Raw genomic sequence first — 57,671 nt, forward strand, 5'->3', positions numbered from 1 at the left:
AAAGATCCTTTGCTATGCTACCATTGACAGAATCACAGAAAAAATCGTCATCTCGACTGTAGCATAGCGAAATGGAGAGATCTTTTTAACCGAATTATTAAAACCTAGTTTAAAAGATTTCTCCACTTCGGTCGAAATGACGATACTTCAGGGCATTCAAATTTCTTGTTAAATCTGTCACTCATATTGATTTTTATACCATAAATTATTCTTCAGGAGGACTTTGCAATGAAAGATCCTTTGCTATGCTACCATTGACAGAGTCACAGAAAAAATCGTCATCTCGACTGTAGCATAGCGAAATGGAGAGATCTTTTTAACCGAATTATTAAAACCTAGTTTAAAAGATTTCTCCACTGCGGTCGAAATGACGATATTTCAGGCCATTCAAATTTCTTGTTAAATCTGTCACTCATATTGATTTTTATACTATAAATTATTCTTAAGGAGGACTTTGCAATGAAAGATCCTTTGCTATGCTACCATTGACAGAGTCACAGAAAAAATCGTCATCTCGACTGTAGCATAGCGAAATGGAGAGAGCTTTTTAACCGAATTATTAAAACCTAGTTTAAAAGATTTCTCCACTGCGGTCGAAAGGACGATACTTCAGGTCATTCAAATTTCTTGTTAAATCTGTCACTCATATTGATTTTTATACTATAAATTATTCTTAAGGAGGACTTTGCAACGAAAGATCCTTTGCTATGCTACCATTGACAGAATCACAGAAAAAATCGTCATCTCGACTGTAGTATAGCGAAATGGAGAGATCTTTTTAACCGAATTATTAAAACCTAGTTTAAAAGATTTCTCCACTGCGGTCGAAATGACGATACTTCAGGTCATTCAAATTTCTTGTTAAATCTGTCAATCATATCGATTTTTATACTATAAATTATTTTTCAGGAGGACTTTGCAACGAAAGATCTTCGTTATGTTGAAGATGACCTCGCGGTTATCACGCGTAAAAAGAAATGGGGATTCCACTATTGCAGAATCCCCATCATCTAAATTAACGCTCTCATATATACAAACGCTACAAAAAGGAATTATTGTATCAGCCGTAAAATTTTTTTCATTTTTGGATGTTTATCATTTAAACCTATTTTTACTTTATGGCTACTACAGATAAAAATCAACAGGATGCAGAAAAACTGGCCGCTGCCAAGGCCGCGGTAAAATTGGTTAAAGATGGCGATGTAGTTGGTCTGGGTACGGGGTCGACCACAACTTTTGCCATTATTGAATTGGGTAAACGTGTAAAAGAAGGACTTCAAATAAAAGCCGCCGCAAGTTCCATCCGCACAGAAAAACTTGCAAAATCGCTTGGTATTGAAATTCTGGATCTTGGACACTTGAGCCAGATTGATATCAGTATTGATGGGGCCGATGAATTTACAGCATCACTGGATCTGATTAAAGGCGGTGGCGGTGCGCTGTTTAGAGAAAAGATAATCGCTTCATTGAGTAAAAACGCCATTATTATTACCGATGCTTCGAAAAAGGTTAAAAAACTGGGTGCTTTTACTGTCCCTATTGAGGTCATTCCGTTGGCTTATCAGTATGTATTCGATCAAATTAACAATCTTGGTGGAAACGGTATATTACGAACAGTAGAAAACCAAACATTTATTACCGATAATGGAAACCTGATTATTGACGCCGATTTTGGCCTGATTGATAATCCCGCGAAATTAGCTTCTGACTTAAATCAGATCAACGGATTACTGGCTCATGGCTTATTTATTAACCTCACGTCAAAAGTAATGATGAGTGACGGAACGGATATTATCATTTTTGAATGATTGTAGTTCATTTGTTCAATAGTCATTAGTTCGCTTGTACTCCTCCTTGAACTATTTGTAAGCGGAATAATCAATCAATTTTCGGAATTAGGAGTAATGAGAATTGGTCTTAATTCCGTGTTCTCCCTGTTTCCGTGACAAAACGGATAACTTCACCGATAAATTTCAGTTATGTGAAATTCTTCAAAAATTTTACCGACAGTTTTATTTCACTCACCGATAAAATATCATAACTAAGGGAAAAGCCATTCTCCAGCAGTGGTATTCGTGATACATTTGAATCATAAAACAAAAGGTCATGGAAAATTTAATCAAAAAAAATCACGCAGATAAACAGGTTGGTTTAGGTATTTTAATCATTACCATCGGTTCGGTGTTCTTATTAAGAAACTCGGGAATAGATATTCCACATTGGATTTTGAGATGGCACACCATTATGCTGGGTATTGGTTTGTGGATGGGGTATCGTAAAGGCTTCCAGGGAAACGGGTGGTTGGCATTGACCATTATTGGAGGCTTATTTACCTTTAAAGCGATAAACATTTTTGATTTTGATCTGTTTAAGATTAGCATTCCAATGGTATTGATTGGTTTAGGCTTTTATATAATCTTAAAACCTAAAAAAGTTCAGAACTTTGATCAATATTTTGAGAAGAAACCAGTTGATTTTACTGATAAAGAAAGCTAAAATTCTTCACTCCATCATATATATTAAAAGGGCCGTTTTTCTAACAACGGCCCTTTTTTATGCTTGGTAGCAAAGGGCGAGGAGCTTCGGGCTTTGCGCTATGCGGTTCTGTTACATGCCCTTTACATTTTTACCAAAAAAGAAACGGGGATTCCACCCTCAGGCAGTATCCCCGTCATCTAAATTAACGCTCTCACATACATAAACGCTGTAAATGGAATATATTGTGTTCAGCTTTATTTTTTTTGCTTTTTTTTTAATAGACTGTAGAAGGAACAGGGGAAATGGGGGTGTGTTAACGTCAAATGTTAAAATTAGTTAAAACTAAAGCACTGGTTGAGGAAACCTATTTTCAGAACCAAATATTGTTAACTTTGGGTATTGTAAACAACCAAACACTATACTTAATCTTCATGGCTTTAGACCTGAAAGGGATAAAGCATGACATCTCATACCATTTAAACAAACTATACGGATGAAAAAAGGCCTTTTATTTGTAGTCGCTTTATTAATAACAACCTCCGCATTTTCTCAGAATGTAATCCAGCTTTTCAATGGCGCAAACGACTTTTTTAAACTATTGCAGGAAGAAAAATTTAAAGATGCACATGCTTTTTTTGACGATACCTTAAAAACGAAATTAACAGAAGAAAATTTAAAGAAACTTTGGGGTGATATTGGAACAAAATATGGAAAGGCAGAATCGTTGGATGCCATTCAAAGTAAAGCCCAGGGCGATTTTTTCGCTGTTACGGTTGAGGGTAAATTCGCTAACGGTGATCAGAACTTTATTTTAGGTTTTAATAAACAACAGAAAATTGTCGGAATCTTCCTGGCACCTTCCAGGAGAACATCCTCTTATTTAAAACCAACCTATGTAGATACCAGTTTATACCAGGAGAAGTCGGTTTATATCGGCCCGGCTGGAAAACAATTGGCGGCCATTATTACCACGCCAAAAAATATCAAAAATTTCCCTATTGTGGTTTTTGTGCACGGCTCCGGACCTGCAGATATGGATGAAACCGTTGGTGCGAATAAACCTTTCAAAGATCTGGCTGGCGGCTTAGCTTCTAAAGGAATTGCGTCCGTTCGCTATGTAAAAAGAACTTTAATTTATCCTAATGAGTTTAGTAAGGAATTTACTGTAAAAGAAGAGGTACTGGATGATGCAGCTGCCGCGATAACACTTGCAAAAACCGTTGGAGGGGCTAGTCCAAAGGCTGTTTACGTATTTGGTCATAGTTTAGGCGGAATGTTGGCCCCTAAAATTGCAAGCACGATACCTGATTTAGCAGGAATTGTTCTGGCAGCGGCACCAGCAAGAAAATTAACCGATATTATTGTTGATCAGAATAAGTATATGTTCGATCTGGCCAATGATACAACGGCCGCATTTAAAAAACAATTGGCAGATGCCGCTGCGGAAATTGATAAAAGCAGAATTTCGCAATTGGGAACTACCATAAAGCCTGATTCTATCATTTTAGGCCTGCCGGCGAAATACTGGGCAGATTTAAATAGTTACAACCAGGTTGCTGTAGCCAAAAGTCTTTCTAAGCCTAAAATTTACATCCTGCAGGGTGGTAATGATTTTCAGGTAGGTAAAGTAGATTTCGATTTATGGAATGACGCTTTGGGTAAAAAGAAAAATGTGGTTCTTAAATTCTACCCGGATTTGAATCACCTGTTGAGTTCTCAAACAGAAAAGGGAACGATGGCTCAGTACCAGGCAGCTGTAAGTGTATCTGAAACTTTAGTGAACGATCTTGCATCATGGATTAAGGCTAAATAACCTAAAATCACCTATCGATAAAGAACAAGCTCCGACCCAAATCAGGAGCTTTTTTTGTGCGCCCGATTTTCTTAATATTCTTTCTTTATTAAGAATTCACAAACAATTCAAAAAACAAGCGGTTTAAATTTAGAGCATCTCATCTAAAAATAGTTTGTTTATGGAAAAGCGGAAAATCACTTTAAAAGGAATATGGGGCATTTTAAAAGCATCGTTTACAGGATTTACCAATCATAAGGTAACGAAACTTAGTGGCTCATTGGCCTATTATACTGTATTTTCTATGGCGCCTTTGCTTGTGGTAATTATTTCTCTATGTGGCATATTTTTAGGTAGGGAAATAGCTGAAGGACAGGTTTATGCCCAGCTTGAAGGGTTCTTAGGTAGGGAATCGGCCATTTCTTTACAACAGTTAATTAAAAATGCTTATTTGGACGGAAAAAGTACCATTGCTTTAATTATCGGTATCGTTACCCTGTTAATTGGGGCAACAACCGTTTTTGGCGATATCCAGGATTCCATCAATACCATTTGGGGATTAAAACCTAAGCCTAAAAGAGGTTGGGTGAAGATGTTGCAGAATCGTTTTCTATCGTTTTCAGTCATTATAAGCCTGGGTTTCGTGTTATTGGTTTCGCTTGCCGTTACTTCTGTATTAGATGCTTTTAGCAGTCGCCTACAGGCCAGGTTTGCCGAGGTATCCGTTATTGTGTTTTATATTATTAACCAAATTGTAACGCTGGCTGTTATTTCTTTGATATTTGGTGTAATATTTAAGGTATTACCCGATGCGATTATTAAATGGCGTGATGTAATTGCAGGTGCAATAGTTACTGCGGTTTTATTTATGATCGGCAAGTTCGCCATCTCTATTTATATTGGGCAGAGCAATGTGGGCAGTACCTACGGTGCAACGGGCTCATTAGTGGTTGTGCTTTTGTGGACTTACTATTCTTCCATCATTTTGTATTTTGGCGCCGAGTTTACCAAGGCTTATGCCGTTGCTTTCGGTTCAGAGATTTATCCTTCACATTATGCGGTAACTACAAAAGAAATTGAAATAGAAACCGATGGTAAATCCATTCAGGATAATCATCCTGAAATTAAAGAAGAAGTGAAAAAGGCATAGTTATTCTCCCCAGGCAGTAATCATTAATTTTCTTTGTCCGCCATGATTTCGATGTTCGCAAAGGTAAATGCCCTGCCAGGTGCCAAGCGCTAACCTTCCATTTCGGATAGGGATACTTACAGAACTTCCTAAAAGTGCCGATTTTAAGTGTGCTGGCATATCGTCCGATCCTTCGTAGTCATGCGCATAATCCGGATCATTTTCCTTAACTGTCTTATTAAAGAACATCTCAAAATCTACACGTACGGTTGGATCGGCATTTTCATTAATGGTAAGGGAAGCCGAGGTATGTTGTATAAAAACCTGACAAATACCAATATTAATCTCATTAATTTGGGGTAGGGCATGCTCGATTTCAGGGGTAATGATATGAAATCCTCTTCTACGGGCGCTAAGTGTTAATGCTTCCTGGTATATTTTCATTTGAATTAATTCTCAATGACTTTGATAAAATCCTTTTCACTAGGTAAAACGGTTAGATACTTACTTGCGAAAATTTGTTCATTGTTTTCCGGAAGTGTATACCTTACTACAGATTCACTTTTATCCTGACAAAGAATAATACCGATGGTTTTGTTTTCATCTTCAAGTTTTACTTCTCTATCGAAATAGTTCACGTACATCTGCATCTGACCAATATCCTGATGCTTTAATTCTCCTATTTTTAAATCAATAAGTACAAAACACTTTAAAATACGGTTGTAGAAAACCAAATCTATTTTGAAATGTCTTTCTTCAAAAGTTATTCTTTTTTGACGTGCTACAAAGGTGAAACCATTGCCGAGTTCTAATAAGAAATGTTCCAGTTTATCAATTAATTTTTGCTCTAACTCACTTTCTGAATAAAAATTTTGTTCAGGTAAGCCTAAAAATTCTAGTACATAAGGGTCTTTTATTAAGTCCTTGCTTTTTTCAATAATCTGTCCTTTTTGACCAAGAGATAATACTTCTTCTTTATTTTTACTTAACGCCAGGCGCGTATATAATGCTGAATCGAATTGACGTTGTAGCTCCCTCAGACTCCAGTTATTTTTTATTGCTTCTATTTCATAAAAATTACGTTCGTTTACATCGGTTATTCTCATTAACTTAAGGTAGTGAGACCATGTAAGTTTGAATTGCGCAGGCATTGTCTGCTGAATTGAATCTGAAGTTTTAGGAGATGTTTCTAGAATTTCATTATTTTCGAATTCGTCAGACACTGTCTGACGAATTGAATAGGTAAGGTAAAAATACCTCATTTGTTTTAAATTTGTTTCAGAAAAACCTTTGCCAAACTCTGAAACTAGCCTTTCTGAAAGCTCACTCAAAATTTGTTTGCCATATTCAGCTTTTTCTTTGCCGTCCTGTTCCTCTTCAACAATCATCTTGCCGATTTCGAAGTAGGTCATAGCCATTGTATTATTTATGGTTTGTACTACATTTTGCCTCGCTTGGTCAAGCAATTTAATAACCTTTGTATATAAGTTTTGCTTTTCAACCTGCATTTTTATATTTATCTTATATATTGAAAGAATGTTTTTTCAATTTAATTAGTGTTGACGATTATTTCAAAAACTCCACATTCCAGATTTTTTCTGCTTTTCTGCCAATTAACCAAAATGATGCAGCCAGTACCGAAAAAAACAAAGCTTTGTGCCAGCTATCCCAAAAGTATTCGAAATATCGCGTGTAGAGATTGATAAAGAGAAAAGTAATGCCAAATTCTCGGGCAATATCATCATGATACTTTAAGCCAAAGAGTGTACTTGCTACACAAATGGCGGCAGAAATTAAAGCCCAGTAAAATAAGCTCAACTGCCTTACCTGATACCATTCTTCGAGGTTGGCAAAATTCCCAAATACTGATAATGCCCAAAGCGATACAAACAAATAAACCATACCTGCGATATAGGTAACCTGAAAGAAATTTTGCGTTTTCGGGAAAGCCTTCATCATAAAGGATGCCGCGGTTAATGAAGCGCCAAAAACCACAAAACGCAAAGGATAATTCATCCCGAGAAAATAATAATTCCAACGGCTTAAATAGCCGGTTTCAGTACCAAACCAGGCACCCAGGGAGATTAAGGCAAAAATCCAGATCAAACGCGAGTTGAAGACATAACCTAAAGCCCCATAAATAAAAACAGATATCAATATCAGGATAGAGAAGTTGCCTGAACCATTATCAACTGCCTTCCCAAAATAAGCGATGGCATTTGCTGTGAGTAGAATAGCAGAAAATATAATGGCTTCATTGCTGAATTTTAGGTGCGCGAGTTTCTTTTTCCGCTTGAAACCTAAAATGTAAAGCCATGCTGCCAATCCGCCTGAAACAATAGCAATCACAATATTTGGCGTATTATAAACCCGCTTTAAATAGTTAAGGATGGAATTGTCAATAAGGAGTGATCCCAATGCGATAAAACCACAAGCCAGGGCTACCCAAAAAGCATATTGTGCCAGGCGTAACCAATCGAAGTTTTTGGCTTCATAACTTTTACGAAGTTTATTTCCTGTTTCAGGATCGATTAAGCCATCGTTTTGCCATTGCTCAATCACGTCATCAAGAAATTCGCTCTTTTCTCTGTCAACTTTCATAGATTCGGTTATACACGAAGATAGTTTTTTTGCTCGGAAGTAGAAATTCCAATCGGCTGATAATAAATTCAATAGTTGACTAAACCTCTGACTTCGGACGTCCGACCTCCGACTTTTAAATAACCTCCCTAATCTTCTTATTGTTCCCTACAATCCAAATAACGTCACCCTTGTCAAATACAAAATCTGATGAGGGGTTTAAGATGCGGTCGGCGCCCCTTTCTATACCCACTATTAAAGCTTGCGCTTTTTCCCGGATCCCTGCATTCCTGATGCTCAAACCATAAACCGGCGATTCGGTATGCACAACAACCTTTTGCAGGGTCATTTCTTTATCCGGAAAATTATTTTCTTCGGTTGTTTCTGGCGCATTAACTTCTAAAAGTGCCTTAACAGCTGCAAGTTGGTCATCTGCGCCGATCAATAACAATTTATCGTGTGGATAAAGCCGTTCATCTCTGCCCGGTGTTGGGATATTATTTCTCCCGCGTTCTATCAAGGCAATATTTACCCCGTATTTTTCCCTGATCATTAATTCCGTTAATGTTTTACCAACTACCTCCGATTCAGGAGAAACCCTGAGCTCTGTTAAGTGGGTGTCCCAGGGTAAAATATCTGGTTTCTGATTTTCTCTCGCATTTAAGTTCAATATAAACCGTCTTTCCAGTTTATCGTAAAATGACTGAAGTTTTCTGGAAAATATAACCATTCCCAGTACAATTAAAGCCAAAGCAATCAAGGCCGCGATCCAGGTATTAAAAAACTGATACATCAAAAATCCAACGAAGAATATGCCGAGCGCAACCCTGAAAAATTCGATCGCGATCAATGGTCCGCGGGTATATTTTTTGTTCAACCAAAGGTGAGCGTATGCGGTACGTTGGATCCTTCGAATAGATAAAGCCCATAAAAATGGCGACATCAAGATAAAAGATACCACCACGCTGATGATAATAGAAGTTAAACTGTTTGCAATGTTGCTAGCAATAAACGGTTGTACATAACGGTAAGCCAAAAAGATTATCGCAATGATAATTACGGAATGGATTATAGTATTAAAGATGTACGAGCGCAATAAAACCTTCCAATCGCTCAAAGTGGTAATCCCTTCGGTACTTGAGCTATACCTCTCGATACCATCAAGCCATTTTTTTGGTAAAATACGGTTCAAATACTGGTAAAAAGGTTCGGATAGCTTAATTAGATAGGGGGTTGTGAATGTGGTAACTGCCGCTGCTGCTACGGCGATCGGGTAAAGAAAATCGCTTGTTACTTTTAGGGTTAATCCTAATGAGGCAATGATAAACGAAAACTCACCAATTTGTGCCAAACTCATACCCGATTGTACTGAAGTTTTTAATGGCTGTCCGGACAATAATGCACCTAAAATGGTAAAAATGATTTTACCGAAAATGATAACCACAGTAGCGACAAAAATAGGAACAGCGTATTTAACCAGCATAGCAGGATCAATCAGCATACCAACTGAAACAAAGAAGACTGCTGCAAATAAGTCTTTTACCGATTTTGTTAGATGCTCTATTCTTTCAGCCTGGGTGGTCTCAGCTAAAATAGAGCCCATAATAAATGCACCAAGGGCAGGAGAGAAGCCAACTTTATCAGCCAGTAAAACCATTACCAAACACAAAGCCAACGATACCACCAGCATGGTTTCGTCATTCATTAATTTTTTGGTTGCTTTAAGAAATGATGGAATTAAGAATATTCCGCCTAAGAACCAAAGTACTAAGAAGAAAGCCAGTTTTAGAATAGAATACAGCATTTCTGTACCGGCCGATTGCTGACTAACTGCAAGGGTAGAGAACAATACCAGGAGGAGGATCGCTACTAAATCTTCAACGATTAAAATCCCGAAAACCAGACCGGCAAACTTTTTATGCTTTAAACCAAGTTCTTCGAAAGCCTTAATGGTAATCATGGTTGATGAGATGGATAGAATTCCACCCAAAAACAGGCTGTCCATATCTTTCCAGCCCATGGCTTTCCCCACCAGGTAGCCGGCCAGGATGATAAATAATACTTTTACAATGGCCGTGATGGAAGCAGAACCTCCTACTTTAACCAGTTTTTTAAAGCTAAATTCCAGCCCTAAACTAAATAAAAGGAAAATAACTCCAATTTCGCCCCAAATGTTAATGCTTTTCGTGTCGGTAACAGATGGAAAAAAATCTAAATGTGAGCCAACCAATAAGCCGGCCAATATATAGCCCAAAACAAGGGGTTGCTTAATTTTTTTAAATATGAGTGTGGTTATCCCTGCGGCAGCAAGTATCAAGCCTAAATCAGCTATTAAATCAGGTAAGTGCATCTATAAAAATGAGTAATGGTGTTAAATAATCTAACTTCGGACATCGTGTGTATCCGGACAGGTATTAAATTTTCAATAAGATAAAATTACCTACCAAAAAACGTGTTTCGGATAGAGGATCTTAAGCAAACACCAATAATTATACCTTAATCTTTTGATTATAACTTTGGTATTAACGATTTTGTTCTTAAGAAGAGGGAATAGCAAAAAAGTGATCGGTACAAGAGCGCCAAAAGATATTTTTAAAGGAGAGATACCAATAGAATCTTTTTGCAGGCTTTCGTTATCCTGATTCAAATTTAAATGCTGCCTGATGACTTTTTTGTCTGTAACCGAGCTTGTTTTCGTATATTTTGATTGTACCTCACCTCTTTTCTTTTGCGATGCGATACCCGCAAAATTTATGGAGATAGATAGGAATAAAACGATATAAAAAAGCCTCATTGCCGCTAATATAGCAAAAATGAGGCTTTTTTGGAAGGGAAATCTGGTAAACTGACTTTTGAATTGGATTACTAAAATTGAATTTTGTAAAGTAACCTCTTTCAGGTTATCGTCCTTTCGAGCGGAATGCAACGAAGTCGAGAAATCTATTTAAGTAGATTTCTCCATTCCACTACGTTCCAGTCGAGGACGACTACTTAAGACAAATAAAATTATTTTATCCATTAAAATAAGCCAACGTCGCTTCCTTATCTTTTTGTAACTGAACAGTTAAAGCCTCTAAGCCGGTAAATTTTACATCGTGGCGTAAGAATTTCAAGAAGTTCATCTTAATATCCTGGCCATAAATTTCCTGGTTAAAATCAAAAATATTCACCTCAATATTTCTGGTCATGCCGTTAATGGTAGGCCGTTGACCGATATAAGCCATACCCTGGTAAGTAGTTTTGGGTTCGGAGCTTGGAGCTTGGAGTATACCCGCCTCCGAACGCTCAACTTCAAACTCCGAACTCATCTCTACCGTAACTGCATAAATGCCATCGCCTGGAATCAGTTTATAAATTTCTTCTACAAAGATATTGGCCGTTGGGAAGCCAATTGTTCTGCCTATTTTATCACCTTTAATCACCCTGCCGAAGATAGAGAAAGGGTAGCCGAGGTAATCGTTAGCCAGCTCAACATCACCGGCCAGCAGTGCCTGCCGTATCTTCGTTGAACTTACTGCCACATCGTGGATATCCTGTTCCATAATTTCTTCAACGGTAAAGCCGAAATGTGTACCGGCAGTTTTTAAAACGTTTAAATTGCCAGAACGGTCTTTACCAAAACGATGATCATAACCAATAATAATGTGTTTGGTGCCTATATTATCAACCAAAATATTTTTAATGTAATCTTCTGGTAGTTGGTTGGAGAAATCGCGGGTAAAAGGCGTAATAATCAGATGGTCTACACCTAACCGGTTTAAAATTTCTGCTTTTTCATTAATGGTATTGATCATTTTCAGATCCTGGTTTTCAGGATCGATAATCATTCTTGGATGCGGGAAAAATGTTAAAATTACGCTTTCTCCATTGTCGGCCTTTGCCTTTTGTACCAGTTGTTTGATGATTTTTTGATGTCCGAAATGTACACCATCAAAAGTACCGATGGTTACAATGGCGTTAGCTAATTTTTTAAATTCCGAAAGGTTATTGTATATCTTCAATGGGATAAGGATTAATGTAATGCATGGCGTTTTACTACGCCGCCTTTTAAATCGGCAATTTGCTGTTGTATTACAAAAGCGTCTGAATCAATTTGCCTGATAGCGGTCTGCAATTTGCTCATTTCCAGTTTGGTAACAACGGTAAAAATAATATCGATATCTTTTTTTTCTCCATATCCGCCCTCGCCTTTATAGATGGTAACACCACGTTTCATATCGTTAATGATGAAATCTTTGATGGCCTCCTGATGGTCTGATATAACGGTGACCCCAGTGTACTGTTCCAGGCCATTTACGATAAAATCGATCGTACTTGATGCTGATAAATAGGTTAAAATGGCATAAAGTGCCGTTTCGATATTTAAGAAATAGGCAGCAAAGGCAAAAATGATGATATTTAAAATCAGGATAATATTTCCAACGGTTAAAATGCTGTTTTTACTGATATAAAGCGCCAAAACTTCTGTGCCATCAATTACACAGCCGCCACGCATCGCTAAACCAATCCCACCGCCTAAAAACAAGCCTCCGAAAAATGCAATCAGCAATTTATCGTGCGTAATGGGTTGGAAAGGCAGAATAATTAGCGCGAGTGAAAGCGTAGCGATTGCGATAGCCGTTTTCAGTGCAAAGCCTTTACCAATCTGCCTGTAACCTAAAATAACAAAGGGAATGTTGATGATGGCAATAAGGTATGATAAATTCCAGCCTGTTAAGGTGCTAACCAACAGGGAAATACCAGTAACACCACCATCAATAAAATGACTGGGCATTAAAAAGCTTTTTAAGCCAAAACATGCCGAGGTTACACCTGCAATTATTAAAAGGATTTCTTTAATAAACCTGGTGTTCCTGTTTTTGATATGGTTCATACAATTGCTTCGGTTTTAGCTTCTTCTTTCTTGCTACGAATATAATTAACAAGTTCTAATACCTCAAACGCATCTTTTAGTATAAAGTTTCCGCTTCGGGTACGGGTTAGCTTAGAAAGATAAGCTCCGCTATTTAAAGTTTTACCGAAATCGGATATCAATGAACGGATATAGGTGCCTTTACTGCAAACAATCCTGAAATCGATTTCAGGGAGTTCGATCCTGGTAATTTCAAATTCCGGCACATTTACAAAACGTTTCCGTAATTCAACTTCTTCGCCCAGTCTGGCTTTTACGTATAAACGTTCGCCATTTACCTTTACTGCTGAGTGCGCAGGAGGATATTGTTCGATATCGCCAATAAATGGTTTGCAGGCTGCATAAATTTCTTCTTCGGTAATGTTGCTGATATCGAATGTTTCATGAACCTCGGTTTCCATATCGAATGATGGGGTAGTAGCACCTAAAATCATGGTGCCGGTATATTCCTTCTCTTCAGCCTGAAAAGTATCGATCTGTTTGGTCAGCTTGCCTGTACAGATAATCAAAAGGCCTGTAGCGAGCGGATCTAAAGTGCCGGCATGGCCAACCTTTAATTTTAGCGGTTTTAAAGAATTACGGATTTTGCCCACCACATCAAATGAGGTCCATTTGTATGGTTTGTTGATTAAAAGCAATTCGCCTTCAGCAAAATTGAAATCTTTGAATTTAGGATTTTCAGTACTCACAAATCTTTTTTGCACAAAGATACGGATTCAATGTGGTTTGCTTAAGTTTTTTTAACCACAGATGTATGCAGATAGACACAGATGATTATTATCCGTATGCATTTTTTTTATCTCCCAAAAATCGGGAGAAGTTATGGTTAAAATATTTAGATGAATTATATAATCTGTAAATTATGTCCGCTTAGCAAAAGGATGATAATGATTAAACCTGCTGCAATTCTATACCATCCAAAAACTTTGAAACCATGTTTGTTCAGGTATCCGATAAAACTTTTTATCGCTAAAAGTGCTACAATAAATGCAACAACGTTTCCGATAATCAGCAGGTTGGTTTGGTCATGCGTAATGGTGTGTCCTTCTTTATAAAAGTCGTATAGTTTTTTGGCAGTTGCAGCAAACATCGTGGGTACTGCCAGGAAAAACGAGAATTCTGCCGCCACTTTTCTGCTTAATTTCTGACTCATTCCGCCCACAATAGTTGCTCCAGACCGTGATACACCTGGTAACATGGCAATACATTGGAAGAATCCGATTTTCAGCGCCGTTAAATAGCTGATTTCCTCTTCTTCATTAATGGTAGGTTTGTTAAACCATTTGTCTACAAATAATAAAATAACACCGCCGATTAACAACGAAATACCAACGGCCATCGGGCTTTCTAATAATTCGTCGATTTTTTTGCTCAATAACAAACCAAATACGGCTGCGGGAATAAAGGCTACGAGCAATTTAATGTAGAAATATATCGATTTAAAAAACCTTTTGAAATAGAGTATAAGCACTGAAAGTATCGCACCCAGTTGAATCACAATGGTAAAAAGTTTTACAAATGGTTCTGAGGCAATGCCCATAAGCGATGATGCAATGATCATGTGACCTGTGCTCGATACAGGTAAAAATTCGGTTAATCCTTCAACAATGGCAAGGACAATAGCTTCAAGAGAATTCATATTGTTAGTTAATGGGCTATTCCCACTGTAATTTTATTTTATATTTTTTTAATTTTTTGTCTCGTGAAATCAATACTAAATTCTCTGAATGGCTTGAGATACAATAATCCGATCAAAAGGATCATTGTTGATAAATTCGAGGTTTAGTAATGTTATGAGATGGGTTTCATTAATGGGGATAATCTCAATCTGGTTCCTTTCTGCAAAGCTAAAAAGCGCTTCAAAGCCGATTTTTAAATCGAGCTTTCCAAGCTGTTTTTTAATGGCAATTTCCCAAAAAGAAGCAATGCTTATGAAGCAGGATGTATTAATATCAGATAGCCTTTTTTTAACTGAAACAGGTAATTGATCATCACCTGCCACAAACCATAAAAAGGTATGTGTATCTAATAAATATGCCATTAAATATAATCTGCAAACATTTCTAAAGGCTCGTCAAAATCATCTGATAATTTAATCTTACCTTTCGCATACCCAAATTCACGTGATTTTAATTTCGGCTTATTTTTTTGTTTTGTTTTTAAGAATTCAACAAAATCTGCAACTTCCTGCCTAAGGTTTAGGGGAAGTGAATTAATTTCAATTTGCAAATTTGTTGTTGTCATATTATAAAGTTAAAAAACACTTTACCGAATACAAAACATTTATTTTTTTAAAATGGCATAAATACCAAAAGCAAAACCAGCCAATACCACCATCGGCGCCAATAAAGTTCTTCTGAAATCGTAAATATCACCAGTGCTGCCCATCATCAGGATAAAACCAACTGCTACGATTGCAATGCTAATTAACAACAACTGATAATTTTTTTTGGTGAAAACCAATTCGTTTTTAACGTCCTTTACAACCGGACCTGTTTTTTTTTCTGCCATTATCTATAAAGATGATAAGATTTTAAACGTAAATATCTGCTTACTGCAAACCATGTACTAATTCCTGTTATAAAAATACCCACAACCAAAAGGCCTATAAATACAAAGCCAAATTCCTGGTAGTTATTTAAAATAATAATTTCAGGCACCTCTTTGCGGGCGTAAATTAAAGTAGCCAATAAAATAATAATGGCTATAAATGCCGCAATTAAGCCATGTAAGGCCGCATACAGTAAGAAAGGACGTCGGATAAAATTTTTCGTTGCACCAACCAGCTGCATACTTTTAATTAAAAATCGCTGCGAGTAGATTGCTAATCTTATGGTGTTGTTAATCAGTGCTATCGAAATAATTAATAGTAGTGCCGCAAAGGCTAAAATAATTAAACCGATGGTGTTGATATTTTTGTTTACCATATCAATTAAAGAACTCTGGTAAACTACTTCTTTCACTACAGGATTTTTAGAAATACTGGTTTTTAAGGCCTCGATACTTTTATTGTTTGCATATTCTGCTTTTAAGTACACATCAAAGGTAGAAGTCAGTGGGTTGTATCCCAGGAAATTAACAAAATCCTCGCCTAAATCCTGGGTTAAGTTTCTGGCTGCAAGCTCTTTATTTACATACTGGGTCTGCTTTACCGCAGGGTTGGCATTCAGCTCTTTCTGGAAAGCCAAAACATCAGCTTCTTTTGCGCCTTCATCAACAATAATGTTTAAAACAATGTTTTCTTTGACGTAGTTAGATAGGTTTTTGGCGTGTACAAGTACTAAACCAAGTAATCCAAGCATTAATAAAACCAAGGCAATACTGATGATAGTAGAGATATAAACGGTTTTGGTTTTCTTAGATGCATCACTTACTTCGAATTCTTCCATGTATTTCATTTTTGTTTCTGCGAAAATATAAATTATACCTGATAAACACCAATTAATGAATGTTAAATGAATACTAACGTGCGGGATCTGCTTTTAGTTTGAAGATTAATTCTTCAACCAAGATGGTTCTTTTTCTAAAGACGGTACGAAATTTGTCAAAATGGCGTTAATTATGGATATCGTAAAACTAAATTTAACTATGAACAGACAACTTACCATTTTTAGCCTATTCTTTTTTATCGCTTCTACATTTATTTCCTGCAAAAAAGACACTACTTCTTTAAAAGCCCAAATGATGGGTAAATGGACATTAAATAAAATCGTAACTTCTGGATACACCGCTGAAGAAACTTTGAAAGATCCAAAAAAGATGAACGGAACGGTTAATTATGGTACCACAAGTGACTATATCGACTTTAAGTCAAACAATGATGACCAGGTAGAGTTGAGTTTATCGGGAAACAGAACCATCGGCACTTACGTGATCATCTATTCCGATCAGTTTAGCATGGATATTAACGACGGGCTGAATTATTGTAAGATAAACAGCATTACAGCAAATAAATTAGAGTTTACTGCTAAAATTGATAAAACTAACGTAACCAAAGTATATTCTTTATCAAGATAAGATCTTAATCCCCGATTATTTGCGGCGCCATTGGTTTTAAAATCAATGGCGCTTTTTGTTGCGTCGGTTGTTACCAACCGACGCTAAACGATGATTACTTTGCTTAAAATTATTAGATTAGGAGATACATAGATTAGAGTTTAGCTATGGTGTCAGTTGTTGCCAACTGACATGGAATAGCAGATCAGGATTCTTTCGATAGTAAGTCAGAAGGTAACATCAGACCTCAGGGAGCAACTACCAATAAATCATTTTCGATGGAGTAAATTAATAAAAGATAATTAAGATTTCACTTATCCTGAATGCCCGGATAGTCGGATGGTAACATCCGACTACACATCCATAGTCCGTTTTCCGGATTTGATTTCTTACAGGTCTTTTAATTTTGTGAAAATCCTTTAACAGTCAGATGTTAACAGTTACAATACATAATAAGCCTGGATTTAGGTCATAACTTATTCTCGTTCTGAATATATCCAGGCTAAATATTATCCTCGATCTACTTTTTAAAGCCCCTTAATTTCTGTATTTTCGCCCCTTTAAAAATTTAAAACTTGCAATGGATTACCAATTCAAAGAAATAGAACAAAAGTGGCAGAAATTTTGGGCAGATCATCAAACATTTAAAGCCGAAAGCAATTCTGAGAAACCAAAATATTATGTGTTAGATATGTTCCCATATCCATCAGGAGCAGGCTTGCACGTTGGTCACCCGCTGGGTTACATTGCATCAGATATTTTTTCAAGATACAAACGCCTTAAAGGCTTTAACGTATTGCATCCAATGGGATACGATTCATTCGGATTACCTGCAGAGCAATATGCCATACAAACGGGGCAGCATCCAGCCATTACTACTGAGGCTAATATTGCAACCTACCGCCGTCAGTTAGACCAGATAGGTTTCTCTTTCGATTGGAGCAGGGAAGTGCGTACCAGCGAGCCATCATATTACAAATGGACACAATGGATTTTTATGCAGCTGTTTAACTCCTGGTATAACATCGAAAACGACAGGGCCGAGGACATTAGTATACTGATCGAAAAATTTAATGCTTCTGGTACGGCTGACGTAAGGGCCGTATGTGATGATGACACCAGGGTATTTTTGCCAAGTGACTGGGCAACCTTTACTGAAGAAGAAAAACAGATTGAATTGCTAAAATACCGTTTAACCTATCTGCGTGAGAGTACAGTAAACTGGTGCCCTGCTTTAGGCACAGTTTTGGCAAATGACGAGGTTAAAGACGGCTTTTCTGAACGTGGCGGTTTCCCTGTTGAGCAAAAGAAAATGATGCAGTGGAGTATGCGTATTACGGCCTATTCTGATCGTCTTTTGCAAGGTTTGGATACCATTGATTGGCCTGAGCCAATTAAAGAAATGCAACGCAACTGGATCGGTAAAAGTGTTGGTGCATCTGTAAAGTTTGCAGTTGACAATTCGCAGTTGTCAGTTAAAGAAACTGGAAATTCAGAACCGAAAACTGAAAAATATATTGAGGTTTTTACCACCCGTGTAGATACCATTTTTGGCGTTTCGTACCTGGTTCTGGCCCCGGAACATGAGTGGGTTGCCGAATTGACCACACCAGAACAAAAAGAAGAAATTGAAAATTATATCGCTGTAACCAAAAAGAAATCGGAATTAGACCGTATGGCTGATACCAAAACGGTATCGGGTGCTTTTACGGGTACTTATGTGATTAATCCGGTAAGTGGCGAACGCGTGCAGTTGTGGATTGCCGATTACGTGCTGGCAGGGTATGGAACTGGTGCTGTGATGGGGGTCCCAAGCGGCGATCAACGCGACTGGTTGTTTGCTAAACATTTCAATTTGCCGATTGTACAGATTTTAGATGCACAGAAAGATATCGATGTACAGGCAGACCCAACAAAAGAAGGAAGATACATTAATTCTGGTTTTATTAACGGAATGGAATACAAAGAGGCGGTTGCCTTTTTGAACAACTGGTTGGAAGAACGCGGTGCAGGCAAGGCAAAAGTAAACTTCCGTCAGCGTGATGCGATTTTTGGTCGCCAGCGTTACTGGGGTGAGCCTATTCCGGTTTACTTCAAAGATGGATTGCCTTATTTGGTTAAGGAAGAAGAATTGCCATTGTTGCTTCCTGAAATTGATAAATATTTACCGACTGAAAGCGGCGAGCCGCCTTTGGCCAGGGCCGAAAACTGGTTGCCTGCTGATGGTGGACATTACGAAATGAGTACCATGCCCGGCTGGGCCGGAAGCAGCTGGTACTGGTACCGTTATATGGATGCTAATAATAACAACAGTTTTGCCTCAAAAGAAGCAGTTGAATACTGGAAAGATGTGGATTTATACATCGGTGGTTCTGAACATGCAACCGGCCATTTATTGTACAGCCGTTTCTGGAATAAATTTTTGAAAGATTTGGGTTATACCAAAGAAGAAGAGCCTTTCAAAAAACTGATTAACCAGGGGATGATTCAGGGTAGGAGTAATTTTGTTTACCGCGTTAACGACGAGAATGGAAAACCTACCAATACCTATGTGTCTGCTGGCTTAAGAAAAGAATATAAAACCTCGGCATTACACGTTGATGTGAATATTGTTGAAAACGATACTTTAGACCTAACTAAATTCAAAGCCTGGAGAGAAGAATATGCCAATGCTGAATTTATTCTGGAAGGTGGAAAATACATCTGCGGTGTTGAGGTAGAAAAAATGTCGAAGTCAAAATTCAACGTGGTTAATCCCGATGATTTGATCGAGCGTTATGGTGCCGATACGTTGCGTATGTACGAAATGTTTTTGGGGCCTTTGGAGCAGAGCAAACCCTGGAATACCAATGGAATTGAAGGTGTATTTAAATTCCTGCGTAAATTCTGGAGATTATTCCACAACGAGGCATGGGAATTCACCGTATCTGATGCTGAACCTACCAAGGCGGAATTAAAATCATTGCACAAAATCATTAAAAAGGTGCAGGATGATATTGAACGTTTCTCGTTCAATACTTCAGTATCCAGTTTTATGATTGCGGTAAATGAATTAACAGATCTGAAATGTAAAAACCGTCAGATTTTGCAAGACATGGTGATTATTCTTTCACCATATGCGCCGCATATCTGCGAAGAACTTTGGGTATTATTGGGTAACGAAGCGGGAACTTTATCCTATGCTGCCTTCCCAACATTTAAGCCTGAGTATTTAGTAGAAGATGAGTTCGCTTATCCGGTTTCTATTAACGGTAAAATGAAAATGAACCTGAATTTGAGCTTAACCTTGGCACAGCCAGAAGTTGAAAGCATTTTATTGGCAGATGAACAATTCCAAAAATTTCTGGATGGAAAGCCAACCAAAAAAATTATTTTCGTTAAAGGAAAGATTATTAATGTAGTGGTTTAAAGGTAGAAGCCGGAAGGTAATAGGGTGGAAGGTTTTCCATTGCAATTGCCCTTAGAGAGGTGGAAGGTGGAAGGTTAATAGAGCCGAAGGTTTTCCTTGCAATCGCCTAAACCAGAAATATAAAAACCCGGGTTACGTTTCGTAATCCGGGTTTATTTTTATAAGCCTAACGCTGTCCAGGCTCTGGGTTTTAAGCCTTATGCCTTCTACCTTCCAGCCCTCTGCCTCACTAATCTCTCTTTCTTCTGTTTCCGCCAAATCTCCTGTTATTGCTCGCATTACGAGGTTTGCCGCTCATATTGCCATCGCCACCTTTTTTAGCGCCACCACCTTTAGATTGGGCTTGCGGTTTACGTTTTACCTGGTTTTTGGCTAACATATTTTCCCAGCTTAACGGATAAGGGTGATCATCAACAACCGGAAGCGTAATTTTAATCAGTTTCTGAATATCCAGCAGGTATTCGTTTTCTTCAGCATCACAGAACGAAATGGCAATACCATTTGCGCCTGCGCGGCCCGTACGGCCAATCCGGTGAACATAAGATTCAGGAATGTTTGGCAATTCAAAATTGAACACGTGCGACAGCTGATCAATATCAATACCACGGGCGGCAATATCGGTGGCAACCAAAACGCGGATTTTTCTGTCCTTAAAATCTGTCAATGCCCTTTGTCTGGCATTTTGCGATTTATTGCCGTGTATAGCCGCCGCTTTGATCCCGGCATGGCCTAAATCCTTAACAATACGGTCTGCACCATGTTTGGTACGCGTAAAAACCAAGGCTGTCTGGATATTTTTATCTTCTAGAAGATGGATCAATAATTTCTTTTTATCTGGTTTGTCTACAAAATAAACCGATTGCACAATGGTTTCGGCTGTAGAAGAAATCGGAGTCACTTCTACTTTCGTCGGACTGGATAAGATGGTATTGGCCAATTTCTGGATTTCATCTGGCATGGTTGCCGAGAAAAATAAGGTCTGGCGTTTGGCAGGCAATTTAGCCACTACTCTTTTCACATCGTGGATAAAGCCCATATCCAACATTCGATCAGCTTCATCCAAAACGAACAGTTCAATCGTATTCAGGTTAATAAAGCCCTGGTTCATTAAATCGAGTAAACGGCCAGGAGTGGCCACCAGAATATCAACTCCTTTTTTCAGTGCCTCTACCTGCGAGAACTGGTTTACGCCACCAAAAATTACCAAATGGCGAAGGTTTAAATTTTTGCCATAGGCTTTAAAGCTTTCTTCAATCTGGATAGCCAGTTCGCGGGTTGGTGTTAACACCAATGCCTTGATATTTTTGGTTGCCTTGGTATTGATGTGTTTTTCGTGCAGTAACTGCAGCATCGGAATGGCAAAAGCAGCCGTTTTTCCGGTACCGGTTTGCGCGCAACCCAATAAATCTTTGCCTTTTAATATGGTTGGGATGGACTGCTCCTGTATGGGTGTTGGTTGTGAATAACCTTCGGTCTCAAGCGCCTTTAAAATTGGCTCAATGAGGTTTAATTCTTTGAATAACATGTATGTTTTTTATAATTTATCGAAGAAGCTAGAACAATCAAATTGTTGAAGGACTAACTTGCGGAGAGAATATGCCATTCAGAATGGCAAGCCCTTATTCCTGCTTCAGCGGCAAATATACGAAAAAAAGTGCCATTAGTATACTTTCTGATAAATCCGACCTGAATCTTGATTGTCATACAATTTATGTTTTTAAATATTACATATCATTATTTTTACGCAGTATTTTTAAAATTTTTAATTTGTAGTATCATTATTTTTATATGTATATTTATTATTATTTAAGTGTATTTTTTACACTAATGATTGCTGGCCTTGAAAATACCCTTATGTAGACAATAAATTAAACAAGTAAAAACCGATCTAACCAACTACTTATGAGAAAAAAACTACTTACCCGCAGAAGAAATCCATTCTTCTTCCATACCTGCTTTTTTTTAAAATTATCCCAACCGGGCGGATGGACTTTGTAAATGCTTCATCGTGAGCAATTAAAATAAACCGATGCTATTGGTTTTATTAAGCCAGGCCGCATCGGATTATAAATATGCATTATTTAACTAATCAATATAAACCTATGAAACAAAATTTATTCTGTATCAGGAGGGGGTTTCTTCTCTTGTGTTTAGGGATGTTATTTGCACTTGGTGCAATGGCCCAAACAAAAATCACTGGTAAAGTTATTGCGAGCGATGACAAATTACCCGTTGTTGGTGCAACTATCAAAATCAAGAATGGAACCGGAGGTACAACTACAGATGCCAACGGAACATTTTCTTTAAGTGCAAAGCCTGCTGATGTATTAGTGATTTCATTTATTGGATATGGAGGTAAGGAAATAACGGTAGGCTCTCAAACCAGTATTACGGTTATTTTGCAGGCCGAAAACAACAATTTAACCGAAGTAGTGGTTACCGGTTACTCTGCTCAGAGAAAAAAAGATTTAACTGGTGCCGTTGCAGTAGTAAGCATGGATTTACTAAAAGCCCAACCTGCTGCAAGTGCTGTAGAGGCACTTCAGGGTAAAGCAACCGGGGTGCAGATCGTAAATGACGGTGCGCCCGGCTCCACACCACAAATCAGAATCAGGGGTAACAGTACCATTAATAACAACGACCCGCTTTATGTGATTGACGGAGTGCCTTTTGAAGGTAAGTTATCCTGGCTTAACCAAAATGATATCGAAAGTATGCAGGTGCTTAAAGATGCATCTTCAGCTTCTATTTATGGGGCACGTGCCAATAATGGTGTCGTAATTATCACTACAAAAAAAGGGATATCCGGTGCGCCAAAAATTACACTTGATTCTTACTATGGCACACAAGTGCCAAGGCGGAGCAGCTTTCCTGAAATGATGAATCCTCAGCAATATGCACAGTATGTATTTGACGGATACACGAATGCGGGCAAACCTGTTGCGGCGGGTAAAAACTATGGTTCGGGTGCTACGCCGGTATTGCCCGAATATTTGGTGGCAGGTTTAAAACTTGGTCAGGATGTTACGGCGGCAGACGCAGACCCTGCCAAATATAATTACAGTCGTGATCCAAATTTATTTTACCAGATTACAAAGGCCAATAAAGAAGGTACCAATTGGTTTAGGGAAATTACGGAGGCTGCGCCTGTTCAAAATTATCAGCTTAGTGCTTCAGGTGGCGGAGAAAATGCAACTTATGCCGTTAGTGCGGGATACCTGAATCAAAAAGGCACGATAAAATATACTGATTTTAAACGTTATAGTTTTAGATCCAATACCGGGATTTCTGCGTTTAATAAACGTGTACGTTTTGGAGAGAATGTCCAGTATAGTTATACTGAAGGTTACGGATTCGGGGTTAACCCGAATACCCCAGGTGGTTACCAGGATCAGGGAAGTGCGCTAGGCTGGGCATACCGGATTCCTACCATTATCCCGGTTTATGATATTGCCGGAAACTTTGCCGGTAGTCGGGGTAGCCAGTTAGGTAATGCAGAAAACCCACTTGCCTTTTTATACAGGGCAAAAGATAATGTCAATAAAAACAATTTCTTTTTTGGTAACATTTTTGGCGAGGGCGATATCATTCCCGGTTTGGTATTAAAAACTAATTTTGGTATACGTTATGAAAACTATAATGGTTTATCTATGCGTTATCCGAACCTCGAATTTTCTGAAGGTAATAATTCAAACAATTTGAATGAATATCAGGGATATAATACGGAATGGACCTGGACAAATACCTTAAATTATACTAAAGTAATTAATGAAGAGCACAAAATAAGTGCATTAATCGGCACGGAGGCGATCAGGTCGAGATCCAGACAACTGAATGGAGGCCGGAATGATTTCTTTCTCTTGGGGAATCCTGATTATTATTACCTGACTACTGGTTCTTCAAACATTAACAACTCCAGTACCGGAGCAGTAGGGTCATTATTTTCCGTATTTGGTAAACTCGATTATTCGTTTAAAGATCGCTACCTGGCTAGTTTCACTATCCGTCGGGATGGTTCATCTAACTTTGGAGAGGCCAATAAGTATGGTAATTTTCCAGCGGTTAGTGCCGGATGGCGAGTATCTGAAGAGGAATTTATGAAGGGTGTTAAATGGATTACGGATTTAAAACTTCGGGGCGGATACGGAGAAACCGGTAACCAGCGGATACCACCATATAACTACATGAACAGGTACGAAAGTTCTATTGCCAATGCAGCCTATGCGGTTGGTGGTGGAAATGGCCTTACCACTGGTGTGCGCCAAAATGCTTATCAAAACCCCGATATCAAATGGGAAGCAGTAAAATCTCTAAATATCGGTCTTGATTTTACCCTATGGGGTGGAGCTATTGATGGATCGGTTGATTGGTATAACAAAAAAACAACTGATATGCTTTATCCTGTGCCGTTACCATCAAGTGTAGTTGGTTTAGGAAGTTCGCCATTCGTAAACATTGGCGATATGAGCAATAAAGGGGTTGAATTTAATTTGGCTTATCATTATGGAAGAAATGCGGATAGCCCTTTTAAATTTGACGTTGGTTTAAATTTTTCAAAAAACGACAATGAAATTGTAAAGCTGGCACCTGGAATTTTTAACCAGGTATATGGTAATTACAGGAGTTTACAAACCAGTGTACTACAGGAAGGTTCACCTCTTGGCTCATTTTTTGGCTATAAAACAGCAGGAATTTATCAGAGTACAGCCGATATCCAAAATAATCCTTCTTATGCTGGCGCAAGGGTGGGTGGCTTACGTTATCAGGATATTAATGGTGACGGAGTAATTGATCCGAAAGACCGCACCATAATTGGAAATCCAAATCCTGATTTCACCTATGGGATAAACCTAAATGCATCTTACAAAAACTTCGATATTTCTGCTTTCTTATATGGTGTGCAGGGAAATGACATTTTTGAGGCTACCCGTTATTTTACCGATTTTCCTTCCTTTGATGGTGCAAAAAGTGTTAGATTACTTAATGCATGGAGTCCAACCAATACCTCAAGTCTGATTCCATCTTCTTATGCAGGCGCTTCAGATCTGGAGTTCGCATCTTCAAGCTATTACATCCAGAAAGGAAGCTTTTTGAGGTTGAAAAATTTACAAATTGGCTATTCTATCCCAACAGCAAAAGTTTTTGGTCAAAATTCCGATATCAGTAAATTAAGGGTATATGTTAGCACAAGTAACTTATTTACCATTACAAAATATACAGGCCTGGATCCGGAGATCAGTCAGATTGTAGACACTTTTACTGCTCCGGGAGTAGATCAAGGGGTTTATCCGTCACCACGTCAATTTTTAATCGGTATTAATGTTGGATTTTAATTAAAAGATATCAAGATGAAACATATAAAATATATTCTTCTTTCCTTATTAATTTGTATTACGTTTTCATGCAAGAAGGAATTTTTAACAGTTCAGCCTCAAGGTCAACTCTCAGAAGACCAGCTGATGAGCCAGGATGGAGTTGAGGGGCTTTTAATAGGTGCTTATGGTCTGTTAAATGGCAATGTGAATGGTACATGGGGCAATTATGGTGCTGCACCGAGTCAATGGTTATTTGGCGAAGTCGCCTCAGATAATGCACATAAAGGAAGTAGCACAGGTGATCAGCCACCAATGAACGCAATTGAACAGCATTCGCCAACCAGCACAAACGATAACTTATCGAATCTGTGGGACCGGTGTTTTGAGGGAATCCAGCGTTGTAACAGTACACTAAGGGTTTTAGCGAGTCTGCAGGCCGGAGGCGGTTCAGGAAAATTTAGTGATGCACGTGCAAAGGAAATCCAGGGAGAAGCCAGATTACTGCGTGCACATTATTATTTCTTTTTGGTACGGGTATTTAAATCAGTACCTTATGTTACAGAAGCCAGTAATGGTACTTTTGTTCCAAACGATAAGGATATTTATCCTAATATTATAGCCGATCTTCAATATGCTGTAGCTAATTTAAGTACAACCAAACCCAAAAACCAAAAAGGAAGGGTTGATAAATATGCCGCCCAGGCTTATCTGGGGAAAGTTTATCTATACCAGAAAAAATATACTGAAGCATACGATCTGTTAAATGCGGTAATTTTGGCCAAGGCAGATTTAATCACAATGCCTTATTCAGATAATTTCGACATTACCAAAGAGGACGGACCAGAAACGATTATGGCTGTTGAACATTCGGTTGGAACAGATGGTACAAGCGGAGATAATGGAAACGTTGGCGATATGCTTAATTTCCCCTATGGTAATGCACCAATTAACTGCTGTGGTTTCTTTCAACCTTCCATTGATTTAGCCAACTCTTTTAAAGTAAGTACTTTAGGCTTGCCATTGCTGGATGGAAGCTATCGCAATAATCCATATCAATCTGATTTGGGACTGACTGGTTCAGCTAAAGATAATTATGTGGTAGATAAAACGCTACCTTTAGATCCTAGAATTGAATCTACCATAGGAAGAAGGGGCGTTCCCTACCGTGACTGGGGTTTAATGGCAGGCGATACCTGGATTCGTGATTCCAGCAACGGAGGCCCCTTTATCGCTGTTAAAAATACCATTGATATTGCTCAGCTAACCAGCGGAACCGCACCGGGTGCTACCAATGTGAGCGGATTAAATGTGAATCTGATTCGTTTAGGCGATGTTTATTTAATGGCTGCAGAATGTGCAGTGGAAAAAGGCGATTTAAGCAGGGCTTTAACGCTGGTAAATGCCGTAAGGGCACGTGCTGCTAAAATAACGCCACAAACCATAAACGGAACGCCTGCAGCCGCGTATAAAGTGAGTCAATACCCGGCATTTCCGGATGATACTTATGCCAGAAATGCCGTACGTTTCGAACGTAGGTTAGAGTTAGCTTTGGAAGGACACCGGTTTTTTGATTTGGTAAGGTGGGGTATAGTAAAACAAACCCTTGAGAGTTATTTTGCTTTTGAAGGCGGGTATTTTAACTACTTGAAAGGAATTAGTATAGAAAGCCGAGATGAATATTTTCCTTTACCGCAGGATCAGATAGACAGGAGTAAGGGAACGTTAAAACAAAATACCGGATATTAGGTGAATTGATAATGGAATACATTAGCGGAGCGATGATCAAAACATTGCTCCGCTGATTTTTTCTTACATGGTTTTTAAATCTATATTTTTTAATTGCGGACTGAATAAGCAAATGGGTACGCCTGAAGCTATCTGTTTTAACAAAATATTTCCTCATTCGGTTTCCTTTCTCTGCAGATTGAAAAAGCATCTTGTTTGGTGGGGTTAGGTAACTGTAATATGGCTACTGCGCTAAGTAAAATAAACCCGACCGACAGCGTTATCCCGATCAGAACGGATTTAATTCACACGTTTTGTGCTATCGGGATTAAGCAAAGGGCGGGACTACAGTAACCGAAACGGCACCGCAATTGCTTTCCATAAAAAATAGATATTATAACAGTAATTTATTGATGATATTTAGATTAGTACATTATATTTTAATATCTGAAAACTATTTATCTTCCTTAAATCTGCTGAAAACCAGCAGCGCTATTAAACAAAGCCCAAAACCTACCACGCCATTTAACCTTAACCCATAATCATTGCCCGGATCTTTACCATAAATGGTGAGCATGGCAAAAATGGCAATCCCCAAGGTTTGACCAAGTTTTACAAAAAGATATTTCACCGCGAAAAACATGCCTTCGTGGTTTTCACCAGTTTTCAACGTGTCTCTTTGTGCTATATCGGCCAGAATCGCAGTAGGTAAAATGCCAAGCGCTGCCAGTGGGAAAGAGGCTGATAATACCAGGATGTAAATCTGCGTATATGGCCCGAAAGGTAGTTTACCTAAAAAGAAAATAGTGACGAAGATTAAACACAACATGCCAAAGGCAAGCAATACGAAAGGCTTTTTGCCAATTTTAGCGGAACCAAAGTTTATCAGTGGATAAAATAACAAAGATGCCATAACCATGGCGCCCATAAATTTGCCTCCTTCTGATTCCGGCAGCCCCAATAAAACCGTACAGAAGAACAATAAACCACTTGATATAATGCTCAGTGCCGTGTAGAAGGCAAAATCAGATATAAGGTAGTATTTAAAATTACTGTTTTTAAAAGTACTTTTTATAGCTGGCCATAACGGAACGTGCGTAGGTTTGGCCACCGAAAATTCTTTTTCATTAATGAAAAGAATGGGCAATAACATCACCAATCCGGATAAGATGCACAAACCCCATATTGCGGCCTGAATAGCTTCGCTGCGGCTGCTTACATGAAAGTTAGCTTCAACCAGATCGGCGAAATTATTGGTACAGGCCGATAAAATAATGCCGATAACAAAGCCCACCTGCTGGTAGCTGGATAACTTAACTTTTTGCTTCGGCGTATGGGTTACTTCAGCCAGCAAAGCATTGTAGGGGATAATATAGGTGGTGACCGATATAAAAAATAAACAAAGTGTGATGGTGAGCCACCAGGCATTATGCAAACTTTCTGTTTTTTGAATGGGGTAAAAAACCAATCCGCAGAAAAGCATAGCCGGCACAATGGCCCATTTCATAAAAGGCATCCGGCGACCGTTTTTATTGGTGCTCGCATCGCTTCTTGAAGCGATGAAAGGGTCGTAAATGGCATCTACCAGTCTGCCTGAGGCCGCAATGATAGAAAGGATATTAAATGCACCCAACAAAACAAGCTGTGGTACCAAAGGTGTTAAGCCAGCGTTACTTGGCGGCAGGTAGACATAGGGAAGCATAACGATGATAATGTTGGTCATCGTACTCCAGCCAATCATACCGGCGGCATAAGCAATTTCTTGTTTTAAGGAGAGTGTTTTGTTCATTAATTTTTTAAAAAGTGTTTTTTAAAACACGCAGGTTTTTAAAACCTGTGAGGTTTAAACTTGAGATGAATTATTTCTTATTAAACCACCTGCTTGCAAAATAGATGACCAGAAAGCCGGCAAAAATATATAAACCATTAAGTGCTGCGTCTTTGTCATCGGCGTAAATGCTGAAAGCAACAAAAGTATAAGCTGCAATAAATATAATAGGCAATATAGGATATAATGGCACAGTATAAATGCTTTTTTTATCAAGATGTGCGGTTCTTTTGCGGAGAATGAAAATGGTTGCTGCAGAACTCGCCATACTAATACTTTCTAAGAAAATGGTATAGTTTAAAATTTTATCGAAGGTTTTCGCATAGAAAATAATCACCACCGAAATCAAGGTGAAAACGGTTAAACTAACGGTAATTACTTCTGTTTTTTTGTTCATCCTGCTAAAAATTTTTGGCAGAGCACCTTCTTCGCCCATCGCAAACATGGCCCTTGGGTTGCTCAGCAGATTCACATTCACATAACCCATTACCGAGAAAAAAATAATTACCGAAAGTGCGTTAAATCCGGCAGGACCAAATATTTTTGAAGCCAATATTGCCGCTATACTTTCGGCTGATTTTAATTCTTCGAAACCGATTACTTTCACATATGCATAGTTAATGGCCAGGTAAAGGGTCACAATAATGCTTAAGCCTATAATAATGGAGCGCGGGATTACTTTTTTGGCCTCTTTAACTTCACCGCCAAAGTTGATGGTTTGTGCATAACCTGCATAAGAGAAAGAAACGGCAATTAAACAAAGGCCTAATGCCTTTCCATAATCAGACCAGGTTGGTAAAGCTCCTGTTGCGGTTTTAAAAAACGGTATAACGGTTTGTGTTTGGCTACCAAAAGATACCGCACATATGAGCGTTAAAATCATCCCGATTTTAATTACCGTTAATATGTTTTGCGTTTTGGAACTTGCTTTTAAGCCTAACAGATTAATGAAATAAAATACTAAAATGGTGGTAATGGCTATGGCTACCCTTGATGTTTCGGTTTGTATAGCCGGCGGTAATATAATCTTGCTCAGGTACTCTGCTCCGATAATAGATATGGCCGCTACCGATGCCGCGCTTGAAATAATCACAATACAATTAATGGCAAAGGCAATGGAAGGATGGTAAGCCACCGAGAAGATTTTGTAATAGCCACCAGTTACCGGAAAACGGGAACCGATTTCGGCATAAGTTAATGCACCGCAAAAAGCTACAAAACCGCCGATAAACCAGGCCAGATAAAACAATTCGGGAACCTGGGCCTTAGCTGCTACATTTACGGGAGTACGGAAAACACCCATTCCAATCACTAAACTCACCACAATCATGGATAAATCAAAGAGCGAAAGCTGTTTCTTTTGTTGCATTAAAAAGGATTTTTGAATAATTGGATGAAGATAGGGAAATTATGTAAAGATGTGAGATGGATGATGTGAGATGTAAGATAAGATGTGAGATGGAAAAGGGAGGATGGAGGTGAAACTTATGGGTCATGGTCTTTTGGTTCATTGGTCATTAGTTCATTGGTCACTAGTTCATTGGTGCATGGTTGATAGCTAATGGATAAATTAACAATTGATCATACAAAAACGTAAGTGATTAATCTTCTCCTCACCACCATACTATGAACTATCAAACAATCGTCCATATGCTACCAGGCCATTATCCATTTTACATATGCCATCATCCATCTTTATGTTGAAACTTTCTTTTGTTTGCCTCACAGAATAAAACTATTATTGTATAATAATTCTGAGGAACTTATTTGAAAATGTTTTTTATTTCAATCATCAGGATTGTTTCTACAAATTCTTCATCACTTTGCAGATCAAAAAATGCAGGGTTTTTCATTGAAGAACAGATAAACACATTATGGCAGAAGTAATTTATAACGACGACAGTATCCGCTCATTGGATTGGAAAGAGCACATCAGGTTACGTCCGGGTATGTATATCGGTAAACTTGGCGATGGCTCTGCACAAGATGATGGTATTTATGTTTTGTTAAAGGAAATTGTAGACAACTCTATTGATGAGTTTGTGATGGGAACCGGAAAAACCATCGAAATTACACTATCCGAGCAAAAAGTTAACGTTCGCGATTATGGCAGGGGCATTCCATTAGGGAAAGTAATTGATTGTGTAAGCAAAATCAATACGGGTGGTAAGTACGACAGTAATGCTTTCCAAAAATCGGTGGGTTTAAACGGTGTGGGTACAAAAGCAGTAAATGCATTATCGACCAGTTTTACCGTTCAATCGTACCGCGATGGAAAAACCAAAAAAGTAGAATTTTCTAAAGGTGAAATCGTAAATGAAAATCCGGTAATCGACACTACACAACGTAATGGTACCGCCATTACTTTTTATCCTGACGAAAGTATTTTCAGAAATTATCATTACATCCCTGATTTTGTGGAAAGCATGGTTTGGAACTATGTTTTTTTAAATACGGGTTTAACAATCAATTTCAATAACCAGAAATATTTTTCGGAGAGAGGCCTTTACGATCTGCTTTCCAAATTTAATAAGCCCGAAGAAATCAGGTACCCGATTATTCACATGGTTGGTCCCGATATCGAAATTGCAATGACACACGGTCAGCAATATGGCGAAGATTACCACTCGTTTGTTAACGGGCAGCATACCACACAGGGTGGAACGCATCAGGCAGCTTTCAGGGCAGCAGTAGTGAAAACGGTTCGGGAGTTTTTCAAAAAAGAGTTTGATGCAGCTGATGTGCGTTCATCCATTATTGCGGCCATTTCTATTCGCGTGCAGGAACCTGTATTTGAATCGCAGACCAAAACTAAATTAGGTTCGCAGAACATGGGACCTGAAGGACCATCTGTGGCTACTTTCATTAACGATTTTGTTAAAAAAGAACTGGATGATTACCTGCATAAGAATCCGGATGTTGCCGATGCTTTGCTAAAAAGGATTATGCAATCGGAGCGGGAGCGTAAGGATATTGCGGGGATTAAAAAACTGGCTAACGATAGGGCTAAAAAGGCATCCCTACACAATAAAAAATTACGCGATTGTAAAGTTCATTTCAATACCACCCACGAAAAGCGTTATGAAACTACCCTTTTTATTACGGAAGGGGATTCAGCCTCTGGTTCCATTACCAAATCGCGTGATGTAGATACCCAGGCGGTATTTAGTTTGAAAGGAAAACCACTTAACTGTTACGAACTGACCAAAAAGGTAGTGTACGAAAATGAAGAATTTAACCTGCTGCAACATGCTTTAAACATTGAAGATGGTTTAGATGGGCTTCATTATAACAATATCGTGATTGCTACAGATGCTGATGTTGACGGTATGCACATCCGTTTGCTGATGATGACTTTCTTTCTGCAGTTTTTTCCTGACCTGGTAAAAGCAGGCCATGTTTACATTTTGCAAACGCCGCTTTTCAGGGTTCGGAATAAAAAGGAAACCATTTATTGCTATAGCGACGAAGAACGTAAAAATGCTATCGAAAAACTGGGCAATAAACCTGAAATTACCCGATTTAAAGGATTGGGTGAAATTTCTCCGGATGAATTCGGTTTGTTTATCGGTAAAGACATCAGATTAGATCCTGTTATTTTAAAAGACCAGACGATTAAAAGCCTGCTGGAATATTATATGGGGAAAAATACACCCGACAGGCAGCAGCATATTATCCGCAACCTCAGGATCGAGAAGGACGAAGTAACTGAAGAACCTAAAGTAATTACAGAAGAGGTAGCGTAGAAAAAGGAAGTCAGGTTTTGAAAACTTAACTTTTTTGTTTAATTCGCTGCGTTGAAAAGATCTTTCGACTCCGCTACCATTGACAGAATTAAATAGAAAAATCGTTATTGCGAGGAACGAAGCAATCTTAATGCGCACGCTAGTAGCGATCGTCGTAAGATTGCTTCGTCGGCTGAAAAAGCCTTCTCAGCAATGACGATGACTCTTGGCCTTTAAATTTGCTAAATTATCTGTCATTGCTATTGATTTTTATGCAATAAATTATTCCCTCAGGATGACGAATGCGTTACTCTTCTGGCGCATTTACTGTATTTTCCGGATGCTGAGGGGGCAATACATCTACCTTTTTTTCTACGATGGTGATTTTCGTAAATACGGCATATTTACTTGGAGAAATACCCCTGTCATATTTTTCTGCATAAGCTTGGGTAAATTCGGCGCCAAAATAGAGTATGATCGAGGTATAATAAATCCACAATAAGATCACAATGATGGAGCTGGCTGCTCCAAAAGCAGAACCCGGATTCCCTTTTTCAATATAGATACCGATCAGGTATTTACCCAAACTGAACAGGATAGCCGTAAATAAAGCACCAATGATTGCCGATTTCCAACGGATAATTACATCCGGCAATACTTTGAAAATAACCGCAAAAACGGCTGTAACTGCGGCAAGGGTAATAACGTTGTTTAAAATATAAATCAGCAGGGCCATGGTGTCATTTGCAACCGGAATAACCTCATCTATTTCGCTTTGAGAAAGCAGACTGGCCAGTTTGGAGCCTAAACCTACCACAATACTATTGACCACCAGCGAAACCAGCAATAAAAAGCCCATGGATACAATTAAAGAGAAAGACAATAACCGGTTGGAAAGCATTTTAAGCCAGCCTTTTTTAGGTACAGCCTTTACTTTCCAGATCATGTTGATGCTATCTTGTATTTCAATGAAAATAGCCGTTGATCCGATAATCAACGTTCCTATACCAATAATTAAACCAATGGTAGACTGACCAGATTTATTGGCATGTTCAACAAAACCCTGAATTTGTTTAGCTGCATCTCTGCCCACCATTTCGGTCACCTGTCCATAAAACTGTACCCTTGTCTTTTGGTTTCTTTCGTCGCCAAAAAACAACGTGGCTGCCGAGAGGAGGATAATAATCAGAGGCGTAAGTGAAAAAATAGTGTAGTAAGCGAGCGAGGCACTCAATTTAGTTACCCGATCTTCTACAAAACCTTTTCCGGCAGCAACAAAAAGATGATAAAGTGCAATAAAGAAATTTTTGATCTTGGTGATTACTTTCATCTGAAAATTAAAACGGATATCCTATGCCTATATTAAAAATTAAATTCTGTCTGCGCCAATCTTTATTCCCAAAGGCAATATCATCAAATACCCACCTTTGTCCTTCTGGCAGATAAGGTTTTCGCACAGGAAAGGCTACATCTAAACGAATAACAAAAATGGTTGCATCTACACGTAAACCTGCGCCAGTGCCCACAGCTAACTCATTTAGAGTATTTTTTAGCTTAAAACCTGATCCTAATCTGGCTGTTTCCGGTTTTCCGGGTTCTCCCAGATCTTCTTTTCTGAGCCAGATATTTCCAGCATCCACAAACAATGCGCCATAAAGCACACTTACCAGTTTAAACCGGAGTTCAGAATTAAGCATCAATTTAATATCGCCACCCTGATCAGCAAAAATCGCATTATCCGGCACTTTGTAAGTACCCGGCCCTAAAGTACGTGCCGGAAAGGCCCTGATATCGTTGCTACCCCCGGCGAAAAATTGCCTCACAAATGGTAATGAACTGCTATTACCATAGGCGTAACCATAACCCAGGTTTAAACGGTTTGCCCAGATCAGGTTGCGGTTAATTTTATAATAATCCCTAAAATCGGCTTCAGCCCTTATGAATTGCGTTAGTGGAGTGTTAAATAAAGTTTTTTGTCCCTTCTCATTAGTTGGCGTAAATAAACCCCAAACATTACCCCCCGTTTCTAAACCCCCGAAGAAATAAACATTATTGCGGCGGTTGGTTTCCATTTGGTTGGTGTAGGTAAAGTTATAATTACTTCCAATAATGAATTGGTTTTCAAGCGTACTTCTTAATAGAGGGTTTGCGTCAAATAAACTGTCTCTTTTTTTATCATTAGGAAAACCTGTGGAAATATAACTAATCGAGATGGGGTTTAAGTTATGCTCTTTATACTGGTTCTCCTTAAAATTATAGCCAAATTCACCTTTAAATGCATGTAAGGTATATTCAGACCCACGGTTAAGCATCTGGTAAGAAAGCGAAGTAATGGTTTTCGGTATAAAAGCGTTTGTGCTATTCGGCTTATAAAATGGCACAATAAACCTTGGGAAGGTTAGTTTTCCCTCTGCTGTAAATGATAAGGAGTTCCGGCCCAGCGAAGTACCCCTAACCTGTGTTTCGAAACCACCACTAACACTCACATCCAATTGTTCGGCACCCCTGAACAAATTTCGGGTAGTTTGGGTAACCTTTACTTCCGAACCAACAAAATTGTTCGATTTACTGGTACCCGTAACCGAAAAACTCAATGAGTTTTTCTTTAATGGTGTAAGGTAAATATTCAGGTCTAACTGATTGTTTCTGAAGCTGTCAACCGGTAAAAATTCTGCCCTGACATCCCTGAAAGCCCCGATGTTAACCATTCTGTTTAACGATTGGTTATGATCTTTACGGTTATAAGGTTCACCTTTTTGGAAAAACACCAGACGGTCGAACAGCCTTGGCTTAAAAGTATTCCGGTCATCATAAATACTGAAATCGTGATATTCCAGTGGCTTTAACTTTCTTAAGATGGTATCTCTACGTAGGCTATAACTCGGATAAATATTAATATCCCTGATGGTATACGGTTTCAATGCGGCATCAGGGGCAATATCTTTTACCTTAATGTTCACGTTTACCAGGTTTTTACCTATCGTGCTATCAACCTGCATAATCAGATAATCGGGCCCAAAATAGAAATAGCCCTGCTCTTTAAGGTCATTATCAATCCTGATACGCTCGTTTTTATAATTGTCTAAATCGTAATAGTCGCCTGCCTTTATTAAGGTTTTATTTTTGTTCTGATTAATAATTTTGGTTAAAACCCCGGTATCAGGAGGGAAAGTAACTTTGTTTATTTTATATCGGTTACCCGTTTCTGCAGTATAAACGGCTTTCCCTTTTTTACCTTTTACTAACGTATCTCCGGTAACCGATGCCTGTAGATAACCCTCGCTAATTAAATAGCTGGTAAGCACATCGTTATTGTATTTTAGTTTAACTTCGTTAAGAAGGACCGGGGCTTCTCCCTGTCTCCGTAACCAGTTTCTAAAACCTTTAGGCTTTTTTGGTTCTCCGGCGAGGTTATAAATCCCAAGTTTAAACTTTATGCCTAAAATAGAACTATTGGGGCGGGGTCTTGTCTTACTTTCTAAATCGCGCTTTACCTGTTTCTCATCATCAATTTTACCTGAAGAATCTGGATTAATCTTTACTTCAGCACCAGTGTATAAATGTTGTCCCGGCTTTAACGATTTGGTAGAGCTGCATGCAGCCCAAACTAAGCAGGCCAGTACTAATAAAATTGGTCTAATTAGTTGTCTCATTTTTAGGTTTTTGTTCAATGTTTCTTCTGTTGCGTTTTTTCTGGAAAATCTCTCTGAATTTATTGTAATCTACTACGAGGGTGAAACCCAAACCGGTTTCGATAATCTGCCCCTGTACAATTACATCGTTTTGGTTGCGTCGGTAAGCCCTTAATCTGTATCGTCCATCGGCTGATAAAGCGTATTCAACGTTTACGTTTCCGCCGATATCGGTCGATTTTTCGCCCGGTGCCTGCGGTCCTTCCAGGGCAAAAGAACTTCCTACGGTAACCGTAAGCCTATCATTTAATAGTTTTTTTGATAAGCCAACTTCCAGGTCTGTTTTCTGTTGAAGTGATCCGGTAGAATAATCTTCTGATGAATTTACGCCAAAGTTCAGTTCTACACCCTGAATTAAATCAGAAGCAAGGTTGTTTAACTGTTCTGTTAATAATTTACTCACGCTTGATCTGGCCAGGGTAGAAACACCACCGCCGCCACCGGCTAAACTCTCGAAAGGATTATTGGCGATAAACCTGTTCAATGCCAATAGTGCAAAAACCTGTTTGTTCAATTCGCTTTCATCGCGGTTTACGTTGATCAGTTTGGTGTATACTGTTCCATTTAACGCACCACGCTCGTTTTCCGGCAAATCAAGTTTGAAAGAAATGATTGGTTTCAATAGCTCTCCTTTCATCATCAAATAAACCTGGAAAGGCAATTTGGTTTTGGCCTGGATGTTATCCGGCTCATTGATCAGATCGATAGGGGCCGCATTCACTTCGTATAATGCCGTTAAGTTCACATTGGCTGAAGTAGGTTCACCCGTCCATACAATGGTACTTCCTTTTACCAGTTTGAACGCTTTTTTGCCTAGCGGACCAACTGATAAATTGTACGAACCATCTATAACTTCATAACGGCCTGTTAAACTGATTTTTCCACTTGGGTCCATTGTTGCATTGAGGTCTGCCTCGCCTTTGATATTCAGGGCATCGCCATTTGACGGATCTACCACCACATTCAGTTCTGCCTCAGGATCAATGGTGATGGCAGCAACCAGGTTAATCCCTTTCATGGCAGCTTTACTAACGGTATCAACTTTCAAAGCTTTCTGGCCATTAAATGGTGGCGCGTCAGCATCAATAAACTGCACAATTCCCTCCTGGTCAATAACAGAAGGATCGCTTGATGGCAGGGCAAAAAAGAATTTTGTGCCTTTGTTCACCCTAACGTTCATGTTTACGTCAGGCTGGTTCAAATCGCCTCGCACTTTAATGTCGCTGGTTAAAAATACCGTTCCATAAATCAGGTCATTATCAGCTGCGGTCGAGTTGATTGCTCTGAAATTGTTCATCTTGATGTCTAAACCAAAACGGTAATTTTTGAAATTGCTGGTATAAACTTTTCCATTGATGGTCGCCTTCTGATTTAAGGAATCGATCAGCGTAAAATTGTTAAAACTGATCCCTTCATTTGTGAAGGAAATTTTCTCGTTGGGCATGCGGAAATAGGAGTTTACGTATGCCACCCTGATCCCTGCATTATTGAAAGTTAAATCGCCCAATATTTTTGGAGCAGTTAATTCACCTTTAACACTCAGTTCCCCTGATAGCGTGCCCGTTCCATTTTTAAGCTGGCCTGCAGATAGGCTCTCAATATTTTTCATTTCGATCTTATCAATATTCACGGTAAGATTCAAAGCACTTTTAGGCGCAGTATAATAAAATCCGTTTACCCTTAATTCATGTACCCCGGTTAAGGCAACATTTACCTCGAAGGCATTTTCGGTATTGTTGTTTACCGCTAAGCGTAAGGTTCCCAACTGATCTTTTTGATAGCGCAACTGATCGATGGTGAGGTTTGCTTCAAATTTTGGTGTACCGGCCAAATCTTTAACGTTTGCAGTACCATTTAAACGGCCACCAACCAAAGTCGTATCGGTTTCAGCAAATTTAGTTAAGGTTTCCAATTGGAAATCTTTAAATGTTACATTTAAAGGTGCATTGGGTTGTGTGGGATTGCTGTTAATAGATAATGACTGACCACTATTGCTGATCTGAAATTGGTTAACCAATATGCCCGAAGCGCCAAATTGGATATAGTTATCCTGCGAAACTACCCATTTCTGATAATCGAGCAAAAGTTTCTGCGGATCTAAAGAGAATTTAAAATCTTTATTGATCGATTGGAAATTACCCCCAATTACATACTTGTCCTTTTTCTGCCTGTCTCGCAAGAAAATGTTAACACCTAAATTGTTATTTGCAGCATTGCCACTCACTTCGGTATTGAAAAGCGCAACAGATGGACTTTGAAGGCTTTTAACAGTTAAGCTATAGTCTAATTTATTGTTGTCATTATTGATGTTTAACACCGTAGTATCTACTTTAAAATCGCCGTAAACAACCTGTGGAAAGTTGCCTTTAATCTGCAGGCTGTCTTTTTGAGTATCAATCAGTCCGTAAAACTGTGACGATTTGAATACCGTTAACTCAGGCACAAAGTTCTTTAATAACTTAGAATCATACACCTGGACAAAAAATCTTAAACGTTGATCGGGCACCTTTGTAACCGTACCAAAAGCATAATATTTATTGATTTCGTTAATGACTGCACTGCCCACTTTTGTAAGCTGGTATTTTCCGTCGATTTTTGCTGAAAGTACTTCCGATTTAAGTGTGAGCTCGTTTTCGGTTGCGGTAGATTTTGCACGGATCGAAATTGTATCAACATTAATTCTTTGTTTATCTTTTACGAGCTGTAATCCGGTAACATCAACCGATCCGTTCAGGTAATCCGCATCCGCAGTAGCCAGATTTACTTTAACCACTCCGGCAGCACTTAAAACCGTTGGACTAAAGTTTAAAGCCTGAAGATTTACCTGTTTTAGATTCAGATCTGCTTTTACCGCAGGATATTTACCTGCAAGGTTTACTTTCGCGTCTAAATTAAAGTTGGCATTACTGTCGGGCATGTTGCTTTTAATGTTGATACGCTGATTGCTGTAATCTCCGGCAAGTGTTAAATTTCGGTAAGTGTATTTATTGTAATAAGCATTTAACACTTTGGCATTAAACTTCGCATTGATTTTTTTAGGATCAAGGCCTGTTCCAGCCACATTGGCCTTAACGGAAACGCGGCCCAGTTTAGGCTGCATTTTTAAAAGCCGGCCTACATTAAAGTTATTTAAGCTCACATCCGCTTTATAACGCTCTTTCCCTTTAGGGCCATTCATGCTCGCAACAACTACAGCACCACCCATATCGGTATTAATGTTCAGGTTGGTATTAAAATCAGTCATCGAACCTTTAAAATTACCTTTTGCATCAATTACGTTAGGCAGTTCAATTGAAGGGGGTAACGATTTTTTAGGTACAGCTACCAGGATATCACCTTTAGTTACATGAAGTTTTTTGATGTTTAAATCGAGAAAGGTTTTGTTAACATCAGGTAAACCTTTCGCTTTTCCACTAATGTCTATCTGTGTGTTTTTTAAACCGCTGATCTGTAGTTTAGGGATATTCAGGTCGTTCAGGTAGCCGTTAACATCAGCATTGATTTTTATTTTTTCGTTGCGATAATTTGCCGGTACAGCATTACTAAAATATCCGGCATCCTTTAACCCAATGGTGGTGTTTTTTAGGGCTATATTCAATTTTACGCGTTCCGGGTGTTTGGTCAAATCCTCCATTGAACTAAAATTTAACTCGGTAGCATTTTCTATGCTGGTATTTGGAGTTTTCAGGATGAAATTGCTCAGCTTGATCTGTTTATCATTATACACTGCATCGCCTCGCAGTTCGTCCAGGATAAAACCGCTTTTTTCCTTTAAAGAACCATTTTTAACATTGGCTTTTATGCCTGCTGCATTATAGCTTACATCGCTTGCGCCTAAGTTCAACTGGGTTATTTTTAGGTGGTTAAAGTCCATGCCTTTAGTCGCGGGTTTTGCACCCAGGTTGTCGAACTGTACATCGTTATCGGCTAAACTAATGTTTTTGATCATCAATCCCAATGATGATTTTTCAGGAACAACGGTATCTTTAACTTTCTTTAAATCGTTGCTTGGGGCCGGCTTAAATGCGAAAAGAATATTCGATTTGTTTAAATGCGCATTATCTACAGCATATTTACTATTGGTTAAATCTACTTTCAGGTTTACCAGGCCAAGGTCGTTTACATCGGCAACTGCTTTCGTTGTCGAAACCTGGTCGTCATAGTTGACCTTTACATGATTGAAAACGAAATTCTGTACTTCTATCAATGGCAGCTTACCCTGTGTTTTTTCAGCGCTATCAACGCTGTTGGTAATGTGCTGTACCAATTTAACAAGTGGTTTTTGTTGCAGATAACGGAACGAAGTATTTACCAGGCTTAATTCTTTAATGATATAATGCTGATTGGCCAGGTCGAAATCTTTGATTTTGGTTTTGAATGCGCCTAAATACAACTTTACATCATTACCGGCAACATCATCCCGGTAGTTAATGCCGATATCTTCGAAAGAGACCTTATCAACAGAGAATTTTAGGGTAGAAGTGCTGTCTTTTTTCACCTGCTCCTCCGGTTTTTTCTGATCGCTTGCAAAAGCATCAACCAGGAAAGAAAAGTTAAAGGTGGTATCTGGAGCAATGCGCTTTACATTGGCACGTACATTTTTAAGTTCAATGTTATTGATTTCGACCGTGTTTTTCAACAATTTGAATAAACTGATATCAACTGAAAGTTTCTCTGTATATAATAAGGTATCACCCTTAAGGTCTTGGATGTAAAACTTGTTTAAAACCACATCTTTTGGTAAAGCAATTTTGATGCTCTCCAGACTCACTTCGGTTTTGGTTTTATTTTTAAGATAGTTTATCGCTTTTCCTTTAACAAAATTCTGAACAGCTGGAATATTTAGCGAAAGGGCCACACCAATCACCAGAAAGATGATGGAAGCAATTACCCACAATAAAATTTTAAGACTTTTGCGTACGTATTTATTCAAAGCTAAGTGTGTTTGGTATTTAGATAAATGCCTAAAGCGTGCCATTAAAATTAATTTTAGGGCAGGTTTACTAAATAATACAAAAAATAACCTAAATTGTTCGCCCGCTGTAAAAATTTAACATTGGCGGTTCCAAATCAATTAAAATGAATGCTATAAATCTTAATATAACTTTTGAACAGTATGCTGATATTTCTGAACTGACATTGGCCGATAAAACCCTTTGCGAATGCGCAGAAAAGGCTTTACGTACCTCTTATTCTCCGTATTCTAAATTTAGGGTAGGTACTGCCATCCGCCTGGCCTCTGGCGAAATCATTTTAGGCAGTAACCAGGAAAATTTAGCCTATCCCTCAGGACTTTGTGCAGAGCGCGTTGCGCTTTTTAGTATTGGTTCTACCTATCCGGATGCGGTAATAGAAAGCATGGCGATTACGGCGCAGACCGATAATTTTGAGATTTTAAAGCCAGTAACTTCTTGTGGAGGTTGCTTACAGGTAATGGTAGAATTTGAGCGGAAACAAAATGCACCGATTGAGGTAATTTTTTATTGTTTAAATGGAGAAGTTTTAAAAGTGCCCAGTGTAAAGAGTTTGATACCGTTTGCCTTTGTTGAGGATCGGTTGGAGCGTTAGTCGCGGAAGTATTTCTTCTTTGGATCGTCGTCCTTTCGAGCGGAGTGCAACGCAGTCGAGAACCCGAAGGCTCAGCGAAGCTAAATCTGTCTTGTTAAATCTGTACACTCCGCCTTGCTTTGGTGATGACGATTTCTGCCGTAGGCTATTGGTTGTTGTCTCGCTTATTAACGCTTATTAAACTATTCTCTATATTTGGTTTTTTGGTCACAATGAAATACCTCTACACCCTCATTTTTTCTGCTTTTATTTCTTTTAATCTGCATGCGCAGGGCATACTTAAGGGTAATGCCGTTTATCAAATTACTTATTTCCGTTCAGCTGATGGGAAGCCAAAAGAAGATCGGAATCCTGGAGTGGTTATTGCTTCTGCAAAGCAGAACTTAATTACCAATGCAGCCATTCTCAATCATAAGGCGAAATATCCTTACGAACAGAGCATTGTAAACAAGCCCGATCAGGTTTTGTATCAGGTGGCCGATTTAGGTGTCGATAATCAGATTGCTACTGCTGATAGCGCTGCAGTTGCTAAGCAGGCTTTTGAATTGGGTACGGAGACAAAAGTAATTTTAGGCTACACCTGCAAAAGGGCAACAACGGTGGTAAATTCTAACCGTATCGATTTATGGTATACTGCCGATGCCGGTATAAAAGCTGCGCCAACAAGTTTGGGGCAAGGTCTGGGACTGGTTTTAGAGCAGGTGCGTAATGGAAACAGTTATATAACCGCTACAAAAATTGAAGAAGTTAAGAAGGTAAAGCCAATTGACTTAGAAAAGATATCAGTTAAACTAACCGATGGGTTAACTTATAAAGATTTGCTTTGGAAAAGCAGATTTATCACTTTAAATGTTTTTAGTAACGAAACCATTAATTTTGTTGATAAACCACAATCAAACGATTCTGTTTTTCGCTTTGCCGGCGGAACGGTAATCGCCCGAAAAGTTAAATTCCCGGCGTTGGTCAACCCAACTGTATTTGTTGATTTAACAGAAAAATCAAACGGTGATGCTTACGACAGGACAGGTTCAGTATTTATTATCCCGACTGACAAGAAGATCAGTTTGATGGATGCGCTTAAGAATTCGGTTAAAGAACTGCCTGTTTATGATAACGGAAACGGGAAGAAATACCAGGGCGTAGTGGCTACGGCAGATTATGATCCGGTAATTGAACTGATGCGCTTTTTTACGCCTTTTGGCGTGGGTAAATACAATACCTTAAAATTGAAAGATAAAAACTGGGCGGAGCAAGTTTATTACCGTCAGGATGTTTCGGAGTTATTTCCGTTGATGAACGGAAAAGAAGCCTGGGTAGCTGTTTTCATTGGAAATTATGATAAAGGCGGACATCAGGTTTCCCTGAATATTACGCTACACAACGGCGGAAGACCGAAAGTGGCGAAAGAAGTGATTTTACCTTTATTCAATTCCACCAATGTAATGGAAATGGCGGGGCAGGAGTATGCGACCATGTTTAGCAGCGATAAGGGATTGGAGGTTTCTTTTACTTTAACAAAGGATTTAAAAGATGCAAAATTGCGTTACATTACCACCGGACATGGTGGCTGGGGCAATGGCGATGAGTTTGTACCCCGGAAAAATACGATCTGGTTAGATGGAAAAGAAGCTTTTGCTTTTACCCCATGGCGGCAGGATTGCGGATCATACCGTTTATCCAACCCGGCTTCGGGCAATTTTGAAAGCGGACTTTCTTCGTCAGATTTAAGCCGTTCTAATTGGTGTCCGGGTACGGTTACCAATCCAAACTGGATCAGTCTGGGCGATTTAAAGGCGGGTACGCATACCATAAAAGTAACCATCCCGATGGGCAAACCTGAAGGCGGTAGCTCTAGTGCCTGGAACGTTTCGGGTGTGCTGTTGGGAGAGGAATGATCTGTCATCCTGAACGCAGTGGAGGATCTTTTTTAGTTCCTTCAACATGTAAGGCATTTAAGGAAATATAAGTTTGATGGTATGTTTGCAATTGTTCTTTATTGCCAGTTTCCAATGCGCGATTTGTTTTCTGCTCTTTGCCACCCTAAATAGCAGCACGAAACTATCCATCTAAACCGGATTGCAGAGGAGATCCTTTTTTGTAGGCTGAGTATGGCTTGCGCGCAAAAAAAAGATCGAATCGGAAAGCCGGGAGTAACGTTTAAAAAAAACTACAGAACCCTGCTTTCCAAATCAACACAAGCAAATTTAAATTTCGGCAAGTAAGCCACCAGCCGATAGGATGGGTGCACTTTGCAAAATGTGAATAACCTCTCTTCACGCTGTGCCATCATTTTTATTATATTTACAGCTGCCAATTTCTGTAAATAAATGAGTGAAGAATTAGATCAAAACGTAAACGAAGAGCACAAACATACCATAACCCCAATCAACGGTTTATACGAAAACTGGTTTCTCGATTATGCGTCTTATGTAATTCTTGATAGGGCAGTTCCGCATATTAATGATGGTTTAAAGCCTGTTCAACGCCGCATTATGCACTCTCTGAAAGAGATGGACGATGGCCGTTTCAATAAAGCAGCTAACGTAATCGGGAACACCATGAAGTATCATCCGCATGGCGATGCTTCAATAGGAGATGCAATGGTGCAGATTGGGCAAAAAGATTTACTGATTGATATGCAGGGTAACTGGGGTGATCCGGTTACGGGTGATAGCGCTGCAGCACCACGTTATATTGAGGCGCGTTTATCAAAATTTGCCAACGAAGTGGTATTCAATCCTGATACTACCGAATGGCAATTGAGTTACGATGGGCGTAATAATGAACCGATTACGCTACCGGTTAAATTTCCTTTATTGCTTGCACAAGGTGCAGAAGGTATTGCGGTAGGGTTGGCCACCAAAGTAATGCCGCATAATTTCATCGAATTGCTGGATGCATCGATGGAAGCATTACGCGGCGTGCGCCCAAATATCCTGCCCGATTTCTTTACGGGGGGAATGGCTGATTTTTCGAACTATAATGAAGGGCAGCGCGGCGGCAAAATCCGTGTGCGTGCAAAAATAACCGAAAAGGACAAGAAAACCCTGGTCATCACTGAAGTACCCTTCAGTACCACAACTGGATCTGTGATTGACAGCATTTTATCAGCCAATGATAAAGGTAAGATCAAAATCAAAAAGATTGAGGATAATACCGCTGCCAATGTAGAAATTGTAGTGCACCTGGCACCGGGTATTTCGCCTGATGTAACTATTGATGCGCTGTATGCTTTTACGGCCTGTGAAGTTTCCATCTCGCCAAATACCTGTATCATCCAGGATGATAAGCCACACTTCTTAAGTGTGAACGATATCCTGATTGAAAATACCAAACACACCAAGGGTTTACTTAAAAAAGAACTCGAAATCCGCCTGCACGAATTACAGGAGAAAATTTTCTTTAGTTCTTTACTTAAGATATTTATTCAGGAGGGCATGTATAAGAATCCTGAATATGAAAATTCTGCCAATTTTGAAACCGTGGTTCAGGTATTACATGCTTTATTCGAACCGTTTAAACCATCGCTTTACCGCGAAATATTGCCTGAGGATTTTAAGAAGCTGATTGATAAGCCGATGAGTAGCATTACCCGTTTTGATGTGAAAAAAGCTGACGAGCAGATGAAAAATCTGGAAGATGAGATTAAAGTTGTTAAAAATCATTTAAAACACCTTACCGATTATGCCATTGCCTGGTATCAGAAACTGAAGGATAAGTATGGTAAAGGTAGGGAACGTAAAACCGAAATCCGTTTGTTTGATCGGGTAGAAGCATCAAAAGTTGCCTTAGCCAACGTAAAATTATATGTAAACCGGGCTGATGGTTTTGTAGGTTCGGGCTTGCGCAAGGATGAATTTGTTGCCGATTGTTCGGATATTGATGAGATAATCGTTTTCCGTGAAGATGGGAAATGCATCATTACCAAAGTAGCTGATAAAACTTTCGTGGGTAAAGGGATTATCCATGTGCAGGTTTTTAAGAAAAACGACGAGCGTACCATTTATAACATGGTTTATAAGGATGGGGCGAGCGGTACTTCTTATATTAAAAGGTTTGCAGTGGTAGGCGTAACACGGGATAAAGAATATGATTTAACCAAGGGATCGAAAGGCTCAAAGGTTTTGTATTTCACCGCTAATCCGAATGGAGAAGCTGAAGTGATCAATGTAGCACTAAAGCCGCATTCTAAACTGCGTAAGCTGCAGTTCGATCTCGATTTTGCCGAAGTGGCCATTAAAGGACGTGGTTCGCAGGGTAATATTGTATCTAAGTACCCGGTTAAGAAAATCGTTCTGAAAAGTAAGGGTGTTTCTACCTTATCAGGTCTGAAAATCTGGTACGATGATCTATTGAAGCGCCTGAACGTTGATGGACGCGGAAAATATCTGGGCGAGTTTGATGGGGATGACCGTATTTTACAGGTACATAAAGATGGATATTATGAGTTGAGTTCTTTCGAACTGAGCAATCACTTTGATGATGGCTTGATCCTGATCCAGAAGTTTGATCCTGAACAGATTTTTGCAGCAGTGCATTTTGAAGGTAAAGCACAAAACTATTTTATCAAACGTTTCATGTTTGAACTGCAGGCTAATGGCAAGAAAACTATTTTTATCAGTGAAGAGCAGAAATCGAAATTGCTGTACCTGACTTCCAATCCGGCTGCGAGAGTTATTGTCGATGTTTTAAAAGGTAAAACCCAGATTCCCGAAACATTGGATTTAACCCTGTCGGAACTGATTGATGTTAAAGGACTGAAAGCGAACGGTAACAGGTTATCTCCGCATGATGTTCAGAAAGTAGCGTTAGAAGAACCCGAAATAGTTGTTGAAGAACAAGCAAAAACGACTGTTGAAGAAATCGGGGATGAGGAATCAATACCTGATGCGGAAATTGCCAATGAAAATGAAGAAGCGGGAACCGGTAACGAAACTGTACCGACCGTACCCGATGAACCTGCTGCAGCACAGCCAAAACCAAAGTTTGAACGTACGGAAGCACCAGCAGTTAAGGCTGATGAACCAGAAGTAAAAGCTACATCTGCTGCAGTAGAAAAACCGAAATCAGAACCTGGAACAGTTAAAAAGGAAAGTGGTAAAGCCGGGGATGAACCCAAGGCAGATGAAAAACCTGTTAAAAAGATAGATTTCGAAATCACCAACCCAGATGATGTTGATATAGACGATAAAGGACAGCTGGGGTTATTCTAAATAGATTCTTGAGTTGTCAACTTTAGTAGCCTGTTGGCAGGAAAGTTGACAACTCTTCTCATTTCGATCAAAACATTTCATTTTTAAACCTATATTTGCCTCGCTCAAAGGGGTGCTTTTTGGTATTGCAGTTTCTATTGCGTCCAACTTGCTGAGATTATACCCATTTAGAGGTTTAAGGCAAAAGGCTTAAGGTATAGGGGGTATTAACCTTAAACCTTAAACCATAAACCTTCTACCTTTAATAAACCTGATGCGGATAATACCGACGTAGGAAAGAGGTTAGCATTTACCTTGCTGTTTCGCCCTGAAAGCAGTTTTCAATCATTTTAACAAATATTGTAAATGAGTTTTCAAGACTGGTTTAAACTTTTTCAGGAGCAGATTTTAAATACTTCATTAATTGAATGGCTGGCCGTAGGTTTTGGCGTAGCTGAAGTTTTATTAGCGAAGAAGAATAGTATCTGGCTTTATCCTACCGGAATAATTTCGATTCTGCTATCCATGTTTTTATTATTGAACGTAAAATTGTACGCGGAAACGCTTTTGAGTATTTATTATCTGGTAATGAGCATTTATGGCTGGATTATCTGGAAAAAGAGAAAGCTGGATGGTGAGAGTCAGGTATCTTGTTCGGGCAATAATGAATTAATCATTGCAGTTTCAATTTCACTAATCGGCTTCGTACTGCTTTTCCTGGTCTTGAGGCATTATACCGACTCAGATGTGCCTTTGTTTGATGCTTTTGTGTCGTCAACGGCATGGGCAGGCATGTGGTTGTTAGCTAAGCGCAAAATCGAAAACTGGATATTCCTGAACATATCCAATATTGTGGCCATTCCATTGCTATTTCATAAAAAACTTCCGCTCATGGCCTGTTTAACAACATTTTTGTTCATAGTAGCCATATTTGGTTTTTTTGAATGGAAAAAGATCATTAACAAAAATAAACTCAGCATCGCCTAATCATCTTTCGCATTAATCACTCATGAACAAAACATTAAACGCTACATGGCAGGAAAGAGTTAAACCTTATGCTGCAATTTCTGAAGAAATGGGCAAGCTACATCCCGAGATTCTGCAGCTTGCTTATCAGGAAAATTGGTTTAAGCTTTTTGTACCCGAGGTTTATGGTGGGCCAGGGAAGAAACTTCCGGAAATTTTAAGGTTGGAAGAAGAATTAGCGGAAGCCGATGGAAGTTTAGGCTGGACCGTTACCCTTTGTGCAGGTGCGGGCTGGTTTGCCGGATTTTTAAATCCCGAACTGGCTGCAGAGATCTTTGCTGAGCGTGAAGTTTGTTTTGCAGGAAGTGGAGCTGTTGGTGGAGTAGCGGTTAAAACTCAGGAAGGTTATCTGCTTAATGGTAAATGGAGTTATGCCAGCGGTGCATCACATGCCACTATATTTACCGCCAATTGTACCCTCAAAAATGAAAGCGGTGATGATATTTTGGATGAAAACGGATTGCCGGAAGTAAAGTCATTTATCCTCAAAAGGGAAGAAGTGAATATTTTACCAGGCTGGTCGTACTTTGGTTTAATAGCCACAGGAAGCCATGCATTTGAAGTTTGTAATTTAAGCGTGAACGAAAATCGGACCTTTAAAATTAATCAACAAATTGAAGTGACCGATTGCGGGTTTGATTACCCCTTTTTGCAACTCGCAGAAACCACACTAGCCGTAAATAGTTTAGGAATGACCAATCATTTTGTCAGATTGGTTGAACAATCTTTTTATGCCCGTTCTGGACTTGGGAGATACAGCGAATCGCAGATTTTGTTTTTTAACAGTGTGCTTAACGACTGCAAAGCTGAATTGTTAAGCCTACGTACGCAATTTTACCTTTCTTTTGATGAATCATGGGATGAATTAATGAATAAAGGTAAAATTGGAGATGACAAGTTAAACGAGGTAAGCTTAAACAGCCGTAAATTGGCCCATGCCTGTTGGAAATTAGCAGCCACGTTGTTTCCATACTGTGGGTTAGAGGCAGCAAAGAAAGAATCGGAAATCAATAGGGTTTGGAGGGATCTTTATACGGCCAGCCAGCATGCCTTACTTACCTTTGAAAGCTAATTATTACAAGAGCCCTGGTTTGATCTGATCTTTAAAATCTACAATAAACTTGTTCAGTTTAGGTTGTATTACAAAAGCGCAATATGGTTTTGACTGGTTATTGCCATAATAGTTTTGATGATAATCTTCTGCTTCATAAAATTCAGCTACGGGAGCCACTTCTGTAGCAATAGGCCTATCGAAAATATATTGTTCTGTTAAATCCGCGATCATTTTCTCCGTCTGTTTTTTCTGATCTTCATTTTCATAAAACACTACCGATCGGTACTGTGTACCAACGTCATTCCCCTGCCTGTTTAAGGTTGTTGGATTATGTGTTTTAAAGAATGCTAATAAAAGCTCGTTGAAGGTGATCACATTTTCGTCAAATGTAATTTGAACGACCTCCGCATGTCCCGTATCACCATTACATATTTCCATATAAGTTGGATGCTTTAACTCTCCTCCCATATAGCCCGAAGTCACCTGGCTTACCCCATTTAAAGTCTGAAAAACGGCTTCGGTGCACCAAAAACAGCCTCCGCCAAATGTCGCTATTTGCATATTCTAAGTTGGTATAAAATCTATTCCAGTTTTTGGATTATTTCAAAAAAAAATACGTTTTTTGACCAATTAGCAAGATTTAAACTCGTTTATTCCTGCAGGTTGTCAGTGTTGCTGTTGCTTATGAATGGTTTAAGTATGGCAACCAGTTATAAATATAAAAAAGCCTGTAATTGGAATTACAGGCTTCGAGGTTATTGATATTGAATATATATAGGTTTTGGCGTAAGCTTTAACAGCTCTTCTGGAGTCATTAACCGCTTTGGCTCTTTCTTCAGATCATTTTTATAAAATAGCTTAAAACCAGTAAACTGTACCGGCTCGCTTTGTATAAAGTGGCGGTAGGTGCCAATTTTTAAATCAGGTTCGCCCCACCCATCCATATGCACAACGACCTGTACTTCAGGACGCAGTTTGATATTAGCTGAATTGGTTACCATCTTTTTTGTAAAACGGTGTAATACAAATACTTTTGGAGGCAGATTATGCTTTTTAACAATATCGGCCAGGTATTGTGTCACATAATTTACGTCTGCCGCATCATATGTGCCAATCTTCTTGCCAGGCAATGAACCATCTTTCATTGAAAATTCCGGGTCGATACCTAAATGTACATAAGGCAGTTCAAGATATTTTTCGATGTGTGGCAATTCTGCTTTTATGGTACTTAAAGCGACCTGAAGATCTAAAAACACGATGGTATTAGGTTGCATTTTAGCAATTTTCAAAACAGAATCAATCTGTTTGTTGCCCATCCTGTTGATGTATTTTCCATCTTTTCCTGGTGTTCCGCTAGCTACAGCAGCAATATAATGTAACCCTGGTTGTACAGGCGTAGATGGATCAGCTTTTTCCCAGTGTTTAACTTCAGCATTCAGGCGTTGCCACATTTCTTTAGGTGCATATTCGCCAAGTGCACCCATTTTTTTTGAATGCAGGTTTCCATAATAAACAACGATACGTTTAAAAGGTAAAATTGCCCCAGCCAAAGGGTAAGGTTGTTTTTTTACCGGCCATTTGCCTGTAGTATCTCCGTTTGCCAGTTTTTTTACCAATGAATCGTAAAGTTTTGGATCAACCGGTTTCATAACATTGGCGGTTGAGTCTGTCTTCTTTTTGGTGGTATCGGTGGAGAAGATTTTACCAATGCTGCTTCCGCCTTTACTGTCTGAATTGCAGTTGGCAAATAAGCTTATTGCGGCAAAACCAAGTATTACGGTGCCTGCTAATTGAGGGAATTTCATAGATATATTAGATAATTAAAATTTAGTCTTTTCCGGACCGATGAAAGTAGGGCGGAAATCTGGTAGTTTAAAATAAAGTAATCAACATTTACACATTACAGAATTTGCCAAAAACACCTAATGGCAACTTAATGCCGGAAGTAGCCTGTAAGTAAAGTTCTCCCGTTTCGAGGTTATTAACCGCGGGAAAAGAAGTACGGATTAAATTTTCAACAATTACGGAAGAGAACCCCAGCGAGTAAGTATTTAAGATAAGAAAGTGTTCTTTTTCATCTAGTAACTGTACAACATCCTGCATCATTTCCTGGATATGATCTTCCAGTTTCCATTTCTCTCCATTGGGGCCGTGGCCATAAGCTGGTGGATCTAAGATAATGCCATTGTATTTCTTGCCCCTTTTTAGTTCTTTCTTTACATATTTTAGCGCATCCTCAACCATCCAGCGCGTATCTTTCAATCCCGAAAGTTCCTGGTTTTCATTTGCCCAGGTAACTACCTGTTTAATCGAATCTACGTGGGTAGTTTCTGCACCTGCTGCATTTGCAATTAGCGATGCCGCACCAGTATAGGCGAAAAGATTTAAAACTTTAGGCTGTGGTGTTTTAAACTTTTTAATTGATGAGGAAATAAAATCCCAGTTTACGGCTTGCTCCGGAAATACACCTACATGTTTAAATGAGGTTAAACCTAAGCGGAGTTTAATGGCAACTTCATTATTTTTATATTCTACGTGCCAACGATCTGGGATGGATTGGTTTTTTTTAACCCATTCGCCGGAAGTTGCCGAGCGGCCTTTAAAAGTAATATTGGCAGTTTTTTTCCAATCCTGTTCTGATAATGTTTTTTTCCATACCGCCTGAGGTTCAGGACGGATCAGGATTACGTTTCCAAAACGTTCTAATTTTTCAAAATCCCCGCAATCTATCAGTTCATAATCTTTCCAGTGGGTGGGGGCGAGTAATTGTATCATTTAATTAAATAACTTTAAATTTGGATAATTGACAATATATTGATCGTCAGTTATCAAGGTTAAATCATTTGTAAGTGCTTGCGAAATAATTAATCTATCAAATGGGTCTTTATGTATTAAAGGTAATGTAAAGTAGGTGATAAAATCGCTCTTAGATGGTTGCAGTATTTTTACACCATGCTTTTCAAGCAACTGATAGATAGAATTTATATCATCTTTTAATTTCAACTTCCCAATATTAAGTTTGATCGTAATTTCCCAGATGCTTACTACACTTATATATTTTTCTGAATCATGATTGTTGATGATATCAATTACCTTTTTTGAGATAGAATAATCTCCATTGACAAAAAATAAAAAAATGTGGGTGTCTAATAAAAAACGCATTACATATAATCCTTTAGTTCATCTAATGGCTCATTAAAATCATCAGAGATATAAAGAATTGTACCTTTTGCAGCACCATACAAGCTTTTCGGCTCTTCAACAACATTTGCCTGTTCATTTGCCGATTTAGGGAAGCTCTTCGAATGTTTGGCTTTTAAAAAATCAATAAAATCTTCTACCTCGTTTACCATGTTTTCTGGTAAGGTTTCCAATTTGTGAATGATATTTTTAGTTGCCGTAGTCATATACAAATATACGATTTTTCTTAAAACTTGTCTTTTGCGGCTTTCATGAAGCGGCTGGCAAATACGAAATCGTTCAGTTCCTGAATGTCGGTATGGGCAATTTCCTTATTGCTGCCTTCCCAGAATTTCTTTCCTTCATGCAGAAACAGAATATAATCGCCTATCCCCATTACGGAGTTCATGTCGTGGGTTACTACAATGGTGGTGGTTTTATATTCTTCAGTGAGTTCCTTGATCAGTTCATCAATTACGATGGAAGTTTTCGGATCCAGGCCCGAGTTGGGCTCGTCACAGAACAGGTATTTTGGGTTCATAGAAATGGCACGTGCAATACCCACACGTTTTTTCATACCACCAGATAATTCTGCCGGAAATAATTTGTTTTTGCCAGCCAGGTTTACCCTTTCTAAACAAAAATCAACTCTTTCAAGCTTTTCCTTTCTGCTTTGATCAGTAAACATGTTTAAAGGAAACATGATGTTCTCTTCAACCGTCATGCTATCAAACAGGGCGGAGCCTTGAAATAACATGCCAATTTCTTTACGTACCTCGATACGCTGTTCATAGGTCATAGGTGTAAAGTCGCGGCCATCGTACAATACTGATCCAGAATCTGGCTGGTGCAAACCTACCATACATTTTAGCAAGGTTGTTTTTCCCGATCCAGAACCGCCAATAATTAAGTTGGTTACACCCTCTTCAAACTTTCCGGAAATGCCTTTTAATACATCGTTTCCAGAGAATGACTTATAAATATCTTTAATTTCGATCATTATAATAACAATTGGGTCACGATATAATCGCAAGCTAAAATAGAAATACAGCTAATTACAACAGCCCTTGTACTGGCCTGAGAAACTTCAAGTGCACCACCGCGAACATAAAATCCTTCGTATGCCGGAACGGACGTGATGATAAATCCGAATACAAATGCTTTTACCAGAGCAACGGTAATGGTATAAGGGTTAAAATCGGTGGTAATACCTTGAATATATTCTGCTGGCGTTACTGCGCCGGAAACCGAACCGCCGATATAACCACCGGTAATGCTTAAGAACATCGAAATAATAACCAACATGGGTACCATGGTAATGCCCGAAATGATTTTAGGAAGAATTAAATATCCTGGCGCATTAATACCCATAATTTCCAATGCGTCAATCTGTTCGGTAACCCGCATAGAACCGATTTCAGATGAAATGGCCGAACCGATTTTTCCTGCCAGTACAATCGCGCTAATAGTTGGACTCAATTCCAGTATGCTCGAATCACGGTTCACAGAGCCGATAATGGTTTTTGGAATAAAATCACTAACCAGCTGGAAAGCAATTTGTAAAGTCATTACTGCGCCGATAAAAGTAGAAATAATAGCAATTAAACCTAAAGAACCCACGCCAACATAGTCCATCTGTTTGGCGATTTCTTTCAAGTAAATTTTCATTTTTTCCGGCCTTCTGAATACAGACTTAAGTAGCAGGATGTATCTGCCGAAATTGGTAAAATTCATTCCGTATATATTTGCTTAATTTAAATGATCATTCTATACTACTACAAAGAAACGATAAAAAAGTTGGAGCGCTTTGCTAATTACAAAAATATTCGTGGTTTTGAATATAATTATGGTTTTTTGTTAACAAAAATTAAACCATAAATAATGAAAGCGGTAATAACCGGTGCAACTAAGGGAATTGGTAAAGCTATTGCGGCTAAACTTGCCAAAAACAGGTACGATTTAATTTTAGTAGCGAGGAGCTTGAGCGACCTCGATAAACTTCGGGAAGAGTTAACCCCTTATGGGAATGTTGTTTTTATCCACGCGGCAGATTTTTCAGTTAAAGAAGAAGTATATGCTTTTTTAAATTCGACTACAATTAATCTCGATCAGGTAGATGTTTTAATCAACAATGTAGGCGGCTTTTTTCCCGGCAGTATGCTTGACGAGGATGACGAAACCTTTGAGAAACAACAACATTTAAATACAAATGCCACTTATTATCTGAGCAAATTTTTTGGAAAAAAAATGCGCTCAGCCAAGCAGGGCCACATATTCAACATTTGTTCGGTGGCAAGTAAGGTGCCTGCAAAAAATGCCGGAAGTTATAGTGTAACAAAAGCAGCGATGTTGAGTCTTAATCATGTATTGCGGCAAGAGTTGGCACCTCACGATGTTAAAGTAACAGCATTTTTGCCAGGCGCTACCAAAACTTCATCCTGGGAAGGCACGACAATTCCAGATGAAAAATTTGTACAGCCTGAAGATATTGCAGAAACATTATTTACCATTTTGAACTTAAGTAAAGGGGTAAATGTAGATGAGGTTTTAATCACCCCGCTCGATTTTTAAACACAAAATGAACAATATTATGGAAAAGAAGCTTTTTAGAAACGAACACGATAAGATGATTGCCGGTGTAGCTTCGGGACTTGCAGATTATATGCAGGTTGAGGTTACCATAATCAGGTTGTTATTTGCATTATCGGCCATATTTATGGCAGGAGGTGGCTTAATTGCCTATATCATCATGTGGATTATTGTTCCGGTTAACAATGATCCGGCAGCAAGGTTTTCCAGATTTAATGACTATTTTGGTAATAAAAACCCAAATTCACAGCCGTTTGGAACAACCGACCCTTTTGCAGGTCCCAATAGCCAGGCAAACCAGAATTGGAACCAACCGGTAGACGGCACGCCGAAAACACCTTTCGAAACCCAGCCTGATTTTAGTAAATTCAATAAATCTAATGATACCGGCCGTACTATAGGCGGATTGGTATTACTGGTAATTGGCTGTTTTTTCCTGATGCGCGAAATGGATTTTATACCTGATTGGTTTAGTATCCGTAATTTATTCAGGTACATGTGGCCGCTGATATTTATCGCGTTGGGCATAAGTATTATAGCCAAATCAAAAAGAAAAAATGACTGGGCAGCTTTTCAGCACCAACAGGAAGCTGAAAAACAAAAAACAGCCGATTTTTCTGAAACGATAGTAGAAAACGAACCTGCATCACCGGTTAAAACAGACGATCATTCAACATCCGCTAACCCTCAAGCTTAAAGAAATGAAATTAGATAGATTAATGTGGGGTATCATCCTGCTTTTTATTGGCGGCGTACTCCTACTCGAAAACTTCGGTGTAATCACTTTTTATTGGCGCAATGTCTGGAGCTTTTGGCCGGTATTTTTGATCATAGCAGGTTTAAATATCCTGTTTAATAAAAATAATTCGCAAACAGGAAGCATCATTTCTATTGGTGTTTTAGTCGTGGCCCTTTCGTTTCTTTTTTATAGAGGCCAACAGGTTCCTGAGCGTGGCAGTTGGTGGGGACGTCAGTTTAAGAAAGATGTCGATATTAATATTGAACATAACAACGATGATGATGACGATAATAATAGTGATACATCTTTTAACCATTTAAGTTTATCTGAGCCTTTTGTGGCGGCAGACAATGCAAAAAAAACAGTATTAAATATTTCCGGAGGTGGTATATCATTTAACCTGGATGGTGAAACCGATGAGTTGATCAATGCTGACGTAAAGAAAAAACATGGTAACTTTTCTTTAAAGAAATTACTTACCGATAGTGCTACCGTACTGACTTTCCAGATGGATGACAAAAAGAATAAATGGAATTTTGGCGACGGGGGTAATGATGTTAATTTTAAACTGAACAAAGAAGCCAATTGGGATATTTTGATGAAACTGGGTGCTGGTGAAGCCAACTTTGATTTTGCCGATTATAAAGTACGTACTTTCCGCTTTGATGGCGGGGCAGCAGCTTTGGATATCAAATTCGGGGATTTATTACCGATAACAGACGTAATCGTAAAGTCTGGTGTGGCTGATGTAAAAATCAATGTGCCTGCAAGCTCTGGTTGCCGTATCAAAACCAAAACTGGCTTATCGGCTAAGGATTTCGATGGTTTTGAAAAATTGAGTGATGGTGTTTACGAAACTTCAAACTATAAAACCTCAACCAAAAAAATCTTTATCAATTTAGATGGTGGATTGAGTAACTTTGAAGTAAGCAGATATTAGAAAGGTAGAAGGTTTTAAGGTGGAGGGTGTAAGGCTTTATTCGATCTAACCTTTTTAAATGCTGAACTTACAGTCCTAAAACCGAACAATCCTGATCCAATCCCATGAATCCTGATCAATATACAGTTGTAATTAATGGAAAGCCGCAAGGACCGTATGATTTAAACGAACTGAAAGATTTAAATATCAGTGCGAATACTTTTATACGTAAACCTGGAATGGACGATTATAAAGAAGCTCACGCAATGTCCGAATTGCGTGAGCTTTTAGGTTTTGCTTATCAAAAAACTGCACCTCAATATTTCGCTGCTTTTGATCAAAGATTATTGGCTTCGGTGATTGATCATTTTATTATTTTCGGCATCTATACCCTAATTATTTTAACCAGTTATATTTTTATAGAAGGGAAAGATCAGCGGATTATGGCTTTTTTAGTTCCTTTTCCGTTGATATTTTTAGTCAAATTAGTTTACGGCAGCATTGCCGAAGCAGCTAAAAGCCAGGCAACTATTGGTAAAAAACTTTTAAACATTAAAGTAACCGATTTAGAAGGTAGCCAGATTTCTTTTGGTGTTTCCTTTGCCAGGAACTTTTCTAAAATTTTATCCGTAATTCCTGTTTTCTTTGGCTATCTATATAGTTTCCTTAATAAAAAACACCAGTGCTGGCATGATATTGTAGCCAATACTTTGGTAATTAAAGACAGGCTGATCTGATCAGAAAAGCAAGGTTAATGCAGTTGTTATTGTTAGTCGGGCTGTACGCTATATCTTTGGCCCGCCCTCATTACCCCAGGTCAACA

The 57,671-nt window shown here is 38.8% G+C and carries 43 protein-coding genes; 18 read left to right on the top strand and 25 right to left on the bottom strand.

Annotated features, from left to right (window positions below):
• Window positions 1-1,118: 1,118 nt before the first annotated feature.
• The 4 genes from rpiA to ACFE6N_RS19710 all read left to right on the top strand — a co-directional run bounded on the left by rpiA (window position 1,119) and on the right by ACFE6N_RS19710 (window position 5,420).
• Window positions 1,119-1,808 carry a ribose-5-phosphate isomerase RpiA gene (rpiA, locus tag ACFE6N_RS19695; protein WP_378939295.1) on the top strand — a complete coding sequence of 230 codons (690 nt, stop codon included), beginning with the start codon at window positions 1,119-1,121 and terminating at the stop codon, window positions 1,806-1,808.
• A gap of 298 nt (window positions 1,809-2,106) precedes the next feature.
• On the top strand, window positions 2,107-2,496 hold the full coding sequence (locus tag ACFE6N_RS19700; RefSeq protein ID WP_378939297.1) for a LiaF transmembrane domain-containing protein: 390 nt from the start codon (window positions 2,107-2,109) through the stop codon (window positions 2,494-2,496).
• Window positions 2,497-2,971: 475 nt separating this feature from the next.
• Window positions 2,972-4,291, top strand: a complete 1,320-nt coding sequence (locus ACFE6N_RS19705) for a DUF3887 domain-containing protein (protein WP_378939299.1) — start codon at window positions 2,972-2,974, stop codon at window positions 4,289-4,291.
• Window positions 4,292-4,451: 160 nt separating this feature from the next.
• Window positions 4,452-5,420 carry a YihY/virulence factor BrkB family protein gene (locus tag ACFE6N_RS19710; RefSeq protein ID WP_134204118.1) on the top strand — a complete coding sequence of 323 codons (969 nt, stop codon included), beginning with the start codon at window positions 4,452-4,454 and terminating at the stop codon, window positions 5,418-5,420.
• On the opposite strand, the gene ACFE6N_RS19715 is transcribed toward ACFE6N_RS19710, so the two are convergent.
• From ACFE6N_RS19715 to ACFE6N_RS19770, 12 genes are all read right to left on the bottom strand, one after another.
• Entirely contained in the window at window positions 5,421-5,843 is a 423-nt protein-coding gene (locus tag ACFE6N_RS19715) for a secondary thiamine-phosphate synthase enzyme YjbQ (RefSeq protein WP_378939302.1), read from the bottom strand.
• 5 nt (window positions 5,844-5,848) lie between these two features.
• Window positions 5,849-6,907 (bottom strand): YhcG family protein, encoded by a 1,059-nt coding sequence (locus tag ACFE6N_RS19720; protein WP_378939304.1) that lies wholly within the window; start codon window positions 6,905-6,907, stop codon window positions 5,849-5,851.
• A gap of 58 nt (window positions 6,908-6,965) precedes the next feature.
• Window positions 6,966-8,000, bottom strand: coding sequence for a DUF2157 domain-containing protein (locus ACFE6N_RS19725; protein ID WP_378939306.1), 1,035 nt, complete (start codon window positions 7,998-8,000; stop codon window positions 6,966-6,968).
• A gap of 115 nt (window positions 8,001-8,115) precedes the next feature.
• A complete protein-coding gene (locus ACFE6N_RS19730; protein WP_378939308.1) occupies window positions 8,116-10,329 on the bottom strand; it encodes a cation:proton antiporter in 2,214 nt (737 codons plus the stop codon).
• Between the two features lie 661 nt (window positions 10,330-10,990).
• A complete protein-coding gene (locus ACFE6N_RS19735; RefSeq protein WP_378939310.1) occupies window positions 10,991-11,980 on the bottom strand; it encodes a bifunctional riboflavin kinase/FAD synthetase in 990 nt (329 codons plus the stop codon).
• An 11-nt stretch (window positions 11,981-11,991) separates the two neighbouring features.
• The gene (locus ACFE6N_RS19740) at window positions 11,992-12,852 is read right to left on the bottom strand and encodes a YitT family protein (RefSeq protein ID WP_090981508.1); all 861 of its coding nucleotides are present in this window, start codon (window positions 12,850-12,852) and stop codon (window positions 11,992-11,994) included.
• Window positions 12,849-13,580, bottom strand: coding sequence for a tRNA pseudouridine(55) synthase TruB (gene truB / locus ACFE6N_RS19745; protein WP_378939392.1), 732 nt, complete (start codon window positions 13,578-13,580; stop codon window positions 12,849-12,851). Before truB ends, ACFE6N_RS19740 begins: the two co-directional genes overlap by 4 nt.
• Window positions 13,581-13,735: 155 nt before the next feature.
• A complete protein-coding gene (locus ACFE6N_RS19750) occupies window positions 13,736-14,530 on the bottom strand; it encodes an undecaprenyl-diphosphate phosphatase (protein ID WP_378939312.1) in 795 nt (264 codons plus the stop codon).
• A 75-nt stretch (window positions 14,531-14,605) separates the two neighbouring features.
• Window positions 14,606-14,932: a type II toxin-antitoxin system VapC family toxin gene (locus ACFE6N_RS19755; protein ID WP_378939314.1), complete on the bottom strand. Its 327-nt coding sequence runs from the start codon at window positions 14,930-14,932 to the stop codon at window positions 14,606-14,608.
• Window positions 14,932-15,135, bottom strand: a complete 204-nt coding sequence (locus ACFE6N_RS19760) for a DUF2281 domain-containing protein (RefSeq protein ID WP_090981516.1) — start codon at window positions 15,133-15,135, stop codon at window positions 14,932-14,934. Before ACFE6N_RS19760 ends, ACFE6N_RS19755 begins: the two co-directional genes overlap by 1 nt.
• Window positions 15,136-15,174: 39 nt before the next feature.
• Window positions 15,175-15,402 carry a DUF3098 domain-containing protein gene (locus ACFE6N_RS19765; protein WP_090981518.1) on the bottom strand — a complete coding sequence of 76 codons (228 nt, stop codon included), beginning with the start codon at window positions 15,400-15,402 and terminating at the stop codon, window positions 15,175-15,177.
• Window positions 15,402-16,280, bottom strand: a complete 879-nt coding sequence (locus tag ACFE6N_RS19770) for an ABC transporter permease (RefSeq protein ID WP_090981820.1) — start codon at window positions 16,278-16,280, stop codon at window positions 15,402-15,404. The genes ACFE6N_RS19765 and ACFE6N_RS19770 overlap by 1 nt, the downstream gene beginning before the upstream one ends.
• 199 nt (window positions 16,281-16,479) lie before the next feature.
• On the opposite strand from ACFE6N_RS19770, the gene ACFE6N_RS19775 reads away from it, so the two are divergent.
• Window positions 16,480-16,908: a hypothetical protein gene (locus tag ACFE6N_RS19775; protein ID WP_378939317.1), complete on the top strand. Its 429-nt coding sequence runs from the start codon at window positions 16,480-16,482 to the stop codon at window positions 16,906-16,908.
• Between the two features lie 559 nt (window positions 16,909-17,467).
• Window positions 17,468-20,296 carry a leucine--tRNA ligase gene (leuS, locus tag ACFE6N_RS19780; RefSeq protein ID WP_378939319.1) on the top strand — a complete coding sequence of 943 codons (2,829 nt, stop codon included), beginning with the start codon at window positions 17,468-17,470 and terminating at the stop codon, window positions 20,294-20,296.
• Window positions 20,297-20,525: 229 nt separating this feature from the next.
• Here the strand turns inward: leuS and ACFE6N_RS19785 are convergent, their stop codons facing one another.
• On the bottom strand, window positions 20,526-21,821 hold the full coding sequence (locus ACFE6N_RS19785) for a DEAD/DEAH box helicase (protein ID WP_378939321.1): 1,296 nt from the start codon (window positions 21,819-21,821) through the stop codon (window positions 20,526-20,528).
• A gap of 577 nt (window positions 21,822-22,398) precedes the next feature.
• Here ACFE6N_RS19785 and ACFE6N_RS19790 point away from each other — a divergent pair.
• Window positions 22,399-25,629 carry a SusC/RagA family TonB-linked outer membrane protein gene (locus tag ACFE6N_RS19790; RefSeq protein ID WP_378939323.1) on the top strand — a complete coding sequence of 1,077 codons (3,231 nt, stop codon included), beginning with the start codon at window positions 22,399-22,401 and terminating at the stop codon, window positions 25,627-25,629.
• A gap of 15 nt (window positions 25,630-25,644) precedes the next feature.
• Window positions 25,645-27,357 carry a RagB/SusD family nutrient uptake outer membrane protein gene (locus ACFE6N_RS19795; RefSeq protein ID WP_378939325.1) on the top strand — a complete coding sequence of 571 codons (1,713 nt, stop codon included), beginning with the start codon at window positions 25,645-25,647 and terminating at the stop codon, window positions 27,355-27,357.
• Window positions 27,358-27,790: 433 nt separating this feature from the next.
• Here ACFE6N_RS19795 and ACFE6N_RS19800 read toward each other — a convergent pair whose 3' ends face one another.
• Together ACFE6N_RS19800 and ACFE6N_RS19805 are read right to left on the bottom strand one after the other, a co-directional pair.
• Window positions 27,791-29,125, bottom strand: a complete 1,335-nt coding sequence (locus tag ACFE6N_RS19800; RefSeq protein WP_378939327.1) for an MFS transporter — start codon at window positions 29,123-29,125, stop codon at window positions 27,791-27,793.
• A gap of 70 nt (window positions 29,126-29,195) precedes the next feature.
• Window positions 29,196-30,533: an APC family permease gene (locus ACFE6N_RS19805; protein WP_378939329.1), complete on the bottom strand. Its 1,338-nt coding sequence runs from the start codon at window positions 30,531-30,533 to the stop codon at window positions 29,196-29,198.
• Window positions 30,534-31,038: 505 nt separating this feature from the next.
• Here ACFE6N_RS19805 and ACFE6N_RS19810 point away from each other — a divergent pair.
• Window positions 31,039-32,910, top strand: coding sequence for a DNA topoisomerase IV subunit B (locus tag ACFE6N_RS19810; protein WP_378939331.1), 1,872 nt, complete (start codon window positions 31,039-31,041; stop codon window positions 32,908-32,910).
• A gap of 286 nt (window positions 32,911-33,196) precedes the next feature.
• Here ACFE6N_RS19810 and ACFE6N_RS19815 read toward each other — a convergent pair whose 3' ends face one another.
• The 3 genes from ACFE6N_RS19815 to ACFE6N_RS19825 are packed head-to-tail and all read right to left on the bottom strand — an operon-like array spanning window position 33,197 to window position 41,559.
• Window positions 33,197-34,219 (bottom strand): YihY/virulence factor BrkB family protein, encoded by a 1,023-nt coding sequence (locus tag ACFE6N_RS19815; protein WP_378939333.1) that lies wholly within the window; start codon window positions 34,217-34,219, stop codon window positions 33,197-33,199.
• 7 nt (window positions 34,220-34,226) lie between these two features.
• Window positions 34,227-36,542: a BamA/TamA family outer membrane protein gene (locus ACFE6N_RS19820; protein WP_378939335.1), complete on the bottom strand. Its 2,316-nt coding sequence runs from the start codon at window positions 36,540-36,542 to the stop codon at window positions 34,227-34,229.
• Window positions 36,526-41,559 (bottom strand): translocation/assembly module TamB domain-containing protein, encoded by a 5,034-nt coding sequence (locus tag ACFE6N_RS19825; RefSeq protein ID WP_378939337.1) that lies wholly within the window; start codon window positions 41,557-41,559, stop codon window positions 36,526-36,528. Before ACFE6N_RS19825 ends, ACFE6N_RS19820 begins: the two co-directional genes overlap by 17 nt.
• A gap of 101 nt (window positions 41,560-41,660) precedes the next feature.
• Here ACFE6N_RS19825 and ACFE6N_RS19830 point away from each other — a divergent pair, with 101 nt between their 5' ends.
• The 5 genes from ACFE6N_RS19830 to ACFE6N_RS19850 all read left to right on the top strand — a co-directional run bounded on the left by ACFE6N_RS19830 (window position 41,661) and on the right by ACFE6N_RS19850 (window position 49,439).
• Entirely contained in the window at window positions 41,661-42,149 is a 489-nt protein-coding gene (locus ACFE6N_RS19830) for a cytidine deaminase (protein ID WP_090981543.1), read from the top strand.
• A gap of 212 nt (window positions 42,150-42,361) precedes the next feature.
• The gene (locus ACFE6N_RS19835) at window positions 42,362-44,044 is read left to right on the top strand and encodes a PNGase F N-terminal domain-containing protein (protein ID WP_378939340.1); all 1,683 of its coding nucleotides are present in this window, start codon (window positions 42,362-42,364) and stop codon (window positions 44,042-44,044) included.
• A 432-nt stretch (window positions 44,045-44,476) separates the two neighbouring features.
• Entirely contained in the window at window positions 44,477-47,362 is a 2,886-nt protein-coding gene (locus ACFE6N_RS19840; protein WP_378939342.1) for a DNA gyrase/topoisomerase IV subunit A, read from the top strand.
• A 345-nt stretch (window positions 47,363-47,707) separates the two neighbouring features.
• On the top strand, window positions 47,708-48,328 hold the full coding sequence (pnuC, locus tag ACFE6N_RS19845; protein WP_378939344.1) for a nicotinamide riboside transporter PnuC: 621 nt from the start codon (window positions 47,708-47,710) through the stop codon (window positions 48,326-48,328).
• A 22-nt stretch (window positions 48,329-48,350) separates the two neighbouring features.
• A complete protein-coding gene (locus ACFE6N_RS19850) occupies window positions 48,351-49,439 on the top strand; it encodes an acyl-CoA dehydrogenase family protein (RefSeq protein WP_378939346.1) in 1,089 nt (362 codons plus the stop codon).
• A 3-nt stretch (window positions 49,440-49,442) separates the two neighbouring features.
• Here the strand turns inward: ACFE6N_RS19850 and msrA are convergent, their stop codons facing one another.
• From msrA to ACFE6N_RS19885, 7 genes are all read right to left on the bottom strand, one after another.
• A complete protein-coding gene (gene msrA / locus ACFE6N_RS19855) occupies window positions 49,443-49,982 on the bottom strand; it encodes a peptide-methionine (S)-S-oxide reductase MsrA (protein ID WP_378939348.1) in 540 nt (179 codons plus the stop codon).
• 194 nt (window positions 49,983-50,176) lie between these two features.
• A complete protein-coding gene (locus ACFE6N_RS19860; RefSeq protein WP_090981556.1) occupies window positions 50,177-51,226 on the bottom strand; it encodes a hypothetical protein in 1,050 nt (349 codons plus the stop codon).
• An 88-nt stretch (window positions 51,227-51,314) separates the two neighbouring features.
• A complete protein-coding gene (locus ACFE6N_RS19865) occupies window positions 51,315-52,196 on the bottom strand; it encodes a class I SAM-dependent methyltransferase (RefSeq protein WP_378939350.1) in 882 nt (293 codons plus the stop codon).
• Window positions 52,197-52,583, bottom strand: a complete 387-nt coding sequence (locus ACFE6N_RS19870; protein ID WP_378939352.1) for a type II toxin-antitoxin system VapC family toxin — start codon at window positions 52,581-52,583, stop codon at window positions 52,197-52,199.
• Complete coding sequence (locus tag ACFE6N_RS19875) at window positions 52,583-52,828, bottom strand: DUF2281 domain-containing protein (RefSeq protein WP_293744588.1); 246 nt, start codon at window positions 52,826-52,828, stop codon at window positions 52,583-52,585. The genes ACFE6N_RS19870 and ACFE6N_RS19875 overlap by 1 nt, the downstream gene beginning before the upstream one ends.
• A gap of 20 nt (window positions 52,829-52,848) precedes the next feature.
• Window positions 52,849-53,601, bottom strand: a complete 753-nt coding sequence (locus tag ACFE6N_RS19880) for an ABC transporter ATP-binding protein (RefSeq protein ID WP_090981564.1) — start codon at window positions 53,599-53,601, stop codon at window positions 52,849-52,851.
• A complete protein-coding gene (locus tag ACFE6N_RS19885; protein ID WP_090981566.1) occupies window positions 53,601-54,335 on the bottom strand; it encodes an ABC transporter permease in 735 nt (244 codons plus the stop codon). The genes ACFE6N_RS19880 and ACFE6N_RS19885 overlap by 1 nt, the downstream gene beginning before the upstream one ends.
• A 147-nt stretch (window positions 54,336-54,482) precedes the next feature.
• Between ACFE6N_RS19885 and ACFE6N_RS19890 the strand changes: the two genes are divergently transcribed.
• From ACFE6N_RS19890 to ACFE6N_RS19905, 4 genes are all read left to right on the top strand, one after another.
• A complete protein-coding gene (locus ACFE6N_RS19890; protein ID WP_378939355.1) occupies window positions 54,483-55,172 on the top strand; it encodes an SDR family NAD(P)-dependent oxidoreductase in 690 nt (229 codons plus the stop codon).
• 19 nt (window positions 55,173-55,191) lie between these two features.
• Entirely contained in the window at window positions 55,192-55,887 is a 696-nt protein-coding gene (locus ACFE6N_RS19895; protein WP_378939357.1) for a PspC domain-containing protein, read from the top strand.
• Window positions 55,888-55,891: 4 nt separating this feature from the next.
• The gene (locus ACFE6N_RS19900) at window positions 55,892-56,869 is read left to right on the top strand and encodes a LiaF transmembrane domain-containing protein (RefSeq protein ID WP_378939359.1); all 978 of its coding nucleotides are present in this window, start codon (window positions 55,892-55,894) and stop codon (window positions 56,867-56,869) included.
• 104 nt (window positions 56,870-56,973) lie between these two features.
• On the top strand, window positions 56,974-57,585 hold the full coding sequence (locus tag ACFE6N_RS19905; protein ID WP_378939361.1) for an RDD family protein: 612 nt from the start codon (window positions 56,974-56,976) through the stop codon (window positions 57,583-57,585).
• The last annotated feature ends 86 nt before the right edge of the window (window positions 57,586-57,671 follow it).

The organism is Pedobacter sp. BG31, from assembly GCF_042464845.1.
GTDB classification, from domain to species: domain Bacteria; phylum Bacteroidota; class Bacteroidia; order Sphingobacteriales; family Sphingobacteriaceae; genus Pedobacter; species Pedobacter suwonensis.

Bases quoted from the DNA above. Each gene is read 5' to 3' on its own strand.
- rpiA (WP_378939295.1), top strand. From the start codon at position 1,119: ATGGCTACTACAGATAAAAATCAACAGGATGCAGAAAAACTGGCCGCT.
- ACFE6N_RS19700 (WP_378939297.1), top strand. From the start codon at position 2,107: ATGGAAAATTTAATCAAAAAAAATCACGCAGATAAACAGGTTGGTTTA.
- ACFE6N_RS19705 (WP_378939299.1), top strand. From the start codon at position 2,972: ATGAAAAAAGGCCTTTTATTTGTAGTCGCTTTATTAATAACAACCTCC.
- ACFE6N_RS19710 (WP_134204118.1), top strand. From the start codon at position 4,452: ATGGAAAAGCGGAAAATCACTTTAAAAGGAATATGGGGCATTTTAAAA.
- ACFE6N_RS19715 (WP_378939302.1), bottom strand. From the start codon at position 5,843: ATGAAAATATACCAGGAAGCATTAACACTTAGCGCCCGTAGAAGAGGA.
- ACFE6N_RS19720 (WP_378939304.1), bottom strand. From the start codon at position 6,907: ATGCAGGTTGAAAAGCAAAACTTATATACAAAGGTTATTAAATTGCTT.
- ACFE6N_RS19725 (WP_378939306.1), bottom strand. From the start codon at position 8,000: ATGAAAGTTGACAGAGAAAAGAGCGAATTTCTTGATGACGTGATTGAG.
- ACFE6N_RS19730 (WP_378939308.1), bottom strand. From the start codon at position 10,329: ATGCACTTACCTGATTTAATAGCTGATTTAGGCTTGATACTTGCTGCC.
- ACFE6N_RS19740 (WP_090981508.1), bottom strand. From the start codon at position 12,852: ATGAACCATATCAAAAACAGGAACACCAGGTTTATTAAAGAAATCCTT.
- ACFE6N_RS19750 (WP_378939312.1), bottom strand. From the start codon at position 14,530: ATGAATTCTCTTGAAGCTATTGTCCTTGCCATTGTTGAAGGATTAACC.
- ACFE6N_RS19755 (WP_378939314.1), bottom strand. From the start codon at position 14,932: ATGGCATATTTATTAGATACACATACCTTTTTATGGTTTGTGGCAGGT.
- ACFE6N_RS19760 (WP_090981516.1), bottom strand. From the start codon at position 15,135: ATGACAACAACAAATTTGCAAATTGAAATTAATTCACTTCCCCTAAAC.
- ACFE6N_RS19765 (WP_090981518.1), bottom strand. From the start codon at position 15,402: ATGGCAGAAAAAAAAACAGGTCCGGTTGTAAAGGACGTTAAAAACGAA.
- ACFE6N_RS19770 (WP_090981820.1), bottom strand. From the start codon at position 16,280: ATGGAAGAATTCGAAGTAAGTGATGCATCTAAGAAAACCAAAACCGTT.
- ACFE6N_RS19775 (WP_378939317.1), top strand. From the start codon at position 16,480: ATGAACAGACAACTTACCATTTTTAGCCTATTCTTTTTTATCGCTTCT.
- leuS (WP_378939319.1), top strand. From the start codon at position 17,468: ATGGATTACCAATTCAAAGAAATAGAACAAAAGTGGCAGAAATTTTGG.
- ACFE6N_RS19785 (WP_378939321.1), bottom strand. From the start codon at position 21,821: ATGTTATTCAAAGAATTAAACCTCATTGAGCCAATTTTAAAGGCGCTT.
- ACFE6N_RS19790 (WP_378939323.1), top strand. From the start codon at position 22,399: ATGAAACAAAATTTATTCTGTATCAGGAGGGGGTTTCTTCTCTTGTGT.
- ACFE6N_RS19795 (WP_378939325.1), top strand. From the start codon at position 25,645: ATGAAACATATAAAATATATTCTTCTTTCCTTATTAATTTGTATTACG.
- ACFE6N_RS19800 (WP_378939327.1), bottom strand. From the start codon at position 29,125: ATGAACAAAACACTCTCCTTAAAACAAGAAATTGCTTATGCCGCCGGT.
- ACFE6N_RS19805 (WP_378939329.1), bottom strand. From the start codon at position 30,533: ATGCAACAAAAGAAACAGCTTTCGCTCTTTGATTTATCCATGATTGTG.
- ACFE6N_RS19810 (WP_378939331.1), top strand. From the start codon at position 31,039: ATGGCAGAAGTAATTTATAACGACGACAGTATCCGCTCATTGGATTGG.
- ACFE6N_RS19815 (WP_378939333.1), bottom strand. From the start codon at position 34,219: ATGAAAGTAATCACCAAGATCAAAAATTTCTTTATTGCACTTTATCAT.
- ACFE6N_RS19820 (WP_378939335.1), bottom strand. From the start codon at position 36,542: ATGAGACAACTAATTAGACCAATTTTATTAGTACTGGCCTGCTTAGTT.
- ACFE6N_RS19825 (WP_378939337.1), bottom strand. From the start codon at position 41,559: ATGGCACGCTTTAGGCATTTATCTAAATACCAAACACACTTAGCTTTG.
- ACFE6N_RS19830 (WP_090981543.1), top strand. From the start codon at position 41,661: ATGAATGCTATAAATCTTAATATAACTTTTGAACAGTATGCTGATATT.
- ACFE6N_RS19835 (WP_378939340.1), top strand. From the start codon at position 42,362: ATGAAATACCTCTACACCCTCATTTTTTCTGCTTTTATTTCTTTTAAT.
- ACFE6N_RS19840 (WP_378939342.1), top strand. From the start codon at position 44,477: ATGAGTGAAGAATTAGATCAAAACGTAAACGAAGAGCACAAACATACC.
- pnuC (WP_378939344.1), top strand. From the start codon at position 47,708: ATGAGTTTTCAAGACTGGTTTAAACTTTTTCAGGAGCAGATTTTAAAT.
- ACFE6N_RS19850 (WP_378939346.1), top strand. From the start codon at position 48,351: ATGAACAAAACATTAAACGCTACATGGCAGGAAAGAGTTAAACCTTAT.
- msrA (WP_378939348.1), bottom strand. From the start codon at position 49,982: ATGCAAATAGCGACATTTGGCGGAGGCTGTTTTTGGTGCACCGAAGCC.
- ACFE6N_RS19860 (WP_090981556.1), bottom strand. From the start codon at position 51,226: ATGAAATTCCCTCAATTAGCAGGCACCGTAATACTTGGTTTTGCCGCA.
- ACFE6N_RS19865 (WP_378939350.1), bottom strand. From the start codon at position 52,196: ATGATACAATTACTCGCCCCCACCCACTGGAAAGATTATGAACTGATA.
- ACFE6N_RS19870 (WP_378939352.1), bottom strand. From the start codon at position 52,583: ATGCGTTTTTTATTAGACACCCACATTTTTTTATTTTTTGTCAATGGA.
- ACFE6N_RS19875 (WP_293744588.1), bottom strand. From the start codon at position 52,828: ATGACTACGGCAACTAAAAATATCATTCACAAATTGGAAACCTTACCA.
- ACFE6N_RS19880 (WP_090981564.1), bottom strand. From the start codon at position 53,601: ATGATCGAAATTAAAGATATTTATAAGTCATTCTCTGGAAACGATGTA.
- ACFE6N_RS19885 (WP_090981566.1), bottom strand. From the start codon at position 54,335: ATGAATTTTACCAATTTCGGCAGATACATCCTGCTACTTAAGTCTGTA.
- ACFE6N_RS19890 (WP_378939355.1), top strand. From the start codon at position 54,483: ATGAAAGCGGTAATAACCGGTGCAACTAAGGGAATTGGTAAAGCTATT.
- ACFE6N_RS19895 (WP_378939357.1), top strand. From the start codon at position 55,192: ATGGAAAAGAAGCTTTTTAGAAACGAACACGATAAGATGATTGCCGGT.
- ACFE6N_RS19900 (WP_378939359.1), top strand. From the start codon at position 55,892: ATGAAATTAGATAGATTAATGTGGGGTATCATCCTGCTTTTTATTGGC.
- ACFE6N_RS19905 (WP_378939361.1), top strand. From the start codon at position 56,974: ATGAATCCTGATCAATATACAGTTGTAATTAATGGAAAGCCGCAAGGA.